The organism is Ancylobacter mangrovi, assembly GCF_024752335.1.
Taxonomy (GTDB): domain Bacteria; phylum Pseudomonadota; class Alphaproteobacteria; order Rhizobiales; family Xanthobacteraceae; genus Ancylobacter; species Ancylobacter mangrovi.
Window position 1 is genome coordinate 57,672 of the sequence record NZ_JANTHY010000011.1, and the last position, 55,816, is coordinate 113,487.

Sequence of the window (55,816 nt, forward strand, 5' to 3'; positions counted from 1 at the left end):
GATCATGAGGCGCCGCGCCGACAGGGTCTCGACGCCGCGCGCCGAGGCGACCTCGAGCTGCCCGCCGTCGAGCATCCGCACCACCGAATGGCCGAGCCGGACATCGACGCCCGCCTGCCCGGCCTCCTGCGCCAGCCGCCGGCCATAGGCCGCGCCGAGATAGACCCGGCCGAACTCGCGCATGCCGAAGGGCGAGTGGCTGCAATGGCGCGTCGCCCCGCCGAGCTCCGGCTCGCGGTCGAGCAGCACGACGCGCTCCACGCCGCGCCGGCGCAGTTCCACCGCCGCCGCCACGCCGGCCGGGCCGCCACCGACGACGATCACGTCGTTCATCGCCCCGCTCATGACCGCCGGGGCTCCTCGTCCTCGCCCACCGCGAGCGGCTCGGCGAGGCGCCCGCGCGTCATCTCCGCGAGGCGCGCATTGCAGTAGAAGCCCTGGCACCGCCCCATCCCTGCGCGCGTGCGTCGCCTCAGCCCCCCGAAATCGCCCGGCGGCACCGCGCTCTCGAACGCCGCCTCGATCTCGCGGCGCGTCACCAGCTCGCAATGGCAGACGATCTCGCCATGGTCGGGCTGCTGCCAGTCGCGCTCGCGCGTCTCGGCGAGGTTGGGCAGATGGACCGCCGGCGCGCCGGCCGGCGTGAGCGGCGGCCCTTCGAAGGCGGCGTGCAGTTTCAGCGCGTGCTGCGCGAGGCCGAGCGCGGCGCTGAGCCCGGTCGAGCGTATGCCGCCGAGCGTGATGGCCCGGCTCTCCGGCCGCGCGAAGATGCGGTAGCCCTTCTCCTCGCTCGCGGGCCGCAGCCCGGCATAGACGGCGGTTATCGGCATGCCCTCGAGGGCGGGGACGATCTCGGCGCCGCGCTTCAGCAAGGCGCGTAGCGTGTCGGTCTCGACGGTGGCGCGGGTGCGGTCCTGCTGCTCCTCCGCCGTTGGCCCGATCAGCACATTGCCGAAGGCGGTGGGGCACACCACCACGCCCTTGGTTATCTCGGTCGGCACGGGAAGGACGATACGCGGCACATGAGGAAAGGCCGCCTTGTCGAGCACCACGAACTGGCCCTTGCGCGGACGGATCTCGAACTCGGGCGTGAAGCCGAGCCGACGGTCGACCTCGTCACCATAGAGCCCGGCGGCGTTGACCACGGCACGCGCGCGCAATTCGCCGGCCGAGGTCGCGAGTGTCCAGTCGCCACCGAAGCGGCCCTCGATCAGCTCGGCCCGGCGCAGGAACCGCGCCCCCAGCGCCACCGCCTGCGTCAGATAGGCGAGCGGCGCGCTCCAGGGATCGATGATGTGCTCGCCCTCGACCTCGATCGCCGCCGCCAGCCGCGGCGAGAGTGCGGGCATGCCCGCGCGCGCCTCATGCGCGTTCAGCAAGCGCAGCCCGGCGATGCCATTGTCGCGCCCCTGCGCCGCGATTGCCTCCAGCTTCGCCGCCTCCGCCTCGTTCCAGGCGCAGACCAGCGCGCCCGTCGTCACGAGCGGCAGGCCGAGGCTGTCGCGGATGTCGAGATATTCCGCCCGCCCGGCCTTCACCAGCTCCAGCTCCAGGCTGCCGGGCGGGGCGTCGAAGCCGGTATGCAGGATGGCGCTGTTGGCCTTGGAGGCGCCGCTCAGAATGTCGCTGCCCTTCTCGACCAGCACGACCTTCGCCCCGGCCAGCGCGAAGCGGCGCGCGAGAGCGCAGCCGACGACGCCGGCCCCGATGATGGCGACGTCGAACATCTCCTGAAGCGAGGGGGCGGGCGTCGGCCGGGCCTGCGCGTGGAGCATCGTTGCTCCCTTCCTGTCACAACGCGACCGGCCCGCGGCCGGTCACGGCACTTCACTCGGCTCCGGCGTGCGCCGGGCCGTCGGCGCCCCCGCCCGCACGGGCGGAGGCGCCATAGGCGGCAGATGAGGTCGGTCCCGATCAGCGATAGGGGTAGCCGGCCTTCTGCATCGTCTCGGCGTATTTCTTGAAGGCGGCGACCACCTTGCCCGCGCGCGGGCTGGAAGCGGCAACCTCGTCCCAGAAGCCCGTGGCGTCCTGGACCACCTGCGCCCATTCCTGCGGCGGCAGCGAGGTGAGCTCCATCTTCTCGCCTTCCACGCGCAGCTTGGCCTCGCCGCCCCAGTACCAGACGTCGCGATAATAGTGCGACTGGTCGATGGACATGAGGAACAGCTCCTTCAGGTGCGGCGGCACCTTGTCCCAACTCGCCGTGTTGGCGAAATAGCTGCCGAACCACGCGCCGGTGACCGAGTTGGAAAGGGCGTAGTTGCACACGTCGGCCCAGCCCACCTCATAGGCCTCGGTGAAGCCGCACCAGGCGACGCCGTCGAGCTCGCCGGTCTGCATCGCGACTTCGACGTTGTCCCACGGGATCGTCACCGGCACGAGACCGTACTTGGACAGGAACTTGCCCGCGGTCGGCACGCCGAACACGCGCAGGCCCTGCATGTCGGCGAGGCTGCGGATCGGCTTCTCGACGGTGAAGATGTGCAGCGGGTCCCAGGCGCCGGTGGACAGCCAGGTGACGTTATCGACCTCGGAATAGGCCTCTTCCCAGATCTCCTTCAGCCCGTAATAGCGGAACAGCGCCGGCACATCGAGGCTGTAGCGGGTGGCGAAGGGGAAGTAGCCGCCGAACACGGCGATATCGACCGGCGAGGCCATGGTCGCCTCGTCCGACTGCACCGCGTCGATGGTGCCGCTCTGCAGCGCGCGGAAGAGGTCGGCGGTCGGGACTAGCTGGTCGGCGTAGAACAGCTCGATCTCCATCTCCCCGTTCGCCGCCGTGTTGAAGGCCTCGATCTGCGGCTTGATGACGTGGGCGCCGAGCGGGGCGCCGGAATAGGTCTGCAGGCGCCACTTGATCGGGCCGGTCTGCGCGATGACGGCGGGGGCCGCCAGGGTGGAGCTCGCCAACGCCACGCCGGCGCCGAGGCCGGCCTTGCCGAGGAAGTTGCGGCGCGTCGCCAGGATCTTCTCCGCCGCGCCGGGCTTCTTGAGGCTGCCCGGCTTCGTGCTCTCGGGCGTCAGGATGCCAGACGTCTTGGTCTTGTCGCTCATCTGCTGTTCCTCTCGTTTTGGAAGGTTCTGGTTGCCGGCAACATGTCCTCAGCCCCGCACATTCGTGTGGGTGGGAAGCCAGAGTGCGAGCTGCGGGAACGCCATGATCAGCGCGATGGTGAGCGCCATGATCAGCACGAACGGCCAGATCGACCGGTAGATGTCGACCAGCGTGATCTCCTTCGGCGCCAGCGAGCGCATGAGGAAGAGGTTGTAGCCAAAGGGCGGGGTGATGTAGGCGATCTGGCAGGTGATGGTGTAGAGCACGCCGAACCAGATCAGCTGGTTGGGGAAGCCGAGATCCAGCGTCTTCACCAGCGGGATGTAGAGCGGCGCGACGATCACCAGCATCGCGGTGTCGTCGAGGAACATCCCCATGATCAGGAAGCTCACCTGCATCATGATGATGATGGTCCAGGGGTCGAGGTCCCACTGGCGCACGAACAGGTTCTCGATCGCCTTGACCGCGCCGAGCCCGTCGAACACCGCGCCGAAGGCGAGCGCGGCCAGGATTAGCCACAGGAACATGCAGGAGACGGCGAGCGTCTTCATCGACGTCTCGCGCACCAGCCGCCAGGTGAACCGGCGCTTCATCACCGCCGCCAGCGTCGCCGACGCCGCGCCCACCGCCGAGCTCTCGACGAGGCTGGTGTAGCCGGAGACGAACAGCCCGGTCATGAAGAAGAAGATGGCGAAGGGAATGATGCCCGCCCGCGCCAGCGCCAGCTTCTCGCGCAGGGGCATGTTCAGCTCTTCTTCCGCCACGATGGGCGCGAGCTTCGGGTTGGTGCGGGCGCGGAACATCACGTACAGCACGAACAGCGCCGCCATGATGAGGCCCGGCACCAGCCCGGCGAACCACAGCTTCGACACCGGCTGGCGGGCGATCATGCCGTAGAGCACCATCACCACCGAGGGCGGGATCAGGATGCCGAGCGAGGAGCCGCCCTGCACGACGCCGGAGATCAGCACCTTGTCGTAGCCGCGCCGCAGCATCTCCGGCAGCGCGATGGTGGCGCCGATGGCCATGCCGGCGACCGACAGGCCGTTCATGGCGGAGATGATGACCATCAGGAAGATGGTGCCGATGGCGAGCCCGCCGCGCACGCGCCCGAACCACACGTGCAGCATCCTGTAGAGGTCTTCGGCGATGCCGGACTCCGACAGGATGTAGCCCATGTAGATGAACATGGGCAGCGTGAGCATGGCGTACCAGTTGAAGAGCTTGAACACCTGGTTGAAGGGCAGCTCCACCGCGCCGTGCCCGTAGAGCAGCAGCGCCGCGCCGGCGGCGACGAAGCCGATGGCGGCGAAGACCCGCTGGCCCGAGACCAGCAGCAGCACCATCGAGGCGAACATGAGAAGGGCGATCGCCTCGTAGCTCACCGCAGTTCCTCCCCGCGCAGCGTGGCGACGTGCTTGAAGAAGAGCGCGAGGGCCTGCAGCAGCATCAGCACGATGCACGCGACCATCAGCGACTTGATCGGGATCACCGACGGATTCCAGATCGAGAACCGCCGCTCGTCGGTGGCGATGGCGTAGGCGAGGCTGGAGATCGAGCCCGCGAGCAGCACGCCGAGATAGAAGATCAGGCACCAGACGGTGAAGATATCGACCTTCGCCTTGCCGCGTACGGAAAGGTTTCCGTACCAGAGGTCCATGCGGACATGCTCGTCGTTCTTGAGCGTGATCGGCCCGCCCATGAAGTAATAGGCGGCGAGCGTGAACTGGGTGAGTTCCACCGCCCAGTGGACCGGCATGCGGATCAGGTTGCGGGTGACGGCGTCGAACAGCAGCGTGGCGCCCATGAAGAAGATGAGGGAGGCGGCGAGGTAGCCGACATAGTCGGAGATCCGATCCGTGAGGCGCACATAGAAGGCGATCCATCGCCACATGCCCGTCTCTGTCCGTTCTGCCACTTCGGAAGTCACATCCACGCTCCGTTCCTGTCCGATATGCACCCGCTCGGTCTTGAAGGTCGGCGCCGGCGCGCCCGCCGCCGGAAAATCCGCGTGACGCGCCAGACGACCCCGCCGCGCCCGGCTTGCACGGGCGCCGGCGCGCGATCCGCAAGACGGCGCCGACGCGATCGCCGCCGATGCCCCCGCAACGAGGCATCGCCGCGACGTCAGATGCCGATCACGCGGCCCGTCTGCCAAAGGCGGTCATAAGCAATCCCCTCGCGCCCGCTGCACGCCGAATGTGCGCGCCGTTATTTTCAGCACTAGCAAGCACCATACCGTTTTCGATACGGAAGGAAAGACCGAATTATCATCATTCACGGCCATTTTGACCGAAATGATTGACTGACGAGCCCGTATGATCAACATATAACTCCTGTAATTGACTATTCGGCCATATTACGCGGAAATATCGTTGGATACCCAAAGGTAAATGCCCGAATCGGCGTCGCCTCCGTACAGCGGCGCGGTCGCATTGACCCAACAACGGGCGTCACTTACCGATTCAGCAATCGCCGTCGCGTGGAATCGGGCGGGCCGCCGCACCGCCCGACCGGGCCGAAAGCCTGAGCATTCACGAAAGGCAAGTAGGGAAACGCCGTGCAGCCCTCCTCCCGCCATGACGACATCATCGCGCTGCTTTCCGAGGCCGGAGAGCTGAGCGTCGAGGCACTGGCCGACCGGCTCCGCGTCTCGCGCGAGACGGTGCGGCGCGATCTCGGCCGGCTCGACGCGGCCGGACGGCTGCGCCGCTTTCACGGCGGGGCCAAGGCGATCGGCGTGCCCGCCCCGGTCATGGACAAGGAATGGCCGTTTGCGCAGCGCATGGCGCAAAATGCGGCAGGCAAGAAGAGCATCGCCGCCGCCGCCGCCCGCCTGTTCGAGCCCGACGATTCCCTGTTCATCGACACCGGCAGCACCACCGTCACCTTCGCCGAGGCGCTGGCGGGTGCCCGCTCGCTGACGACGATCACCAACTCGCCGCGCATCGCTGCCATGCTCGCCGCCAATCACGCGCACAAGGTCTTCCTCATCGGCGGCGCCTATGGCGCGGATGCCGGCGAGAGCCTGGGGCCGCTGGCGCTGGAGCAGGTCGCCAAGTTCCGCGTGCGCCATGCGGTGCTGACCATCGGCGCCATCGATCCGGCCTGCGTGATGGATTTCGACCTGCAGGAGGCCGAGGTCGCCAAGGCGATGATCGAGCGCGCCGACCGCGTCACCGTGCTCGCCGACCACAGCAAGTTCGACCGGCGCGCCGTCTTCGAGGTCGCCCCGCTCGCGCGCGTGCATACGCTGGTAACCGACCTCGAGCCGTCCGAGCCGATGGCGAAGGCGATCGAGGCCGCCGGCACCCGGCTGATCGTCGCCGGCGGGGAGTGAGCGCACCACGTCCCGGGCGACGCGACAGTCGAGGGCGGGGCCGGACCTAACGTTGTGCGGCGCTCTCCGGGCGCAACGCTGGGGCATGTAGCGAGTGGATCGCGATCGGCGCACCTCAGCATCCGAAGCTTCGGTGCAGGGAGAAGTCCTCATGCTCCGCACGGGCGCCGAGAAGCTGGGGAAGCCGGCCAATGATGGCCTCTTGGCTCGATCGGACTTGCCTATGCCAAATAGCGAATAAAACTATTTTATTGATGCCGCGCGTGGCCTCACTCTGATCCTCTACGTAAATGGCGGGCGCGGCACGACGGGAACGGAAGGTTCGCGTCGGCGGTGTGCGCCTCGTCGCCCTCGCCCGCGGCAGCGGGTCGACGGCATAGTCCGAGCGGCCCGTTGGGCCGACGGCGGCAGACCCGCGCGTCGCCACACTCCAGTATTATCATGTATATAAAGTGATCCTATGCGGCGCATAGGAGCATTGCTTTCACGTCTTTTGATTCATTTCACGAACGTGTCAAATCATGTTCATAGGATTTGATTATTCTGAGCGCGATTCATTCGCACTCCATTTAATCAAATGACGAGGAAAAAAGCGCCATCTGCTCATTTTGGCGCATTTTGCGGCATTTGATCCAGATCAACTGTTGACCGCCCAACCTTCCGTTCGGACAATCCTCGCACATTCACGAGGTACCGGACATGCTCGAGCTCTCCGCCCGGGAGACCAGGGCGCTCATCGGCCGCAAGCAATTGTCGCCGGTGGAGGTGCACGACGCCTGTCAGGCCCGCATCGAGGCGGTCGACCCCCATTTGAACGCGCTGGTGGCGCGTGACTTCGAGCGCTCGCGCCGGGACGCCCGCCGGGCCGAGGACGCGGTGATGCGCGGCGAGCAGCTCGGCGTGCTGCACGGCCTGCCAGTCGCCATCAAGGACCTCACCGAGACTGAGGGCCTCGTCACCAGCTTCGGCTCGCTCGCCCATGCCGACAACGTGCCGTGGCGCGACGATCCGCTGGTGGCACGCATCCGCGCGGCGGGCGGCGTCGTCATTGCCAAGAGCAACACACCCGAATTCGGCGCCGGCGCCAACACGGTGAACAAGGTCTATGGCGCGACGGTGAACCCGTTCGACCCCACGCTGTCCTGCGCCGGCTCCTCGGGCGGGTCGGCGGCGGCGCTCGCGCCCGCCATGGTGCCGCTGGCGACCGGCTCGGACCTCGGCGGCAGCCTGCGCACCCCAGCCTCCTTCTGCGGTGTGGTCGGCCACCGCCCCTCGCCCGGCGCGGTGGCGAGCGAGGGGCGCGCCCATGGCTGGTCGCCCCATCTCGTCGAGGGCCCCATGGCCCGCTGCGTCGACGACGCGGCGCTGCTGATGGCGGCGATGGTCGGCGAGAGCGCGCGCGATCCGCTGTCGCGCCCGCTCGACCCGCGCGACTTCCTTCATCTGCACAAGGTCGATCCCGGCACGCTGCGGGTCGCCTTCAGCGCCGACCTCGGCGGCGTGCCGGTGGCGCGCGAGGTGGCGGAGCACTTCGTGGCGGTGGCCGAAGGGCTGGCGCCGCTCTTCGGCCACAGCATGTGGAAGGATCCGGAACTGCCGGAAGTCGACGCGACCTTCGAGACGCTGCGCGCGGTCGGCTTCGCCGGCGGCATCACCGACTATGTCGAGCGCCACCGCGCCCTCGCCACGCCCAACGTCGTCGCCAATACCGAGCTGGCGCGGCGGTTCGCCATCGCCGATATCGCCCGCGCCCAGGCCGGGCAGACCGAGATCCTGCGCCGCTTCCAGGACTTCTTCGCCGATGTCGACCTGCTGATCTGCCCGGCGGCGTCGGTGGTGCCGTTCCCGGTTGACGAGCTCTACGTGCCCGAAATCAACGGCGTCGCGCTCGACACCTACATCAGCTGGTGCGCCATCGCCTACGCGATCACGCTCACCAGCCATCCCGCCACCGTCATCCCCTGCGGGCTCGGCCCGTCCGGCCTGCCCTTCGGCCTGCAGATCGTCGGTCGGCTGCGCGACGACGCCGGCACGCTCGCTGCGGCCGCCGCCATCGAGGCGGCGCTGGCCGACGATCCGGTGCTGGCGCGCCCCGCTCCCGATCTCACCCGGCTCGCCCGGATGCCCAGCCGGGCGGGAGCGGTCATCGCCGCCCTCGCCGGCCCCTTCGAACGACCCGGCGCCCATGCGCGCCACGCAGTTGCCCCGTGACGGGTGGAGGAAGTGCTTTGCTGATCAAGGACGTGCGCGTCAGCGTTCACCGCTTCAAGAATTCGGTGCCGCTGATCAACAAGCCGATCGAGGATGATTACCGCATCATCTGCGAGATCGAGACAGACGAGGGCCATGTCGGCATCGGCATGGCCTCGCGCTTCCTCTGGCATGGCGTCGCCGCCGTCGCCGGCAAGCATCTCGGCCCAGCCATCATCGACATGGACCCGCGCGACCTGGAGAAGATCCACGCTCGCCTGCAGCCGCTGATCTCCGAACGCGGCGCGATGACGGGCATCAACCTCGCCGGGCTCTCCTGCATCGATCTCGCGCTGTGGGACATCATCGGCAAGGCGAGCGGGCGCACAGTCGCCCAGCTCCTCGGCGGCGCCAAGGATTATGCCGACGCCTATGTGACCTACGGCTTCGCCGCCTTCGAGACCGAGCACCTGATCGAGATGGCGCGGATCCTGATCGGCAAGGGCCACACCCGGCTGAAGATGCTGGTCGGCACCGGGCGCGGCCTCGTCGAGGACGCGAAGCGCGTCGCTGCGGTGCGCGAGGCGATCGGCGAGGACATCCTGCTCGCGGTCGACGCCAATGAGGGGCTGCGCCCGGAAGAGGCGCTGCGCATCGCCAAGATGATCGAGCCCTGCAACATCGCCTGGTTCGAGGACCCGCTGCAGCGCGTCGACGCGCGCGACCTCGGCAACATGCGCAAGCGCACCACCATCCCGCTCTCGGCCGGGCAGATGGACGGGCATTCGCTGCGCTTCCGCGAGTGGGTCGAGCACGACGCGATCGACATCTTCATGCCGAACAGCATGTACAACGGCGGCATGACGGAGACCCGCCGGGTCGCGCATCTTTCGCAGATCTACAACAAACCCTTGTCGGATGCCGGCGGCGGCGGCGTGTGGTGCCTCCATCACGTCGCCGGCTTCCGCAACGGCACGCTGGCCGAAATCCATCTCGGCACCGAGCAGGTCGAGGAGCAGATGTTCCTCGATCCGCCCAGGGCCGTGAACGGACGCGTCGCCATACCCGACGCGCCGGGATTCGGCGTCACCCTCAACAGGGACATGCTGAAGGAAACGCTCGTCACCGCGTGACGAGCCAATCAATCAACGAAGGAGAGTGGGAACATGGCCTATCGCTTCAATATGCGTCACGCGCTCGGGGCTCTCGCCCTCAGCACCAGCCTGGTCGCCGGCGGCGCCTTCGCCGAGCCGCTGCACCTCAAGATGGCGAGCCCCTCCCCCGCGGGCGGCTTCGACACCATCATGGCGCAGAAGGTCGCCGACAAGATGAAGGCGAAGATGGGTGACGAGTTCACCTACGAGCTGTTCGACAACGCCACCATCGGCGACGAGATCGTGCACATGCAGCAGGTGCGCACCGGCCAGATCGACATCACGCCGATGGGCTCGGACGCGGTCGAGCTGGACAACGCCTGGGCGGTGTTCGACATGCCCTTCATGTTCCCGGACCGCGAGGCGGTGGCGAAGGTGCTGGACGGCGAGTTCGGCCAGAAGCTCGCCGCCTCGATGCGCGAGAAGGCGGGCCTCGAAGTGCTGGCCTTCGGCGAGATCGGCTTCCGCCAGATCACCAATTCGGTGCGCCCGATCAAGACCCCGGCCGACTTCCAGGGCATGAAGATCCGCGTGCCGGGCAGCGAGACCCGCATCCTGACCTTCAAGACGCTGGGCGCGACCCCGGTCAACATGAACTTCGGCGAGGTGTTCCTCGCCCTGCAGAACAAGACCATCGACGGCCAGGAGAACCCGCTCAACGACATCGTCGAGCGCTCGCTGCAGGAGGTCCAGCCCTACATCTCGATCTCCAACCACGTCTACACGCCGATCACCTTCGCGATGAACGCGAAGAAGTTCGACTCCCTGCCCGACGACCAGAAGGCGATGCTGAAGGAAGCCGCGCTCGAGGCAGCCAAGGAGATCCGTGCGCTCGGTGCGCAGAAGGACGAGGACCTGCTGGCCAAGCTGAAGGCCAACGGCAAGAACGAGATCATCGAGATCGACCGCGCCGCCTTCGTCGAGGCCTCGCAGCCGCTCTACGCCGAGATCGGCAAGATCGCCGGCGGCACCTATGCGGCCGACATGCAGGCCGCGCTGCAGTGACCCCCGCCTAGCCGACGATGCGCCGAGCGTCCGGCGGGCTCCGGCCCGCCGGACGTCGCCTTTCAGGAACCGATGCCATGAGACGGATGCCATGAGCCTGCCCGAAGATCCGCAACCGCCGGAGGCCGACCTCGGCCGGCAGATGGAGGAGGCCGGCTTCGAGCTCGAGCTCGGCCAGAACGAGCACGGCCTCGACGCCTGGATCAACGGCATCGCGGGCGCGCTGGGCGCAGCGGCGCTTGTGACGGTCACGCTGCTCGTCTTCCTCAACGCCTCGCTGCGCTACCTCTTCAATTCGGGGATCATCTGGGCCGACGAGATCGTCATCGCGCTCATTCCCTGGCTCACCATGCTCGGCATGTTCCTCTCGGTGCGCCGGCGCGAGATCATCCGCATCGAGCATTTCGCCAACCGCCTGCCGCAGGGCGCGCGGCGCATCCTCAACGCCTTCGCCGACCTGCTGTCCGCGGCGTCCTTCGCCTATCTCGCCTTCGTCTCGTTCGACTATTTCGCGATGTTCGGCGGCGACAAGACGACCTATCTCAAGCTGCCCAAGGGCTGGTTCATCTCGTCCATGCTGGTCGGCTCGGCGCTGCTGGCGCTCGCCTTCCTCGCCGACTTCGTGCGCACGCTGCGCGCGCGCAACCTCGCCCCCATTCCCGAGGAGAAGGCCGCGCGATGACCGGGGCAATCGTCGGCATCGCCGTCCTCCTCGTCCTCCTGATGCTCGGCGTGCCGATGGTGGCCGCCCTGCTCAGCGCCGTCGCGCTGCTGCTCTATCTCAGCGGGCAGTGGGGCATGTCGCTGCCGCAGACCATGGTGGCGGGCCTGTCGGGCTACACGCTGCTCTCGCTGCCGCTGTTCGTCTTCGCCGGCACGCTGATGAACTCGGGCGGCATCGCCGCGCGGCTGTTCGCCTTCGCCCGCGCGCTGGTCGGCTGGACCCGCGGCGGGCTCGCGCAGGTGAACGTGCTCACCAGCGTGTTCTTCGGCGGCATGATCGGCTCCTCCGCCGCCGACCTCGCGGGGTCGGGCTCGGTGCTGATCCCGGCGATGAAGCGCGACGGCTATTCGGGCGCCTTCTCGGCCGGGGTGAGCGCTTCGTCTTCCGGCATCGGCCCGCTCATCCCGCCCTCCTCGCCGGCGATCCTCTATTCGGCGGTCACGGGCACCTCGCTGAGCGCGCTGTTCCTGGCGGGGCTGATTCCCGGCCTGCTGCTCGGCCTCGTCTTCATGGCGACCATCACCTGGCTCGCGCACCGGCACGGCTACCCCGCCTTCGGGCATTTCTCGCCGCGCGAGATCGGGCGCACCGGGCTTGCCGCGCTGCTCGCCTTCGGCATGCCCGGGCTGATCGTCGGCGGGCTGGTGGCCGGCGCCTTCACGCCCTCGGAGGCCGGCGCCTTCGGCGTCGTCTACGCCGCCTTCCTCTCCTTCGCGGTCTACCGCACGCTGAACCTGAAGGGGCTCTACCAGGCGACGGTCGCCGCGGTGCAGATGACGGGCGAACTGCTCGGCATCGTCGCGCTCTCGGTGGCGCTGGGCAGCGCGCTGTCGGCCGCCCATGTGCCGCAGGCCTTCGCCGGGCTGATCGACGTGCTGACCATCGGCGACAGCCCGTTCATGCGGCTGCTGGCGATGATGATCATCGCCATCATCGCCGGCATGTTCATCGACCCGCTGATCCCGGTGCTGGTGCCGATCCTCCTGCCCTCGCTTCAGCTCTTCGGGGTCGACCTGATCCATTTCGGCGTGTTGATGGTCATGGCGGTGGTGATCGGCCAGATCACGCCCCCGGTGGCGATGTCGCTGATCATCACGGCACGGATCGCCAAGGTCGACCAATGGCAGGTGTTCCGCGCCAACATGCCGTTCTTCATCATCACCCTGCTGTTCACGCTGGTGCTGATGGCGGTACCGGCGCTATCCACCTGGCTGCCGATGCACATGCGGAACTGAGCGCCTCGGAGAATGCGAGGGGACGCAAGCGGGCATGAAAGGAGACGGACGGGTGAGCGACGAGTGGGCGATCATGAACTGGATCAAGCGCGGCAATGTCCGCTCCAAGATCTGGGCGATCCTGCCGGTGGAGAGCCTGGCGGTGCTGCCGCGCCTCCATGACGAGGGTCACTGGGAGGAATATCGCCGCCTGCCCGCACGCCGCTTCGTCGACCAGGACGGGGCGCGCGAGGCGATCGAATCGGACGGCTTCTGCTTCATCGCCGAGCGCATGGCGATCGGCCCGCTGGCGGACTAGCCGCGCGCGGCAAGGCCCGCCCCTTCGTGCCGGTCGCCTCGCCTGTCATTTTCCGCTATGCGGATGCCCATGCCTTCTGCACGGGCAGCGGGGCTGCTCCCTGCTTCACGCCCGGAGAAGGGAACGTGTCATATGGACGGGGCCCGAGCCATGCCATCGCCGACCTTCATCCCGAAGCCCCTCGTGGACCAGGCGTTCGAGTGGCTGGAAGAAGCCATCATCAAGGGCACCTACGCGCCGGGCACCAAGCTCGACGAGGTGGCGCTGGCGCGCGCCTTCAACATCAGCCGCGGGCCGGTGCGCGAGGCGATTCGCCGGCTCGAGGGCAAGCAGCTGGTGGAACGCGTGCCCAATATCGGCGCGCGGGTGGCCTCATTCGCGCCGGACGCCATCTTCGACCTGCTCGAGGTGCGCGAGGGGCTGGAGGGCATCGCCGCCCGGCTGGCGACGCAGCGCATGTCGAAGGAGGCGATCGCCGGGCTCGACGCCCTGCTCGACCGCCATGCCGAGCAGGGCGAGGTGCAGGCGGGGGAAAGCTATTTCCAGCGCTCGGGCGACCACGACTTCCATTTCCGCATCATCCAGGGATCGGGAAACGCCAAGCTGATCTCGATGCTGTGCGACGACCTCTACAGCCTGCTGCGCGTCTACCGCTACCGTTCGGGCCTGCGCCCGGGACAGGCCCCGAAGTCGCTGCAGGAGCACCGCAGCGTGGTCGAGGCGATGAAGGCCGGCGACGCGGACCGGGCCGAGCACCTGATGCGCGAGCATCTGCGGCAGGCGCGGGCGCGGCTGCGCGAGGAATTCGAGGAAGACGCGCGCAAGTCGGCGTAACCTTCGGCGCCGGACGGGCGACGCCGGTGCATCAGGCGGTCGGCGGATGCCGGCGCACCGCCGCCTCGTCGATGTCGGTGCCCCAGCCCGGCCGCAGCGGCAGCACGAACTGGCCGTCCACGATCTCGGGCAGGTGGGTGTAGAACTCGCCGCGCCACGGCACGCCGTCGACGTCCATCTCCATGACGCGCAGATTGGGGATCGCGGCCGAGAAATTGGCGCTGATGAAATCCGCCAGATGGCCGAAATAATTGTGCGGCGCGATGTTGATGTCGTAGCTGTCGGCGCAGGCGGCGACCCTCAGCCCTTCCAGATAGCCGTTCCAGACCAGGTCGACGATGGCGACATCGACCGCCCCCGCCTCGAAGAAGGCGCGGTAGCCGCGCTGGCCATAGACGTTCTCGCAGGAAGCGACCGGCGTCGTCACACAGCGGCGCACATGGGCGAGGAAGCCGGGCTCGCGGCTGTCCATCTCGATCCACCCCAGCCCCGCCCCTTCGAGGATGCGGCACAGGCGCAGAAAGCCTTCCGGCTTGAAGTTCATGTTGAGGTCGAGATTGATCTCGACCTCCGGACCCGCGCCGGCGCGCAGCGCCTCGATCTGACGCAGGATCTGGCCCTCGGCGGCCGGGTTGGGATTGAGCTCGGGAAAGCCGCCGCTCGCCCCGCGCCCCGGGCGGTAGGCGACGAAGCGGTCGTCTTCCTTCAGCAGAAGGTTGGTCTTCAGCGCGCGGAAGCCGCGCGCGCGCACCTCCTCGCCGATGCGCGAGAGGTCGTCATAGCTGCGCGGCGGCTCGACGCCGAGTTCCTTCGGGTAGCGCGCGCGATAGCCCACGCAGTGCGACCAGTAGAGCGGCACGCGCTCGCGCAGCGTGCCGCCGAGCAGCTCGCGCACCGGCACGCCGAGCGCCTTGCCCTTCACGTCGAGCAGCGCGTTGACGATCGCCGCCACCGCCTGCTGGTTGAGCCCCACCGGCGCCTGCGAGATCAGGCTGCCGAGCCGGGCCGCGATCGCCTCGATCGCCAGCGGATCGCGGCCGACGATCTGCTCCGCGAGCGCGGCGACCACCGCGCTGATCCCGGTGTTGCTGGAGCCCGGACCATCCGTGTACTCGGACCAGCCGACGATGCCGTCCGAGGTCTCCAGCCGCAGGAAGGAGATGGTGCGCCATCCGAACGCGGCGTGGAGGATGTCGGCGCGCGTGATCTTCATCGTGTTCTTCTACCGGCGATAGCAAGGAGGCCGGGGCGCGCGGCCCCGGCCGGAGGGATCACACGAAGCCGGGACCCTCGATGACGGGGTTGGCCTTGATGAAGTCCTCGTCGACTTCCAGACCGATACCCGGTCCTTCCAGCGGATGCACGCAGCCATCCGCCCCGACCTCGTAGGGCTTGTTCTTGAACGGACCCTCGCGCAGCGGGTTGCAGCCCTCGCTCGACTCGAAGAAGCCGCCGTTCTCGATCGAGGCCAGCACGTGGATTCCAGCCGCCAGATCCAGTCCGGTGACGCCGCCATGCGGATGCACGGCAATGTTCCAGGTCGAGGCGCAGGCGGCGATGCGCATGATCTCCGTCACGCCGCCGCACTTGCCGACATCCGGCTGGAAGATGCGGATGTTGCCGGAATCGAGATGCGGGATGAACTCGAAGCGGGTGTAGGAATTCTCGCCCAGCGCGAGCTGGGTCGAGGAGAAGGTGGCGGCGATCTCGTAGGCCTTGGTGTTGGTGGCCGGGAACGGCTCCTCCAGCCAGTACACGTCGAGTTCCTCCATCGCCGGCATCACGCGGCGGCAGTCGTCGAGGCTGTAGGCCGTGTTGGCGTCGGTGAGGATGGTGAGATCGGGGAAGCGCTCGCGCACCGCGCTGATGCGGGCGATGTCCTGCTTGTTGGTCTGGCCAAGGCGCAGCTTCACCGCGCGGAAGCCCTTCTCGACGAAGCCGCCGACCTCCTCGACCGTCTCCTCGGGCGTGCGGAAGCCGAGTGCGCCGCCGCCGCCGGCATAGGCCGGGATCGGCTTCTGCGAGCCGCCGAGCAGCTTGTAGAGCGGCATGTTGGCCGCCTTGCCCTTGATGTCCCACAGCGCCATGTCGATGCCGCTCAGCGCGATCACCGAGCCGGCGCCCATGCCGTGGCTGCCGATCTGGGCCTTGTAGACCTTGTCCCAGATCGCGGTCGTCTGCGAGGCGTCCATGCCCATGACGAGGTCGCGCATGGTGGTGTTGATGATGTGCGCCACCGCACCGGGGCTGCGCGCATGGTGCGCCTCTCCCCAGCCGATGATGCCCTCGTCGGTCACGATCTTGATGATGGTGGCGTCGCGCTTGGTGAGCTTGCCCAGTCCCAGCGTGTTCTGCCGCTCGGGGGGAAGCCGCACCGAGAGCGGATAGCCGATGACGTCGATGATCTTCATGTCGAACTCCGGAATAGGGGCGTCGTCGGGCCCGTCGGCACAGTTATTCGGTCTCAATCACGCTCTTGAAGCGATGCCGGACGAGCGGGTAGAGCAGGCAGAGGAAGGCCACCACGAGCAGGGCCAGGCTGATCGGCCGCTCGAAGAAGACGGTGGGCGAGCCCATCGAGATCACCAGCGACTGGCGCAGCGCGTTCTCCGCGTCGGGCCCGAGCACGAGGGCGATGACCAGCGGCGCGGCCGGGATGCCCGAGGCGCGGAAGCCGTAGCCCAGCACCGTGAAGGCGATCATCAGCCAGATGTCCCACATCGAGTTGTCGACGCTGTAGACGCCGATGACGCACAGCGAGGCGACGATGACCGGGAGCGTCCGCTCGGAGATGACGAAAAGCCAGATGAAGAACGGCACCAGAAGGATGTTCTGCGCGAGCAGCATCAGGTTGCCGACATACATGCTGGCGATCAGGCCCCAGGCGACGTCCGCATGCTCGGTGAAGAGCCGCGGGCCCGGCTGGATGCCGAGGATGATGAAGGCGCCGATCAGCACCGCCGTGGTCGCCGAGCCGGGAATGCCGAGCGCGAGCAGCGGCACGAAGGCGCCGGAGCTGGCGGCGTTGTTGGCCGATTCCGGGCCGGCGACGCCTTCCAGCGCACCCTGGCCGAAGCGTTCGGGCGTCTTGGAGATCTGCTTCTCGACGCCGTAGGAGACGAAGGAGGCGATGGTCGCGCCCGCGCCGGGCAGGATGCCGAGGAAGAAGCCGAGGAAGCCGCCGCGCACCATCGCCGCCCAGGTCTGCTTGAGATCGGCCATGGAGGGCAGGATCTCGCGGATCTTGAGCTTGATGTTCTGCTGCTTGGCCTCGGGCTGGGGATGGACGATGTCGTAGACGATCTCCGACAGGCCGAACAGGCCGACCACGGCCGGGATGAAGCCGATGCCGTCGATGAGTTCCATCGTGCCCCAGGTCAGGCGCGCCTGGCCGGAGATGATGTCCTGCCCGACGGTCGCCAGCAGCAGGCCGAGGAACAGCGACAGGAACGACTTCACCATGTTGCCGCGGGCGAGCGAGGAGACCATCACGAAGGCGAGGATGGTGACCGCGAAATATTCCGGCGGGCCGAACACCAGCGCCATGCGGGCGAGCGGGATGGCGAGCACGCTGAGCAGGATGAGGCCGATGGTGCCGGCGATGAACGAGCCGATCGCCGCGAGGCCGAGGGCGACGCCGCCCTTGCCCTGCTTGGCCAGCGGATGGCCGTCATAGGTGGTAACGACCGAGGCGCTTTCGCCCGGCACGTTGAGCAGCACCGAGGTGATCGTGCCGCCATACATGGCGCCGTAATAGATGCCCGCCATGGCCACCAGCGCGATCAGCGGATCGACGCCATAGGTAATGGGCAGAAGAACGGCGATGGCCGCGCTCGGTCCGAGGCCCGGCAGGACGCCGACCAGCGTTCCCGCAAAGGTACCGAGGAAACACATCAGGAGCAGCCAGGGGTCCATCATCCTGGCGAAACCGTCGATCAACGGGGTAAGCATTTCGGATCCTTAGCTCTTGCTGGAAGGCTTACGAAAACAACAAGCCAGGTTCCAAAGGAACTTCGAGCAGGTAGTGGAAGGCGGCGTACAGCGCGGCGCCCCAGATGACGCTGAACGCGATGTTCTTGACGAGGCCGAGGCCGGAGAAGAACTGGCAGAACAGGAAGCAGAAGACGATCGTCGAGAACAGGAACCCGACCACGTAGATCGAGGCGACGAACAGGACGAGAAGGAGGATGCACAGCACTCCCCTCATCGAGTTCTTCTCGCCGACCCCGTCGCTTCCCCCCTGTCGCACGGACTCGAACAGCACCGCGGCGCTGCAGATCAGCAGGCCGACGGAGTAGATCATCGGCAGGGCGCCGGGTCCGAGCGTGTAGTCGGCGGACAGCGAAAGCTGGTTGGCCGCGTAGACCTGAGCGGCGGCGAACGCCACCATGAAGGCCGAGACCACGATCTCGGCGTTTAGGGGGAAGGCTTTATTGCCCATGGACAAGGCTCCACTCGCGGAGAGCCCGCAGGCTCTCCGCTGCCGAGATGACGGCCGCTCCGAAAGGTCACTTCTTCGGAAGCGACTGGCTTAGGAATTCGATCTGCTTGGTGACCACGTCCCGCACTTCTTCCGGCGAGCTGTAGGACACCCGCTGGGAGACCTTCTTGGCACGCTCGACATATTCGGGATCTTCGGTCGCCTGCTTGATGGCGTCCCGCAGCTTCTTGAGGACCGCCGGATCCATGCCGGCGGGCGCGATCATGCCGCGGCTGGAAGCGCTGATCGGCAGGTCGAAGCCCTGCTCCTTGAAGGTCGGAACGTCCGGGATCAGCGGATTGCGCTTGTCGCCGCCGACGCCGAGGATGCGCACGCTGCCTTCCTGCATGAGCGGGAGAACCTCGCTCACCGCCAGGCCGAGCGCATCGATATGGCCGCCGAGCAGCGCGGTCACCGCCTCCGGCGTGCCGGCGAAGTTGACGACGCGGAACTTGGCGTCAGCCTTTGCCGCCAGCGCCAGCGACACCAGCCCGTCGAGGCTCGTCGAGCCGGTCGCGCCGTAGGACAGCCCGCCCGGATGCGCCTTCAGATAGGTGACGACGTCGCCGAGGCTCTTGTAGGGGCTCTTGGCCGGGACGACGACGATCGCCGGGTCGACCATCACGTTGCCCAGGAAGTCGAAGGACTTGAGCGGGTCGATCGGCAGGCCGCCGCTGGCGGTGACGCCGGAGATCGCGGGGTAGTTGACACTGCCGAGCGTATAGCCGTCCGGCTTGGAGCGGGCGACCTCGGTCCAGGCCACCGCGCCGCCGGCGCCCGGCTTGTTGATGACCACGACCGGCTGGCCGAGGATCTTCTGAAGGGTCGGGGCGACGGTGCGGATGGTGGCGTCCATCGCGCCGCCGGCGCTGAATCCGACGATCACCTGGATCGGACGATCCGGGTAGTCGGCGAAGGCGGCGGCAGAGGTCAGAAGCGTACCCGCCACCGCAAGCGCTACGCGCAAGGTTGATTTCATCGTTTCCTCCAAGATTGACGAAAATTCTTTGGCCGGATGTCGTTAATCGCATCCGGTACAACGTATCATATATGATATCACATCGACAGAACGTCAAGCTTTACTTGTTGTTTCTTCCTATTTTTGAGTCTCTCCGCTGAGATATATTACATACGTTGCAGCAGTTCGATTTTGATACGTTCCGGACCTTCGATGAATACGGTCCAGACACCCGGACGGGCCATCGTCACCGGCTCGACGATGACCGTCCCCTTCCCGACAAGCTCCTCCGCCGCGGCCTTCACGTCGGCCACCACGAAGGCGAGATGGTCGATCGGCCCCGGCCCGCCCACGGCGCCGCGCGCCGCGAGCGGCGAGAGCGTCAGCTTCACCCCGCCAAGGTCGAGATCGACCTTGGGCCGCGCCGGCGGGTCGATCCGGTTGACGACGCGCGCGCCGAGCCGGTCGCAGAACCAGTCGGCCGCCGCGATGTAGTCGTCGAGCCGCAGATGAACATGATCGAACCGGCACGCGATCGACATGGGTCCACTCCTCGCCGCCGCCGTCACCAGGCGACGGAGACGTACTGCGCCTCGAGGAATTCGAGCATGCCCTCATGCCCGCCCTCGCGGCCGAGGCCGGACTGCTTCACGCCGCCGAACGGCGCCGCGGGGTCCGACACCAGGCCGCGATTGAGGCCGACCATGCCGAAGTCGAGCTGCTCGGAGATGGCGAGGCCGCGCTTGAGGTCGCGGGTGAAGAGATAGGCGACGAGACCGTATTCGGTGTCGTTGCACTTGCGCACCAGCTCGGCCTCGTCCTCGAAGCGGGTGATCGCGGCGACCGGGCCGAAGATCTCCTCGCGGAAGCAGTCCGCGTCCTCGGGCACATCCACCATCACCGTCGGCGGGTAGTAGAAGCCGTGGCCGTTGGGCAGGGTGCCGCCGGTCGTCACCCTGGCGCCGCGCGCCACGGCGTCCTGCACCAGCTCGTGCACCTTGCGGCGCGTGGCATCGTTCACCAGCGAGCCGACCTGCACACCCTCCTCGAGGCCGTAGCCGACCTTCATCTCCGCCATGCGCGTGGTCAGCTTGTCGGCGAAGGCATCGTGGACCGATGAATGCACATAGAAGCGGTTCGCTGCGGTGCAGGCCTCGCCGAGATTGCGCATCTTGGCGAGGATGGCGCCCTCGACGGCGGCGTCGATGTCGGCATCGGCCAGCACCGCGAAGGGCGCGTTGCCGCCGAGCTCCATCGCCGGCTTGACGACGGTTCTGGCCGCCACCGCGAGAAGCTTGCGCCCGACCTCGGTCGAGCCGGTGAAGGAGACCACCCGCACCCGCGGGTCGCCGAGCAGCATCTCGGCGAGCGGGCCGGAGCGGCGCGAGGGAAGGACGTTGACGAGGCCGGCCGGCACGCCCGCCTTCTCCAGCAGCGGCATCAGCGCCAGCATGGTAAGCGGCGTCTCGGAGGCCGGCTTGATGATGACCGGGCAGCCCGCCGCCAGCGCCGGGGCGATCTTGCGCGTGCCCATCGCCGCCGGGTAGTTCCACGGCGTGATGAGCACGGCGATGCCCGCCGGGCGGTGCTGGACGAGGATGCGGGCGCCGGTGGCCGGCCCGCGCGTCATCTCGCCGATGTTGCGCACCGCCTCCTCGGCGTACCAGCGGAAGAACTCGGCGGCATAGGAGACCTCGGCGCGCGAATCCGGCAGCGCCTTGCCGTTCTCCATCGTGATCAGGCGCGCGAGGCGCTCGTGATCGGCCATGATGAGCTCATAGGCCTTGCGCAGGATCTCGCCGCGCTCGCGTGCGCTGCGCGCCGCCCACGGCCCGAACGCCTTGTCCGCCGCCTCGAGCGCAGCCGCGCCGTCCTCGAGGGTGGCATCGGCGACCTCGGCGATGGTCTTGCCCGTGCCGGGATCGACCACGGGAAACGTGCCGCCCTCGCTTCCCTCGCGCCATTGCCCGTCGATGTACAGACGGGTCGGCACGTTCAGGAGCTCCTGGTCGACGGCAGGTTCGGAAAGGGACATCTCGCACCCAACATAATATATGATCTGATATATGGTTATGACGGCGGGCGCGACACGTCAAGCATGCCGATCACCTCATAGGGCCGCTTTATCGAAACCGGGGCACCGCCCCGGCCCGTCAGTCGAACACCGACATCACGCGCTGGCGGGACTTCTCGATATGCGAGCGCATGGCCGCCGCCGTGCCCTCCGGATCGCCCTGCTTCAGCTTGTCGAAGATCTGGCGGTGCTCGTCGATCGCCTCCTGCGTCACCCGCGCATGCGAATAGAAGCGGAAGATGTGGATATGCGTGTGAAGGCGCTCCAGCGAGTCGGCGATCAGCGTGTTGCCGCTCAGCGAGGCCAGGTAGTCGTGGAACTCGGAATCGTGCACCGCGAAGTCGCGGTAATGGTTGCCCGGGTGCGCGCCAGCCATCTGCTGCACGATCATCTCGGCGCGCCGGATCTTGTCGGGGTCGATGGCGGCGGCGGCTCGGGCGGCCGCGGTCGGCTCCAGCAGCAGGCGGAAATCGAACAGCTCCTCGAACTGGCTCTTGGTGAGCTGCGGCGCCGCGCGATAGCCGACCAGGTGGGTCTTGATGACGAGGCCGTTCACCTCAAGCCGGCTAAGCGCCTCGCGCACCGGCGTCTGCGAGACGCCGAGCTCGCGCGAGAGATTGTCCACGCGCAGCCGTTCGCCGGGCTGGATCTGCAGCGTCATGAGCTGGCCCAGCAGCACGTCGTAGACATTGTCGACGAGGCTCGCAGGACGCGCCATCAGGGCGCCGCCGGGGGAGTTGTCCTTCTTCGATGGCTTAATCATGCAGCGCACATCCCGATGGGATTCCTTGACTCCGGAAGGCCAATTCGTATCCTCGATATAATATATGATTGGATTCTGAGGCGCGATAAAAAATGCTCGTCAAGGCTGAAACAGCGCGAGAAGTCTGCATCGCCGCCCTCGCCCGACATGGCGTTTCCGCTGCAAATGCGGGCATTCAGGCCGAGTTGCTGGTGCAGGCGGAACTGATGGGACACCCCTCCCACGGCCTCCAGCGCCTTCCGCGAATCATCGAGCGCATCGGCAACGGCGTGATCGACCCGGTCGCGACCGGCGCCCATGACTGGCAGACCCCGTCGCTGCTCGACGTCGACGGGCAGATGGGGCTCGGCCCGGTCGTCCTGGTGCAGGCGCTCGAGGAGGCAGCCCGCCGGACCCCGGAGACGGGCGTGGTGCTCGGCGCGATCCATAACAGCAACCATATCGGGATGTTGAGCTGGTACGTCCGCCATTTCGCGGAACGCGGCTTCGTCAGCATCATCGTTACAACCAGCGAAGCGCTTGTCCATCCGCTCGGCGGCCGCCGCGCCATGATCGGCACGAACCCGCTGGCGATCGGCGTGCCCGCCACGCCCGACCCGTTCGTGCTGGACATGGCCTCGGGCCTGGTCTCGATGGGCAAGATCCACGACTACGCCGCGCGCGGCGAGCCGATTCCCGACAACTGGGCGCTCGACGCGGAGGGCAACCCGACCACCGACGCCGCCGCGGCCAAGGGCGGGGCCATCGCCCCCTTCGGCGGCGGCAAGGGCTACGGCCTCGGCCTCGGGATCGAGCTGCTCGTCGGCGCGCTCACCGGCTGCGCCCTCGGCACCGACGTCAAGGGCACGCTCGATTCGGACAAGGTCTGCAACAAGGGCGACCTGTTCATCCTCATCGACCCCGCTCACGTGCGCGGCACCGGCATCTCGGCCTATCTCGACGAGATCCGCCACATCGCCCCCATCGATCCCGCCGCCCCGGTCCTTGTGCCGGGCGACCGCGCGGTGCGGGTGCGGGCCGAGCGCACGGCCAAAGGCATTCCCGTGAACCCGGACGTCTGGCGGCAAATCGAGAATTACACCACCCAGAAAGGAAAGCTGTCGTGACGAGTTTCGGTGTCCTGCGTAGTCCGCGCACGGTTCTTTTCGGCAGCGGCCAGCGCGCCGCGCTCGGCTGGACGGCGCGCTCCCTCGGTCAGCGGGCGCTGATCTGCACCGACGAGCGCATGGCGCGCGACCCGCTCTTCCACGAGATGGTCGAGGATCTCGGGCGCAACGGCGTCGCCGTACACGTCTATGACGGCACCATGGTCGACGTGCCGATCGGCCTTATCGAGACCGCGGCCGAGGCGGCGAAGCCGTTCGGCCCCGATCTCGTCATCGGCATCGGCGGGGGAAGCTGCCTCGACCTCGCCAAGGCGGTGGCGCTGCTGCTCAGCCATGGCGGCGACGTGCGCGGCTACTATGGCGAGGGCAAGGTGCCCGGCCCGATCCTGCCGGTGATCGCCATCCCCACCACCGCCGGCACCGGCTCGGAAGTCACCCCGGTCGCGGTGCTCTCCGACCCCGACCGGCTGCTCAAGGTCGGCGTGTCCAGCCCCTATCTGGTTCCGACCGTCGCCATCTGCGACGCGGAGCTGACCCTCACCTGCCCGCGCGGACTGACCGCCGTGTCGGGCTCCGACGCCCTCACCCACGCCATCGAGGCCTATACGGCCGTGCGCCGGCCGGCGACCGCCCAGCTCGCGCAGACCAACGTCTTCGTCGGCAAGAACGACCTGTCCGACCAATTCGCGCGCGAGGCGGTACGGGTGATCTTCGCCAATCTGCGCCGCGCCTGCGAGGACGGTTCCGACCTCGCGGCGCGCGAGGGCATGATGCTCGGTTCGCTCACCGCCGGGCTCGGCTTCGGCAATGCCGGCACGGCGCTCGCCCACGCGCTGCAATATCCGCTCGGCGCCCTCACCCACACCTCGCATGGCGAGGGCGTGGCCGCGCTGCTGCCCTATGTGATGGAGTTCAACCAGCCGGCGGCGGCCTCGCTCTATGCCGAGCTCGCCGGGCCGATGGGGCTGGGCGCCATGGCCGACGAGGCCGCGGCCTGCGACGCGGCAATCGACGCGGTGGCCTCGCTCTTCGCCGATATCGGCATCCCGACCAGCCTCGGCGCCATGGGGCTGGAGGCCAAGGACATCGACCGCGTCGCTTCCGAATCGCTCCACGCCGCGCGGCTGATCAACAACAACCCGCGGCCTGTCGACGCGAACGGCGCCCGGCGCGTGGTCGCCTGCGCGCTCGCCGGCGACCGGGCGGCCGCGCGCAAAGAGCTGCGGGCAGACTGAGCCGGGACGATGAAAAGCGTCATCCGCTCGCCGCACTACGCGCAGCAGCTCGTGCCGGTGATCCGCCGGCTGCTCCGCACCGAGCCGGTCGTCCCGCAGGACGAGGCGGAGTGCTGCCGCGCTGTGGGCGAGGCGGACGTGCTGTTCTGCCAGCCCTCGCAGATCAGTCCCGAGCTGGTGCGGGCGATGGCGCAAGCGCCGCGCCTGCGCTGGCTCCAGGTGCTGGGCTCGGGGGTCGACAAGCTCGCCAGCCTCGAGCGCCCCGACCTCGTCATCACCAACGCCGCCGACGCCTACGGCCCGGCGGTGGCCGAGCACGCGGTGGCGCTGGCGCTCGCCCTGTTCCGGCGGATTCCGGAGCTGGTCGAGGCGCGCGAGCGCCGCCAATGGACCAAGCCGAGCACCGACGACCGGCTCGATTCGCTCGAGGGCGCGGTCGCCGCCGTGGTCGGCTACGGCGCCATCGGCGCGGCGATCGTGCGCCGACTGGACGCCTTCGACGCGTCCTCGATCCGCGTCGTGCGCCGCCGGCCCGTCCCCTCCCCCGACGGCGAAGCGGGCCGCGTGCGCTTCCTGCCGCTCGACGAGGCGCTGTCGGGCGCCGACATCGTCTTCCTCGCCGTGCCGCTGACCGGGCAGACCCGCCGCCTCGTCGACGCAGCCCGCCTCGCGCATCTCGCGCCGGGCGCGCGGCTCGTCAACGTCTCGCGCGGCAACGTGGTGGACACGGACGCGCTGATCGCCGCGCTCGCGAGCGGAGCCCTCTCGGGTGCCGCGCTCGACGTGTTCGAGACCGAGCCGCTGCCGACCGCGAGCCCGCTCTGGGCGCTGCCCAACCTCATCGTCTCGCCGCATGTGGCCGGGCGCGGCAACCGCCGCGTCACCGAGCGGATCATCGGCATCTGCGAACGCAACATCACGGCCTTCGCCGCGGGCGACCTGCGGAGCAGCCAATAACCCGCGGCCCATGCGGTCATGCGGAATCCGGGAGGATTTGAATGAAGATAGTCGATCTCAAGGTCGAGCTGTTCCGGTGGGACGCGGTCGCCAATGTCCGCTACGGCGCGCACAGCGCCGCGCGCGGGGCGAGCCAGTCCTGCCTGGCGCTGGTGAGCGTGCTGACCGACGAGGGCGTGAAGGGGCATTCCTTCCTAGGCGCCTATTCGCGCTCGGCCGAGCTCGATGCGCTCTCGCTGGTGCGCGCGCTGAAGCCGATGGTGGTGGGCGAGGACCCGCTCGACCGCGAGCGGCTGCTGAAGCGGATGATGCAGCGCATCAAGCTGACCACCTACCGCGCCGTCGGCGCCGTCGACGTCGCGCTGTGGGACCTCGCCGGCAAGGTGGCGGGGCTGCCGGTCTACAAGCTGATGGGCGCCTTCCGCGACAGCGTGCCGGCCTATGCGAGCTCCGAGGTGCTCGGCTCGGTCGGCGACTATGTCGAGCAGGCCCAGCGCATGAAGGCCGAGGGCTGGAAGGCCTACAAGATCCACCCGCCGGCGGACTGGCGCGAGGACATCGCCATCTGCAAGGCGGTGCGCGAGGCGGTCGGCGGCGACTATCCGCTGATGCTCGATTCCACCTGGTCCTACACCTATGAGGAGACGATCCGCGTCGGCCGCGCGATCCAGGACCTCGATTATTACTGGTACGAGGACCCGCTGCCGCCCGAGGACCTGCTCAACTACGTGAAGGTGAAGCAGCAGCTCCACATCCCGATCGTGGCGACCGAGTACTCGGCCGGCGGCTTCGCCGGCTTCGCGCCGTGGATCGTGAACCAGGCGACCGACGTGCTGCGCGGCGATCCGGCGGTGAAGGGCGGGCTGACCGCCTGCCTCAAGGCAGCGCATCTCGCCGAAGCGTTCGGCATGAATTTCGAGATCCACCACGGCGGCAACTCGCTCAACAACGTGGCGAACCTGCACCTGATGTGCGCGATCCGGAACTCCGAGTTCTTCGAGGTGCTGCTCCCCGACGAGGCGCAGAAATACGGGCTGGTCGAGGACATCAAGGTCGGACCGGACGGCATGCTCAAGGCCCCGTCGGGGCCCGGGCTCGGCGTCGAGATCGACTTCGACCTGATCCGCCACAACTTCGTCGCCGACGTGGTCTGAAACCGGGAGGCGGGAGACACCTCCCGCCCCCGGCGAGGCTCCGGCCTCCCCTTCCAAGGCGCCAGCCCTTCCGGGCCGGCGCCTTTTTCTGTGGCCCGCAAAACAAAAGGAGCGGAAGGCACGCCTCCCGCTCCAGTCGCCTCTTTGGTTCGGTTCAGGCGCCCGCCGCGGCCGGCCGGCGCCTGGTCAGCGACGTCACTTCTTCAGCGCGTCCTTGAGGAAGGTGATCTGGTCCTCGACCGCCGTGCGGACCTGCTCCGGCGAGCGGTAGGTGATCTGCTGCGAGACCTTCTTGGCGCGCGCCAGATATTCGGGGTCCTGCGTCGCCTGCTTGATCGCGTCGCGCAGCTTCTTGAGGATCGCCGGATCGACGCCGGCGGGCGCCAGCATGCCGCGGCTGGATTCGTTGATGGGCAGCGTGAAACCCTGCTCGGCAAAGGTCTTCACGCCGGGCAGCAGGTCGCTCTCGCTGGTGCCGCCGACGCCGAGCACGCGCACCTGGTCGAGGAAGGGCTGCACCTCGCTGACCGCGAGGCCGACCGCGTCGACATGCCCGCCCAGCAGCGCCGTCGCCTGCTCGGCCGTGCCGGCGAAATTCACGACGCGGAACTTGGCGCCGGCCGTGCGGTCCAGCGCCAGAACCGTCAGGCCGTCGAGGCTCATGCTGCCGGTCGCCCCGTAGGAGAGCCCGCCCGGGTGCTCCTTGAGATAGGCGACGACGTCCTTCATCGACTTGTAGGGGCTCTTGTTGGAGACGACCGCCACGGCCGGATCCACCATCACGTTGCCGAGAAAGGCGAAGGTCTTCATCGGGTCGAACGGAAGCCCGCCGCCGGCCGTCACGCCGGAAACCGCCGGGTAGTTCACGCTGCCCAGCGTGTAGCCGTCCGGCTTGGCGCGGGCCACCTCGGTCCAGGCCAGCGCGCCGCCGGCGCCGGGCTTGTTGATGACCACGATCGGCTGGCCGAGGATCTTCTCGAGCGTCGGGGCGATGGTGCGGATGGTCGAATCCATGCCGCCACCGGCGCTGAAGCCGACGATGACCTGAATGGGATGGTCCGGATAATCCGCCCTGGCGAGGGCGGGCGTCAGCGACAGGCAGGCCGCCGCCATGACGAGGGTACTGAACTTCATGCTTATCCTCCCAATTGGTTATATGATTTAATATCTGATATTATTTTGAAGGGCAACGCTGTCAATCCTTGGCATGAGGACGGAGCCGCTCGACCGGGCGTGGAAACGCGCGCCGTCTCACCCCTACGGCTGCACCCTCGCCGCCGAGTCGGAACGCGCCAAAGCCTGCGCGATGAAGTTGTTAGTCGGGGGACAACCGCCCGGCCCACCGCTACTCGGACGGTGCGGTCGGCGGCGGGTCGAGCCGCTCGGCCTCGTGCTTCAGCCGGGAGAAATACTGCGGGGTGATGTCGAGATAGGCGGCGAGCAGATGCTGGGGGATGAGCCGCCAGTCGGCCGGCAGCTCCTTGTCCATGTCGGCGAAGCGCTCGCGCGCCGTGCGCTGGCGCAGCGCGAGATAGCGCTGCTGCTTACGGCTGAACGTCTCCTCCGTCATCCGCAGGGCCAGCGTGTTCCACTCGGGGTGCCGAGCCGCCGCCTCCTGCCGCAGCCGATAGGGCCAGACCCACATCGCGCACGGGATCACGGCCTGCATGCCGACCTCCGAGGGCACGCCCTTCACGGCCGCGTCGAGCGCCAGCGCCATGCCGCCCCGGAAGATGAAGTCGAGCACGATGTTGCGCCCGTCCGAGCCGGGGGTGAACACCTGGAGGATGCCGCTCTCGAGGAAGCCGAGTTCGTGGTCGCTCTGCCCGACGCGGCAGAAGACCTCGCCCTTGGTGAGCAGCCGGTGCTCGGCCTGGGCTTCGAACCATTCGATCTCCTCCAACGGCAGATCGGCCCGTTGCAGGATGTAATTCGACAATGACGACATGAGGTTGGCCACGCGGGTCAGCTTTCGGTCGACCGATTCCAGCGATCGACCATATCCGCGCGGGAGGTACTTTGCCACCTCGGCAAAGGCGAAATCGGCCCTGCCCTGCCTCTTCGTAAGCCGTGTCGCGCCCCTGAAGCCGGCTTGACCTGCGGCCGCGTCAGCCCCTGCCGCCGCCCAGCACCAGATCGTCCCGGTGCACCATCTCGGTGCGGCCCTCGAAGCCGGTGATGGTCACGATCTCGTCCGACGAGCGCCCCTTGATGCGCTCGGCATGGTCGTGGTCATAGGCCACCAGCCCGCGCCCGATCTCCGCCCCGTCGGGACCGCGCAGGATCACGGCGTCGCCGCGCTCGAAGATCCCCTCCACCCGCTTCACGCCCGCCGGCAGGAGCGAGGAGCCCCGGCGCAGCGCGGCCACGGCGCCGGCGTCGAGGTGGAGCACGCCGCGCGGCTCCAGCGCGCCGGCGATCCAGCGCTTGCGCGAGGCGACGGGGTTCGCCGGAGCGAGGAACCAGGTGCAGCGCCCGCCGGTCTCGATCGCCCGCAGCGGGTTCTTCAGCTTGCCGGAGGCGATGACCATGTGCGCGCCGGCGGTGGTGGCGATCTTGCCGGCCTCGATCTTGGTCTTCATGCCCCCGCGCGAGAGCTCCGAGCCCGCCGAGCCGGCCATGGCCTCGATCTCGGCGGTGATGCGCGGCACCAGCGGCAGGAACTCGGCATCCGGATTGTCGTTCGGCGGCGCGGTGTAGAGCCCGTCGATGTCCGACAGCAGGATCAGAAGGTCGGCGCTGGTCATGCCGGCGACGCGCGCCGCGAGGCGGTCATTGTCGCCGTAGCGAATCTCGGAGGTCGCGACCGTGTCGTTCTCGTTGATGACCGGCACCACCTTCAGCGCCAGCAGCTTGGCGATGGTGGAGCGGGCGTTGAGGTAGCGGCGGCGCTCCTCCGTGTCGCCCAGCGTGATCAGGATCTGCCCGGCGGTGACGCCCTCATGCGCCAGCGCCTCCGACCAGGCGCGCGCCAGCGCGATCTGGCCGACCGCGGCCGAGGCCTGGTTTTCCTCCAGCTTCAGCGGGCGGCGCGGCAGCTTCAATATGTTGCGCCCGAGCGCGATGGCGCCGGAGGAGACGACGAGCACCTGCCGCCCCTCGCGGTGCAGGTTCGCCACGTCCTCGGCGAGCGCCGCCAGCCAGGCATGCCGCAGCGCCCCGCGCGCGGAATCGACCAGCAGCGCCGAGCCGACCTTCACCACGATGCGGCGAAAGGAAGAGAGCTGCGGCAGGGCCGCCGTCTCGGCGATGTCCGTGGAAGTGGCGGCGTGACGGGTCATGGGAAGGGCGACTTCGGTGCTGGCGTCGGGCGACAAGGGGCGAATGCCGGCTACATACGCCCATTTTCGGGCGATGGCGCGGGAATTTGCGGGGCCGCCCCGCCCCTCGATGCGAGGGAGCGGCAGCGGCGCCGCATCACGCCCTCACGGTCGCCAGGGTTCGGCGACTTCCTTGGTCTGCTCTTCCTCGCGGCCCTCGTTTATGACATAGGCCAGCGCGCGCAGCGCCTCGCGCACGCCCTGCCCCGAATGGGCGGAAAGCGCGAGCGGCTTCTTCTTCGCCGCGCGCTGCAGGCGGGCGAGCTGGAGCTTCAGCGTCTCCGGGTCGAGCGTGTCGACCTTGGACAGGGCGACGATCTCCGGCTTGTCCTCGAGCCCGTGGCCATAGGCGTCGAGCTCGGCGCGCACGCTCTTGTAGGTCTTGCCGGCATGCTCGCTGGTGCCGTCGACGAGGTGCAGCAGCACGCGGCAGCGCTCGACATGCGCGAGGAAGCGGTCGCCGAGGCCCACGCCCTCATGCGCGCCCTCGATCAGGCCGGGAATGTCTGCGAGCACGAATTCGCGCCCGTCCACCCGCACCACGCCGAGACCCGGATGGAGCGTGGTGAAGGGATAGTCGGCGACCTTCGGCTTCGCGGCCGTGGTGGCGGCGAGGAAGGTCGACTTGCCGGCATTGGGCAGGCCCACGAGGCCGGCATCGGCGATCAGCTTCAGGCGCAGCCAGATCCAGCGCTCCTCGCCCGGCAGGCCGGGATTGGCGCGGCGCGGCGCCTGGTTGGTCGAGGTCTTGAAATGCGCGTTGCCGAAGCCGCCATTGCCGCCCTTGAGCAGGCGCACCTTCTGGCCGACATCGGTCATGTCGGCGAGCACGGTATCCCCGTCCTCGTCCAGCACTTCGGTGCCGGCGGGAACGCGCAGCACGATGTCGTCGCCCCTGGCGCCCGACCGGTTGGCTCCCATGCCGAAGCCGCCCTTCTTCGCCTTGAAGTGCTGCTGGTAGCGGTAGTCGATCAGCGTGTTGAGCCCATCGACGCATTCGATCACCACGTCGCCGCCGCGCCCGCCGTCGCCGCCGTCGGGGCCGCCGAACTCGATGAACTTCTCGCGCCGGAACGAGAGGCAGCCCGCCCCGCCATCGCCGGAGCGGACATAGATCTTGGCCTGGTCGAGAAATTTCATCGCAATGCGCTCAACAAGATGGACCCCCGCAGATGCGGGGGCCGGCTCAGTCTACCAAATCGGCCCGTTCAATGCCGGGTATCTATATCGCGGCGGATGGGGTGCGCGCTGGCGCCCCAGGCGCGCAGCGAACTCCACAGTCGCCGTTCGAGGCGGAAGCGGTCGACCGGCACCGAGGCGCCCAGCGCACGCACCCGCGTCAGACCGACGCCGGTCCACTGGAATCCGCACTTCTCCAGCACCCGGCGCGAGGCTGGATTGACCACGCGCGCGGCGCCCACCAGCGCCTCGAGGTCGCGGTCGCCGAAGGCGTGGTCGATCAGCGCCCGGGTTGCCTCGGTGGCGATGCCGCGATCCCAATAGGGCTCGCCGAGCCAGTAGCCGATCTCCGGCACGTCGTCTTCGCGGCGGTTGAAGCCGCACATGCCGACCGGGATCGGCGGGCCGAAGGTCGATTCGTCCGCGCCGCGCAGCGCCGCCTCGTTCTTCAGGAACACCGCGAAGGTGACCGCGTCCGGGCCGCCCGGCAGGTTGGCGACGAAGGCCGCGGCATCCGCCATCCCATAGGGATGGGGAATGTTCGCGGTCATCTCGGCAACCTTTCGGTTGTCGGCCAGCTCCGCGATCCAGGCCATGTCCTCGATGCGCGGCGCGCGCAGGATCAGGCGGCCGGTTTCGAGGACGGCGGTACTGCTCTCGGCGAGGGGGGACCCGGGGGTCGCTTCAACAAGGGTCATCGGGGATCTCCTGGGGGCCTGAACGACGAAGGGGAGGCGGTTTCCTCGCCTCCCCTGTCGGGTACCCGGGATGTCCCCTTACGGACGTTCCGGAAATCCTACCAGTCGGGCGAGACCGGTGGGATTTCAAGAAACCTCACCGGTATTATTCGGCGGCCTCGGCGGCCGGAATGACGTTTACGTAGGTTCGGGAATTGGCTTTGGCACGGAATTCGACGCGGCCCTCGCAAAGGGCAAAGAGGGTGTGGTCTTTGCCCATGCCGACGTTCACGCCGGGATGCCACTGCGTCCCACGCTGACGAACGATGATGTTGCCGGCCACGACCTTCTCGCTGCCGAACTTCTTCACGCCCAGACGGCGGCCGTCCGAGTCGCGACCGTTGCGGGAGGAACCGCCTGCCTTTTTGTGAGCCATGGTGCTCTCCTAATTCCTTCGCTGGCGGTCTCAGGCGCCGGTGATCGAGGTCACGCGGACCACGGTGAAGTCCTGGCGGTGGCCGATCTTGCGGCGCGAATTCTGCCGGCGGCGCTTCTTGAACGCAATGACCTTGTCGCCGCGCGTGTGCTTGACGACCTCGACGGTGACCTCGGCGCCGTCGACCAGCGGCGCGCCGACCTTCGGGCTTTCGCCGCCGAGCATCAGCACCGGCAGGGTCACGGAGGCGCCGGCTTCGGCGTCGATCTTGCCGACGGTGACGACCTCGTCGGGGGCGACGCGGTACTGCTTACCGCCCGTCTTGATGACCGCGAACATGTTCTGTCCTTTCGTTCGAGCCCGGTCTCCCGCCTCATCGGCGTGGACCGGCTTCTTTCGGTCGGGTTATAGGGATGCGTGACGGGCGCGAGACGCCCATTACGCGAGGGCCGGTCCATAGCGGGCAAGGCCAGCGCTGTCAAGGAAAAGGGCGAGCCCGGCGGCTGACGTCCCCCCGCGCGTGCCCTCCCCGCGCCTGTTGCCCCCGCGGATGAACCTTCCGGCCTGCGCGGCGTTGTTTGGGCAGACGCCGCCGCCCGGTGGCACCTGTTGATCATACACTCGCAGTGGAGAGTTCGTCATGGACACGCATCGCATCACCGGCGCCGCCCGCCAGGCCGGCGGAAGACTGCGCGGCATCGCAGGCCGGGCCGGCCATGACGCCGCGCTGCGGGCCGAGGAGGCCTATGAAGAGGCGATGGGCGCCGGCGGCCGCGCCTTCGGCGACGTGCGCGAGCGCACCCTCGCCCTCGCCGACGACGCGCTGGAATCGGGCCATGAGCTCTATGGCCGCTCGATGCAGGCGCTTTCGCGCCAGGCGGCCGTGCATCCGCTCGCGCTCGTGGTCGCCGCCGGCCTGACCGGCGCGGCCGTCGCCTGGTTCCTCAGCTCCGGCTCCCGCCGCTGAGCGAAGCCCCGGCGCCAGACGGGCCGTGAGCGGACCTGAGGCGCTGGGATTTCGAAAGGGCGAGTCCCGGTCTTCAGGCAGGACGGACACCGGCGTTTCGCTAGACCATCGGGCTTGGGGCGAGGTGGCGCAGTATCTCTTCGGCAGGATCGGCAGCGGGCCCTTGCGATAGGGAGAGCCGACGCCTCGGCGGCGCCGGCTTTCACGAGGCAAGCACCGGTCCACGCGAGCCACTTCGCCCTTAGCGGATGCAACGTCTCGCACCCTCGTCCGCGCCGCCCGCGCTCGTTGGGCGCCTTCCGGACTTCGTCGATTGTGAATTGCGTCGCCGAAGCACGGAATTCGCGACGTGGGACGGTCACGGCACTTGTGCGCTCCTGCCGCCTCGGTTATTCAGCCCCCGCTCCAAGGCGTGGCCCCGGCCCGCCTCGCGCGCGGAGAGGTGCCGGAGTGGTCGATCGGGACGGTCTCGAAAACCGTTGTGCGTGCAAGCGTACCGTGGGTTCGAATCCCACCCTCTCCGCCAGTTCGGCTCAGGCCCGCTGATTTTGCGAACGCGTTGCCGCCGAACGCCCGACTCATTCAACCGGGCCGAAGTATGGACCGTCGTCCTCATTTGCGACGACGCCCGCCGGTCTCCCTCCATCGATCGGCCGGCGAACGACACCGATTGCCGTTCGCTCGCGGCCCGGAAGGAAACAAGGGCCGTCTAGGCGAGAGCCCTGCCGCTTCGCTCGTCGAACAGATGGGTCAGGTTCGGTTGAGGAGCGATGCGGATCGTCTCTCCCGGCGCGAAGGAGAGGCGTTCGCGGAACAGGCAGTTGATCTCCTGCTCGCCCACCTTCGCGACGACGAGGATTTCCGCGCCCGTCGGTTCGGTCACCAGCACCTGTGCCGGCACGCCCTGCGGATCGGTCTGCATGTGCTCGGGTCTCACCCCGTAGACCGCGGGCTGCCCGTCCTCCACGCCGCCGGGCGACGAGAGCGGAAGGACGATCCCGTCGGGCGTTTCGAACCGGGGAGTTCCATCGAGCCTCACGTGTCCCTTCAGGAAGTTCATCGAGGGCGAGCCGATGAAGCCGGCGACGAACTGGTTCGCCGGCCGGTCGTAAAGATCGAGCGGCGCCCCGATCTGCTCGACGATGCCGTCATGCATGACGACGATCTTGTCGGCCATGGTCATCGCCTCGATCTGGTCGTGCGTGACATAGACCGTGGTGGTGTGCAGGCGCTGGTGGAGCTCCTTGATCTCCGTGCGCATCTGCACCCGCAGCTTGGCGTCGAGGTTCGAGAGTGGCTCGTCGAACAGGAACACCTGCGGGTCGCGCACGATGGCGCGCCCCATGGCGACACGCTGGCGCTGGCCGCCCGACAACTGGCGCGGATAGCGATCCAGTAGATGGTCGAGGCTGAGAATCTCCGCCGCGCGCCTCACCCGTGTCCCGATCTCGGCCTTCGGCGCCTTCCGCAGCTTCAGCGAGAAGCCCATGTTCTCGGCGACGGTCATGTGCGGATAGAGCGCATAGTTCTGGAACACCATGGCGATGTCCCGGTCCTTGGGCGGCATTCCGTTGACGACCTGCTCGCCGATCCGGATCTCGCCGCCGGAAATATCCTCCAGCCCGGCGATCATCCGCAGCAGGGTGGACTTGCCGCAGCCCGAGGGTCCCACCAGCACGACGAATTCGCCGTCCTCGATATCGACATCGACGCCATGGATGACGGCCGTTGCGCCATAGGCCTTCTTCACGGCACGAATTTCAACAGTCGCCATCATGGCCTCCGATGTCTCGACGGGTCGCGTTACTTGACCGCGCCCGCGCTCAGTCCGTGGATGAGCTGGCGTTGCAGGAACAGGAACAGGATTGCCGGCGGGATGATGGAGACGATCGCGCCCGCCGCGATCTTCCCCCACTCGACGCCGAAGTCGGACAGGTAGAAGTAGAGGCCCACGGAGACGAGGCGCATGTCCTGCTTGGCCGCGAGGCTGACGGCGATGATGAATTCGTTCCAGACGTAGACGAAGACGATCAGCCCCGCCGCCAGCAGCCCGGGCACGAGCTGCGGCAGCACGATCCGCACGAACGCGCCGGCGCGGCTGCAGCCGTCCACCAGGGCGGCCTCTTCCAGCTCCGGCGGGATCGAGTTCATGAAGGAGCGGAGCAGCCAGAGCGTGCCCGGCAGCTGCCACGCGGTGAAGACGATCACCAGGATCGAATAGGTGTTCAGCAATTGCAGCTTCGCCGCCAGCGCGTAGAGCGGCACCAGCACCGCGATGACCGGCGTCATCGAGGCGAGGAGGAGACCGATCATGATTGTCTCGCGTCCCGGGAAGCGGTAGCGCGAGGCCGCATAGGCGCCGAGCGTCGCGCAGGTCAGCGTGCACAGGACCGTGAACAGCGCGACGATCGTGGTGTTGAGGAAATACTGCGCCATCATGCTCTGGAAGATCACAGAAGCGTAGTTCTTCAGCGAATACACGCCCGAGCCGGAGGCGATGCCCTGGTTGGGATCCAGCGACAGCAGGAACAGCCAGGCCAGCGGCAGCACGGCGCCGATCGACGTCAGGAGGATGGCGACATAGGCCCACCAGGGCGCCTTATCTCTGAACATCGGCGCCCCCCTTGACGGCGAATTTGCGGATGTAGACCAGTGCCAGGACGAGGTTCAGGCAGAACACGACCACGCCGGCCGCGGCCGAATAGCCGAAGTGATAATTGGTGAAGGCTTCGCGCCAGACCCGCAGCGACAGCAGATAGGTCGCCTCGTTCGGTCCCCCGCTCGTCATGATGAACGGGATGGTGACCAGCGTGAAATATTCGAAGGTCAGCAGGATCAGCACCACCATCGCGGTCTGCCCGGCCATCGGCAGCGAGATGTACCGGAACTCCTGCCAGCGCGTGGCTCCGTCGATGCGCGCGGCCTCGTACATTTCCGAGGGAATGGACTGAAGCGCCGCCAGCATCAGGACCAGGGCGAACGGATAGGAACGCCAGACATTGGCGATCACCATCGAGGCCATGGCGCCGAACTCGTTGCCAAGCGGGGCGAAGCTGACCCCGAACATCACCTGGGCTAGATGGGCCAGCGGGCCGAAATTGGCGTCGAGCATGGCCTGCCAGAGGAGCGCCGTGACCACCTGCGAGACCAGCCACGGCACCATGACGACCGTGCGCAGCAGGCCGCGACTGCGCAGCGGCGCCTCCAGAAGCAATGCCAGGAAAATGGCGAGCGACAGCGCCAGCACGTCGGACGCGATCACGAAGATCGCGGTGGCGACGAAGGAGCGCATGCCGCTCGCGTTGAAGAGCGAGAAGAAATTGGCTCCTGCGTTGAAGGAGCCAATCTGGAAGTAGTTGGTCGCGTGAAACGCAATCCAGAACAGGTTCACGATCGGGTAGAGCGTGATCGCGAAGATGATGACCGCTGCCGGCGTCAGCAGCAGGTACGGGCTCGCACGCGAGACGATTGTGTTCACGACGACTCCTGTAGGATTCGCTTGGAGCGCAGGCGGTATCGCCAGCGGGGCGGGATCAGCCGTTGCGGGCCTGATCCCAATCCGTGGCGACGCGCTCCAGCGCCTCCTTGATCGGCGTTCCCGTCATCATCTGCTGCGCAGCGAGGGCGAGGCGCGTCTGCAGGAAGTCGGTCCTCTTCGGGAATTTGAAGAAGTGCGGCGTCTCGGCCATGTAATCCATGGCGAATTTGAGATCGGCCGCTTCCGGCGTCTTGAACCAGGGATCGGCGACGACGGATTTCCGCGAAGGCAGCTCCTTCGCCATCTGGGCGTTGATGAGCTGGGACTGCGGCGAGATCATGCTTTCGATGAACAGCCCCGCGGCTTCCTGCTCGTGGCAGCTCTTCGTCATCATGATGAACTTGCCGGCGGCGAAGGCGGGGCAGGCGCCGTTCGGCCCCGGCTGGCGCGCCAGACCGAGATCGTCTCCCAGCGCGCTCCGGGCGGAGGCCACGATGTTGCTGGTGAGGATGGTGGTCAGCGCCTTGCGCCCCTTCATCGCGTCGAGAACATTGTCGCGGGTGAGCGCCGAGATATTGTCCGGCGTCAACTTGTGGACCTTCACCATGTCGAGGATCCACTGGAACGGCTTCATGCCGTTCTCGTTCAGGAAGCCGACCTCGCCCGTCTCGGTCACATATTCGGCGCCGCAGGCCCAGAAGGCGGGAATGAGCCAGTCGGTGAATTCGATGGCGTTGCCCTGCTGGCTGAGGCCGGTGAGGAAGCCCGGCTTGCCATGCTTCTTGGCGAGCGGGGTGAGGAAGGATTGCAGGCCGTCCCAGGTCGCCGGGATCTCGCCGTCCACTTCGCTGCGGATGTACCAGAACTCGTTGTTGAGCAGCGAATTCCAGTAATAGGCCATCTTCTGGCCGTCATAGACCGTGTTGTCCCACGGGAGGATGAAGTCGTCCTTCTCGGCCTGCGACCAGTTCTTGCCGACGACGTCGTTCAGCGGTGCGGCCGAGCCGGCGCCGACCTGGTCGGGCAGGTTGGTGGTCGAGAGCTGGGCGATGTCCGGCCCGCTGCCCGCCATGACGCCCTGGATCACCTGCTGGCCCATGACCTGCCACGGCACGGGCTGGATCTCGACGGCGATTTCCGGGTGGGATTTGGTGAACAGCTCGACCATCGCCCCTTCAGCCTTCGAGCGGGCGTTGTTCGACTTCGGATCGAGCGGGCTCCAGTAGACGAGCTTGACCTTCTTCGCCAGGGCCGGGCGGGGAAAGGCGCTCGCCGCGGCGAGCGTGCCGAGGCCCAGGGCGGCCCCGCCGAGGAACGTACGGCGGTCGAGATGGGGACCTTGCCCCTTCATCTTCTTGGTCATCGGGTGTTTCCTCCTGTGCGATCTGTTTGGCGTCGCGTCTTTTCGCTTCACATATGAAGCATTATTTTATAAATGATGCGCTGGATTGGCGATGGGCGTCAATCACGTAGCGATGTCGAAGGCTTGGCTCCATGGTGATGGAAGATGAAAGCGATACGGACGAGCAATCGCGCTACATCGTTCCGGGACTTCGGCGCGGCCTTGCGGCGCTGCGCCTGTTCACACGGGACCGGGCCGTCGTCTCCGTTCCCGAAATATCGCGCGAGCTGAAGATCTCGCGCGCCACCGCCTTCCGGATCGTCTACACGCTCGAGGCGGACGGCTACCTCCAGCGCACGCCGCATTCCCACGCCTACAAGCTCGGCGTGAACGTGCTGTCGCTGGGATTCGAATATCTTGGGTCGCAGGACCTGCTCGACATCGCGCGGCCGGTCCTGGAGAAGCTCCGCGACGACACCGACGCCTCGGCCCATATGGGGCTGCGCGACGGCACCCAGGTGGTCTACGTGCTGAAGGCCGCGTCCCAGCATCGCCTGCGCAGCAACGTGTCGGTCGGCACGCGCCTCGCCCTGCACGCCACCTCGATCGGACAGGCGCTTCTTCTCGACACGCCGCGCGCGGAGCTGGACCGGCTGTTCGAGGGCTTCGAGATGCTTCAGTACTCCGACCAGACGCCAGCGACCGTCCAGCAGCTCGTCGACCGGCTCGACGAGCATCGTCCGCGCGGCTACGTCGCCTACCGGTCGGCCTATGCGAAGGGCATCGACAGCGTCGCCGCCCCGGTGAGGGACGCGCAGGGCGCCATAGTGGCGGGCATCAATGTCTCGGATCATGAGTCCCTCCCGATCATGCAGGAGCAGCACGGGCGACTGAAGGATCTCGTCATGGAGGCCGCCGCGAGCATCTCGATGCAGCTCGGCTACCGGCCTCCCGCGCGTCGTTAGGCCCGGGCGATGGGCGAAACAGGCGGCCGGGCCGCACGTCCCGCCCGGCCGCCCGGCACCTCAGTTGATCTGGTTGCCGTGGATCGGCATGCCGAGATCGCGCAGGATCTCCTGCACCTTCGGCACCGGCACGTCCCTCACGCGAATGCCGTCCTCCACCGCGACCGCGGCCGCGATGCCGGCCGCCTGTCCGGTCGCCATGCAGGCCGGCATGTTGCGCGAGCGCGCATGCGCGCCGTGATCGGCGGAGATGCAGCGCCCGGCGATGAGAAGCTGCTCCACGCCCTTGGGAACGAGGCAGCGATAGGGAATCTCGTAAGGACGCATGCCGCGGAAATCGACATCGGCGCCCTTCGGGTCGTGGATGTCGAGGGCGGAGGCGTCGGCCGCGATGCTGTCCTCGAAATACGGTCCGTCGAGCACGTCATGCTCGGTGAGCGTGTATTCGCCGATGACGTGGCGCGTCTCGCGCACGCCCAGCACCGGGGAGATCTGCGCGATCTTGGCGTTCTCGAAGCCGGGAATGCGTTCCTTGAGGAAGCGCGCATAGGCGTCGACCTGGCGGTAGCACTCCAGCACGGCGTCGGAGAACTCCTTCGGCGAGAACACGTCGACGCCGAGCACGCGCGTGGCGTTGACATAGAGCTGACCGTCGGCGGTCTTGAGCGTGATGTTCTCGCGCTGGAGCTTGATGCCGGTTTCCTGCTGGAACTTGCGCAGCGACCCGTTGAAGCCGGTCAGCCACAGGCCATAGGCCAGGTCCTCGTCCTTCTCGGGGATCGCACGCGCCGGCACGTCGTCGGTCTGGCGCGCCCAGTCGGCCAGCCGCTTGATGTCGACATTCGCCATGGTGAAGTACATCGAGACCGGCTGCATCGTCGTGGTCGCGTCGCCCGCACCCATCACGAAGGGCACGTCCGCCTTGGCGGCCATGTCGCCATCGGCCGAACAGTCGATCAGCACCTTGCAGCCGACGAACTGCCGGCCGCTCTTGCTCTCGACGACGACGCCCCTCACCTCGCCCTGCTCGACCACGGGGCTGGACACGAAGGTCTCGAACAGGATCTGCACGCCCGCCTCGGCGCACAGGCGGGTAAGCAGCATCTTCATGATCTCGGGGTCGCAGGGCGAGGCGATCTTGACGCCGCCCGACTTCGACACCGCCATGTAGTCCTCGCCGGCCCCGCCGACCGAGCGGGCGAGATTCCAGATCTCCAGCGGCAACCCGCCGACCAGCGCGCCCGACGGCTTGGTGTTGAGGCCGAGCGTGAGGTTTCCGCCCAGCGAACCGAAACGCTCGATCAGGACCACGCTCTTGCCCCGGCGCGCGGCGGCGATCGCCGCGATCGGCCCCGTGGTGCCACCGCCCACGACGACGATGTCGGCCTCCATGAGGACCGGCGTCTCGCGTGCGGGCTCCTTAATGACCTTGTCGAGCACAGGGGCGTTCATGCTTCGCGTCTCCCTAACGGTCGCCCTTGGCAGGGCTTGTTTTATATATGAAACATCAGTTCATATATGGTTCATGAAAATGAGACGGCCGTCAAGCGCCGGGCCGTTCAGCGTCGGCTCGTCGTAGCTCAACGACTTGCGGGCGGTTGGGGAGACGGGATCGATTGTGGACGGGAGAACATCGTCGCTACGTTCTGGCCGAGATTATTTTCGGCAGAAGATAGTATATATACGGCGACTTGATGTAATTTAGTCTAATTATGCGGATTAAATCCGCGATGATGCTTCGATCAAACTTGATAGATTCGGCCGACTTCTGCTTCGCTTTCGTCAATTCCACAATGGCCGGAAAGTCAGGACGGCTCTGTAGTCAGACGCGAGCTCGTTGGGATCGCCGCCGCCGATACATCCCCTTGGGCCGCCTTGAAGACGTCAGCGGCGCGGGGCAAGCTCGATCGACGGCGGCGAGGCGCCGTTCTGCCCCACGCCGCACCCGCCACGTCTCAAAATCGCCGTTCCTGCCCCGTCAGAACGGGCAGGACGAACGACATCCCGTCTCGTCCGCCAGCCGCACCAGGTCGGCGACGGTGTCGGCCGGGAGCATCAGGCCTTCGGCCCGGTGGCGGGTGTCGTTGCGGGCCTCGATCTCGCCCGGATAGACGATCTCGTCGAAACCCTTGGCCAGCGGCACCTGCTTCAGCTCCGCGATCAGCGCCTCCATGCGCGCGCCGAACTCGACCAGCGGCTGGAAGGCGGCGATGTCGAAGGCGATCATGAAATGGCCGGTGCGGCCGGGACGCTCGAACTGGTAGGGCCCGCTCACCGCCTTGCCGAAGCCGCTGCCGCTGAGCACGCCGGAAAGCATGTCCATCATCACCGCGATGGCGTAGCCCTTGTGCTGCGCCATCGGGAGGATGTTGCCGGCCAGCGCCGCGGCGGCGTCGGTGGTCGGCTCGCCCGCCGCGTCGATCGCCCAGCCTTCCGGTATGGCGAGCTTCTTCTGCTGCGCGAGGTAGATCTTGCCGCGCGCGACGGCGGTGTTGGCGATGTCGAGCACCATCGGCGCGTGCCGGCCGGCTGGCGCCGCCCAGGACCATGGATTGGTGCCCACACTCTTGGCCCGCCCGCCCCATGGCGCCATGGCCGGGCTGGCATTGGTCGACAGGAAGCCGACGCAACCGGCGCGCGCGGCCATCAGCGTGAAATACATCGCCGTGCCGAAATGGTTGGAGTTGCGCAGAGCCGCGACGCCCACCCCATGCGCCCGTGCGCGCGCGATCGTCTCCTCCATGGCGCGGGCGGTCAGCACCTGGCCCATGCCGTCATGGCCGTCGACGACGCAGATCGCGCCGGCGTCGACCACGCGCTCGGGTGCCGCTGCCGGCGCGACGACGCCCGCGCGCAGCCGCGCCGCATACCAGGGCAGGCGCATCACCCCGTGGGACTGGTGCCCCCACAGGTCGGCCTGCACCAGCGTGTCGGCCACCAGCCGCGCATCCTCTTCGGGCATGCCACAGGCGGTGAAGACGGCGCCGGCGAAATCGCGAAGCGGCCCGTCGGCGACCGGGACCAGCCCGTCCGGGGCGCGCGTGGCGGCATCAGGAGACGGCATGGCTCAATTCCTTCCGCCGCGCTCGGAATCGATGGACCGCGTGTCGCCGGTGGCGACGATGGTGCGGGTGGCCTCGACCGAGGCGTAGGTCCAGAAGATCCGCATCCGCTGCGTGCCCGAGGTGTTGATGAAGCGGTGCGGCAGGTTGGCGGGCACCCAGGTGGTGTCGCCCGCGCCCATGCGGTGGGCGGTGCCGTCGATCTCGACGATCGCCTCGCCCTCCAGCACCATCACGCTCTCCTCGCAATTGTGGGTGTGGAGCGCGATCGCCGCGCCGGGCTCGAACTCGGTGATACCGTTGAGCAGGCTGGTCGAGCCCGAGGCGCGCGTCACCAGCGGAATGGTGCGCGCTCCGTTGCCGCGGTCATGCGGCGTGATCTCGCCCGGCCGCAGGATCGCGGCCGTCGCGCGCGGCGTGTCGTTCATCTGACAGTTTCCTTGGGCTCGGTGGTGCCGGCGGCCGTGCTCACCACCCGCCGGCCCGGCCGTTGCGGGCCGGACCGGCATTTCACGTGGAGCGGTTCTGCGAGGCGCCGTCAGTCCGGGATTTCGAGCTCTACCAGCGGGCCGTGCTGCTGGCCGCCATAGATGTCGCCGCAGTCGCGCGAGCCCTGGATCGCCGGCCGCGGGATCGAGATCTTGATCGCCCGCGCCGCGTCGTGCTCGAAGAAGGTCACGTCCTCCTCCGGCACGCGGTAGATCGAGGCGAAGCTCGCCTTGGTCAGCACCTTGGAGGCGCAGACCTTGCGGTAGACGTCGTCGGTCTCGAACATCACGTCGAAGGTCAGCGTGAACGGGCCGGCATTCTTCGACCGGATCAGACGCGCCAGATCACCCAGTTTCGCCATCGCTCAGACCTCCAGGAATTCGGTGCGGAACATCTCCAGCGGATGGTCCGGCTCGACGATGTGGTTGAGGTTGAAGCGGTACACCGCCCCGCGGTTCACATGGGTCGGCGCCATCGGGTAGGCGATGCCGGTGATGAGCCCGCGCCATTCCGGGATCGGGTAGTGGACCGCGAAATGGGCGAAGGTCTTGGCGATCGAATCGGTGATCGCCTCGTCGGCGGTGGTGATGGTGAAGACCAGCCCGACCTCGTGGCCGATCTGGTCGGCGAGCGGCTCCAGCGAGCCCATCACGCCGTCGCGGCCGTAGACGCGGACATGGATGTCGTAGTCCTCGCGCCCGAGCCGGCCCTGGAACATCTCCTGCACGCGGGCGAAGAACTTGTCCTGCATGCCCTCCAGCCAGGAATCGAGCTGGCGCAGGATGAAGGGCTCGCGCACGCCGCCGATGATCAGCGCCTGGTAGCCGGCGAGTTCGGAGCCTTCGAGCTTGATGGTGAGACGGCCGGACGGGCGGAAGGTCGAGCCGCGCACGCGCACGGCGCGGTCGTTCAGCGCCTCGTACTGGGCGTCGAGTGTGTCGATAGTGCCGCTCGGCTCGGTGATGAGGAACGGGTCGGCGTTCTCGTAGAGCGTGTGCGAGGCGACGCTCTGGGGGCTGCAGCGGACGTCGAAGTCCATTGGCTCGATGTCGAAATGATCGTCGCGCACCCAGGCCATCAGGCTGTCCGGGCGCTTGCGCTGCACCACGCAGGCGGTGCCGCATTCGAGGATCTTGGCGGCGTGCCAGGCGGCGCCGGCATTGGCCCCCTTCATCAGCGGCACGGTCGCGAACAACGAGGTGTCGGAAGCGCGGCCCGCGAGCACCACGTCGGCGCCCTTTTCGATTGCGTCGGCGATCGGCTCGTGGCCCATCATGCCGACGATATGCGAGCTGCGGTCGATCACCTCGTCATTGATCGGCGGGGCGGGGTTGAGCGCGGTGATGCGCCCCTCGTGCAGGCGGCGCTTCAGATAGGCCTTGTCCTGCTCCGAGCGCACGAGGGCGAGGTTGAACTTCAGCCCCTCCTCGCGGGCGATCTCCAGCGCGATGTCGCGCATCCAGTCGACGCCGGCGTCGCCGCCGCCGAAGCCGCAGGAGCCGACGATCAGCGGCGCGCCGACCTTGGCGCGGCCGAGCAGCATCAGGCGCAGGTCGCGCTTGGTGCCCTCGCGCGAGAAATGCGGCTTGCCGCTGCCCAGATGCGCGGGGCCGGCATCGGTTGAGCCGCCATCGCAGGCGATGACGTGCGGCTCGAGCGAAATGCCGCGCGCGAACGAGGATTCAAGGAAGCCCGAACCGATCTGGCCGGACGCCGACAAAACTCTTACTTCAGTCATCTCTCACCTCAACCGTCTCCAACCCGAATGTGCCGGCGCGACGGGGCGCCGCGCCGGCCCGGCGTCAGCCGAGTTCCTGCAGCGCCTGATCGACGAAGCGGGTGTCGATGAAGCGGTTGAGGTCGGGCTTGCCCTTGATGGCGCCGGCCTTCTCGTAGACGGGGATCAGCTCCTCGAAATATTCGCGCTTGAACTCGCCGTCGTTCGGCCAGGCGTTGATGTCCTTGGAGAGCTTTTCCCACACGGGCTTCAGCTCCTCGTCGGTCGCCTCCGAGGCCTTGGCGACGGTGGCGTATTTGCGGAAGCCCGCCGCGAAGTACTCGTAGTCCTTGTTGGCCCGCCGGAACGACTGGATGGTGGCCTTGTTGAGGTCGACGATGGCGCGGAAATTCTCCTTGTCGTCGACCCACTTGCCGGGCACCAGCCAGGCTTCCGAGTACCAGTGCTTGTAGGCCTTCCACGGCTCGATCAGCACCTTGTAGTTGCCCTGCTTCACGATCGTGGCTGCCTGGTCGAAGTGCACCGGCACCGCGGCGACGCGCCCGCTCAGCAACGCGCGCATGCGCGAGCCCGAGCCGCCCATTTCCACGATGGTGGTGTCGTCGATATTGATGCCGTGCTGGTTCAGCACGCCGCTCAGCAACACGTAGATGAAGTCGCCGCGCGAGTTCAGCGCGATGGCGTTGCTGGTGTTCTTGAAGTCGTCATAGGACTTGATCATGTCGGCGTTGACGACGAAAACCTGGCTCGTGCTGTTGTAGACGAGCCCGGTCAGGCGGACATCGGCGCCGAGGCTGTTCGCCAGCATCGCGGTGACGACGTCGGAGTCGCCCGCATTGGCGGAGCCGGCGACGATCGACTGGGTGATGACCTGCATGGATTCGATGCGGTCGATCTTCGGTTCGGGGTAGCCGAGTTCCGCCAGTCCCTCGCGCAGGGCGATGACCTCGGGAATGTGGATCGCCAGGCTGAAGCCCTGGATGACGATGCTCAGCCGTTCCTTCTCCGCGGCGAGCGCGCCGCCTCCGCCGGAGAGGACGAGGCCGGCCGCGCCGGCGCCGGCCGCACTCTGAAGCAGCCTTCTGCGTGTCAGGTTCATTGGTAGTTCCTCCCTTTTGTCGTTGATTCTTCGTGTCGTCCGCTCGCCGCGGCGGCGCTCAGTCGATGGCGACCGGCGCGGCGAGGATCTCGAGCGGGGCGAGGCCGCAGCGCGCCGCCTCCGCGTCCAGCGCGGCGTGCACGTCGGCAGCCAGCGGGATGCCGGTGCGCAGGCGCTCCTTCTCCCGCCGTGCCTCACGCTCGCCCGGCACCAGGATTTCCTCGACGCCAGCCGCCCGGGGCTGCGCCTTCATGCGCACGACGAGCTCGTCCATGCGGGCGAGGAACATCTCCTCCGGCATGAACAGGTCGGTACGCAGGCACAGGAAGAAATGGCCGACATTCTGCGGCCGGTCGAAGCTCTGATGCGGGTTGCCGACCTCGCCGCCGAAGGCCGCGCCGGAAAGGACGCCACTCAGTATGTCCATCAGCATCGACAGCGCGGCGCCCTTGACGCCGCCGAATGGCAGCATCGAGCCGCCATCGATCAGCGCCTTGGGATCGGTGGTCGGCCGGCCTTCGGAATCGAGGGCGAGGCCGGGCGGGATCGACGTGCCGGCCTGCGCGGCGACATAGACGTTGCCGCGCGCCAGCACGCTCATCGCCATGTCGAGCACGAAGGAGGGCTCGCGCCCGGCCGGCACCGCGAACGCCATCGGGCTGGTGCCGAAGAAGGGCGCGCGCCCGCCCCAGGGCGGGAAGGCCGGCGAGGCGTTGGTGAAGGCGATGCCGATCATTCCGGCTTCCATCGCCTGCAGCACGTAGAAGGCCGCCATGCCGTAATGGTTGGAATTGCACACCGAGACGAGGCCGGTGCCGTGCCGGCGGGCCAGCTCGATCGCCTCGCCCATCGCCCGGCGCCCGACCACCGCGCCCATGCCGTTGTCGCCATCGACATGGGAGGCGGCGTCCGCGACCTTGCGGACCGCGATGTTGGGTGCGCGGTTGTTCAGCCCTTCGCGCAGGCGCTTGAGATAGGTCGGCGCGCGGAACACGCCATGCGTGTCGGTACCGCGCAGATTGGCGCGCACCAGGCACTCGGCGACGGTCGCCGCATCGGCCGGCGGAAGGCCGGTGGCGGCGAACAGGCCGGCAACGAACTCGCGCAGGCGGCCCGCTTCCACATGGACGCGGCCGTCGACGTCAACCGCGCTCATACCCGCGCTCCCTTCTTGAGGATCTGCCAGATCTCGCGGCGCAGGGCGAGGAACTCCGGGTCGCTCTTGAGCGCGTCGCGCCGCGGGCGGCCGAACGGAACGTCGATGATCTGCTCGATGCGGCCCGGGCGCGGCGACATCACCACGATGCGGTCGGCGAGATAGAGCGCCTCCTCGATCGAGTGGGTGACGAAGATCACCGTCTTGCGCTGGCGCTCCCAGATGGAGAGCAGCTCGTCCTGCAGCAGGTCGCGCGTCTGCACGTCGAGCGCGCCATAGGGCTCGTCCATCAGCAGCACCTGCGGCTTGATGGCGAGCGCGCGGGCGATGCCGACGCGCTGCTGCATGCCGCCGGACAGCTCGTGCGGATAGGAGTGCTCGAAGGCCGAAAGGCCGACGAGGTTGACGTATTCGCGCGCGATATCGAGCCGCTCGGCCTTGCCCACGCCCGTGACCTCGAGGCCGAAGGCCACGTTGTCGATCACCTTGCGCCAGGGGAACAGCTCGAAGCTCTGGAACACCATGCCCCGGCCGTCGCCCGTGGTGTTGGTGACGTTCTTGCCGTCGAGCACCACCTGCCCGCTGTCGCAGGTCTCGATGCCGTCGATGATGCGCAGCAGCGTGGACTTGCCGCAGCCCGAGGGACCGAGGAGGACGAGGAATTCGAGGTCCTTCACCGCCAGCGAGAAGTTCTCCAGCACCGGCAGGCTGTTACCCCGGCCGTGGTAGTACTTGGTGACGTTGCGGATCTCGAGCTTGTCGGGCGCGCCGGTCCCGGCGGGCCGCGTTTCGAATTCGGACATTGCGAGGCTCATAGGGTCACCCGTTGTTGTTCGTACCAGGGGGCGAGCCGCCGGCCCGCTTCGCCCAGGAGCCAGTTGAAGAACAGGCTGACGATCATCAGTGTGATGAGGAGGCCGAGCACCGGCCCGGTGTCGACCAGCAGGCCGGAGCGGTGGATGAGCCCGCCATAGCCGATGATGACGAACATCTCGGCCAGCACCATCGCCCGGATGGCGTGCACGAGCCCGATGCGGGCCCCGGTGATGAGGAAGGGATAGATGGCCGGAAGCGTCACCTTCCAGAAGATCTGCAGCGTGCCGGCGCCGAAGGAGCGCGCGACCGCGACCTGCATCGGGCTGACCCCGCGCGCGCCGTTATAGGCGGTGAGCACGATGTACCAGACGCTGGCGAGGAACACGATCGTGACCCGCAGCATGAACCCGGTGCCGATGGTGAGGATGAACAGCGGGATCAGCGCCGCGGTCGAGGTCACGACGAACATGCTGACCCACGGCCGGAAGATCGCGTCCGCGACGTCCGAGCGCCCCATGGCGACGCCGAGCGGCATGCCGACGATGCAGGCGGCGAGGAAGCCGACCGCCATCTGTCGCAGCGAGCCGGCGAGCTCGCGCAGCATGTCGCCCTGGCGCAGCAGGTCGACATAGTCCACCGCGACCGCCGAGGGCGGGGCGAGAAGGGCCGAGCCGAGAATTCGGCCGCCGATCTCCCACAGCCCCAGGAACAGGGCGAAGCCGACGCAGGCGAGCATGATCGAGCGAAGCTTTTCCATGATGGTCACTTCCTCACATGCCAGTGCAGGATGCGGCGCTCGAACATCGCGATCAGCGACTGCGCCACCAGCCCGAGCAGGCAGATCAGCAGCACCACGGAGAGCAGCGCTGCGGTATCGAACTGCTGGGTCGAGCGCTTCATCAGCCCGCCGAGATTGACCGCGGCGAACAGCAGTTCGGCGGTGATCATGCCGTTGATCGCCCGCGCCGAGCCGACGCGCAGCGCAGCGACGAAGAACGGCATCAGCGCCGGCAGCACGATCAGCCGCAGCCGCTGGCCGTTGCGGGCGCCGAAGGAGCGGCCGACATCGATCAGCGAGCGGCGCACGTCGCGGGCGCCGGCGATCATCACGATCAGCACGTCGAAGAAGCTCATCAGGAAGACGAGCGCGACGCGCGCTTCGAGGAACAGCCCGAACCAGACCACCAGGAAGGGCACGAAGGCGACCGGCGGAATGGCATAGATGGCGGTGATGAGCGGCTCGAACATCTGGCGCATCAGCTTCGAGCGCCCGATCACGATGCCGAGCGGCACGGCGAGGACCAGCGTGAGGCCGAAGCCGAGGGCGAGCTGGACCAGCGACTGGCCGAGCGCCGACATCAGCCGCGCCAGCCAGGACGGGTCCAGGAACTTGCCGATCACCTCGACCGGCGAGGGCAGCAACATGCCGGAGACGTGGCTCGAGCCCCACTGCCACAGGGCGAGAACGACGATGACCGACACGACCGACAGCCACCGCCTGCCAGCCAGAATGCCTGCCGCAATCACGTTGAACGACGACGAGCCGGACGGCCCGGCGCCGTTCCGGCGGTCCTCAAGGGCTTGGATGCTCAAGGCCTTTCCTCACTGGGGTTTCCTCCGCTCGGCGGCTTTTGCCGCTCTTGGCCGCTTGAAAGCGCAGCCTTTTTTCGAGTAGACTTGTGTAGATGTCTAGTCAACTTAACCAGCGATGCGAGCAGCGTGTCAACCCTCATTCCTAGCCGCACCACCTCGGCCGACCGTTTCACGCCGCTCTACGTCCGGATCCAGGAGCGCATCCGCGCCGCGATCGCCGACGGCACCATGGCGGCGGGCGATCGCGTCTGGTCGGAGGCCGAACTCGCCCGCGAGTACAAGACCACCCGCTCGACCGTGCGCCAGGCGCTGGCCAAGCTCGAATTCGAGGGCCTGATCGTCCGCCATGTCGGCCGCGGCAGCTTCGTGGCCGAGCGCACCACGGTCCGCTCGCCGATCGATTCACGCTTCTCGATGTCGTTCGAGGAGCAGGTCGCGCAGAGCGGCCGCATCGTGACCTACCGCTCGCCCACCCTCGAGCTCATGATTCCGCCCCAGCCCTTCGCGGAAACGCTCGGCCTCGAACCGCACACGCTGGCCTTCAAGCTGAAGCGGGTGCGCGTCATCGACGGGCGCCCGGTCTGCCTCGAGGTGCGCTACATGCCGCGCGAGATCGGCGAGCGCGTCACCGGCGAGATGCTGGCCAGCCGGTCGGCGCAGAGCTTCGTCGGCGACATCATCGGCGAGAGCATCCCGACCATCGTGGTCTCCGTCACCGCGGAGCTGGCCCAGGGATCGGTGGCCTCGCTGCTCAATGTTTCGGAAGGGTCACCGCTGCTGGTGCGAAAGAACTCGCACTACGCCAGCTCAGGCGCGGTGGTTCAGTGCGGGCGCTCGCTGTTCGTGGGCGACGTCAGCACGGACTACGTGCTCGGCCGGCCGCCGCCGCACCCGCCGAAGTGACGGCCAATACCAAGGGGAGGACGTGGCGCGCGCGCCTGTGGCGCCGTCGGCACGCATGTAAACGAAGGAACGCCGGAATTGCTGTTTCACCCGCCGCAACGCATCGAGACCCGTGTTTTCGCCCGGCTGCCGGACAGCCTGCGCCTGACGGGGAAGCCTTCCGCCTGGTCCTTCGGCAAGGGGAACGACAACCTGCATTCCTTCCTCGAAGGCCCGGCCTTCGACCGCGCGGGCAATCTGTTCCTCGTCGACATCCCCTTTGGCCGCATCCTGCGCGTCTCGCCTGCCGGCGAGTGGAGCGTCGTCGCCGAATATGACGGCTGGCCCAACGGCCTCGCCATCCACAAGGACGGGCGCATCTTCGTCGCCGACCACCTGCGCGGCATCATGTCCGTCGACCCGGCGAGCGGGGCCGTCACGCCGGTGCTCGAGACGGTGCGGCGCGAGGGCTTCAAGGGCACCAACGACCTCACCTTCGCCAGCAATGGCGACCTCTACTTCACCGACCAGGGGCAGACCGGGCTCCAGGACCCCAGCGGGCGCGTGTTCCGGCTGCGCGCCGACGGCACGGTCGACTGCCTGATCGACAACGTGCCGAGCCCGAACGGGCTCGTGCTGTCGCGCGATGAGAAATCGCTCTTTCTGGCGGTGACGCGCGCCAACCAGATCTGGCGCCTGCCGCTGCACGCGGACGGCACCACGACCAAGGTCGGCGCCTACATCACCCTGTCGGGCGGCGGCGGGCCGGACGGCATGGCGCTCGACGACACGGGCGGGCTCGCCATCGCCCATGTCGGCCTCGGCGTGATCTGGCTGTTCGACCGGCTCGGCGAGCCCGTCGCCCGCGTCGCCTCCTGCGAGGAGCTGGCGACCACCAACGTCGCCTTCGGCGGGCCGGACGGCAAGACGCTCTTCATCACCGAATCGGAGAGCGGCACCATCCTGCAGGCCGACGTCCCCCAGCCCGGGCGCAAGCTCTATTCGCACATGTGACAGGATGGGGCCGGTTTCCGGCCCCGTCGCTGCGCCACCTCATTCGGCCGTTTGCCGGGCGATGGCGCCGGCAGCGAGCGGGGGCCCGCCGCGATCGCGCGGCGGGGTTTGGCTGACGATGCCGGCGCCTAGGCCACCACAATCAGTTCGCGCGGGCAGCGCTCGGTCCAGCACTCGACCGAGTTCTCCTTGACGTGGAAGGTCTCCTCGGTGTGGTGCCGGCAGCCCGCGTGGTAGTAGCTGTACTCGATGCAGATGATCGAATCCGGCTCGATGACCGAGCGGTTGACCTGGTTCAGGCGGGGCTGCTCATGCGCGCCGACGCCGATCCCGTGGCCGAGGAACTCGCGCGGGAACTTCTCCAGGTACTTGGAGATCATCGCGTAGCCCTTGTCGAACACCTCGCCCCCGGTCATGCCCGGGCGCATGCTCATGCCGAGCTCCATCTGCACCTCGTTGAGCCACTTCCAGATGTCCTGATGGCGCTGGGAGGTCTCGCCGACGAAGTAGGAGCGGACGAAGTCGGCCGAATAGCCGAGGCAGGTCGCGCCCATGTCGACCTTCACGAAGTCGCCCCGGGCGATGGTGTGCCCGACCGGGAAAGGCGCGTGGGCGGCATAGGAGGTCTTCGGCCCGCAACCGATATTGATGAAGCGGTAGCCGTCCGACCCCTCGTCGATCATCTTCTTGACGATCACCTCGAACAGGTCGCGGTCGGTGGCGCCGACCTTGATCGCCTCGCGAAAGGCGGCATGGGCCTCGATGGTGATGTCGGTCGCCTTCTTCAGCCGCCGGATTTCCTCCGGCGACTTGACCATGCGGACGATTTCCAGCGGCCCGCTGAAGTCCACGACCTTGTTGCCCTCGAGCAGGTCGTCGAGCTTGGTGCGGTAGCCGGAGGGAAGGCTGTCGCCCTCCGTGCCGATCACGAAGTTCTTCACCTTCCGGTCGTCCAGCACGGCGCGCGCCGCCTGGAAGAAGTCGTCGTAGAAGTGCGTGTCGATGTCGGTGAAGAATTCCGCCATCGCATAGGCGCGCACGTCCTCGATCCAGGTCGAGTCCATGGCGAGGTGCAGGTCGACCGCCGGCACGATGAAGGCCGGGGCGAGGGCCGGGTCGCGGAAATAGAAGACCGTGAACGGCCGGTAGGTCAGATGCCCGCCATTGTTGAAGAACTCGGACAGGTATTTCGAGTTCTCGTTGCCTCGGACGATGAGGAGGTCGACACCTTCCTTTTCCATGGCGGCGCGCAGGCGGGTTTCGCTGAACAGGATGGGTTTACGTGACACGGTCGTTGTTCCAGCTCGGGACGGGAGGGGACAGAGCTCGCGGCGGATCCGCGCTCACTTCGAAACGGTGGTGATGACTTCCTGCATGAGGTCGGGACCGACCTTCTTGCCGATCTCGTCCCAGAGCGGGCGCATGACCGGCGTGAAGCTCGCCGCGTCGATCTCGCCTACCTCGGAGGTCTTCTTCATCTCGACGACGTACTTCTCGTCGAGCTCGGCACCGCGGGTGAAGGAGTATTCCGCCGCCGCCTTCGCCGAGGCCTTCACCGCGTCCTGCACCTTCTTCGGCCAGGCGTCGAAATAGGTCGGGCTCGCCATCATGGTGCAGGGCGTGAACAGGTAGTTCGCGATGGTGATGTACTTCTGCACCTCGTTGAACTTGGCGCCGTAGATCGACGGCAGCGGGTTCTCCTCCCCGTCCACCACGCCCTGGCGCAGGGCGGCATAGGTCTCGCCGAAGGCGATCGGCGTCGGATTGGCGCCGAGCGCCTCGAAGATGGTCTTGCGGAACGGCGTGTTCGGGATGCGGATGCGCAGCCCCTTCAGGTCCTCGGGCGTCTTGATCGGCCGCACATTGTTGGTGATCTGGCGGAAGCCGAGCTCGGTCAGGCTCAGCCCGACGATGCCCTTGGCGGTGAGGTTGGCCATGATCTTGTCGCCGATCGGGCCGAACACGATCGTCTTGGCCTCGTCGCGCGTGGTGATGAGGAACGGCGCCTCGAAGATGCCGAGCGTCGGCTCGACCGACTGCACCGGCGAGCAGGCGATCGTCATCTGATGCGTGCCGAGCTTCAGCCCGTTCATCACGTCGACATCCTTGCCGAGCTGCCCGCCCGGCACGATCTCGACCTCGACCTCGCCCGGCAGGCGCGCCTCCAGGTCCTTCTTGAAGAAGACCATGACGTCGTAGATCAGCGATCCCGGCGAGGATTCGATGCCTGCCTTGATCTTGGTCTGGGCATGTGCCGCGGAGGCCATCCCGATGGTCAGTGCGATGGCTGCGGCTTTCAGGACGGCTTTATTCATGGATCAGTTCCCCAGGATGGCGCGGCGCGTGGGAGGTTTCCTCCACCTGTTTCAGGTCGCGTTCGATGGACTCGAACTTGTTCATGATGTGCGCGCGCATGATCTGCCCGAGCTCGATCGGCCGGCGCATCTGCAGAAGGCAGAGCATCGTGTCGTGCTCGCGCACGGCGGCCGCCCAGCGGTCCAGCGAGACATGCGAATTGAAGCGTGAGGCAAGGATGCGGCCCGACACGCCGCGATGGGCGAGGGTCAGCGCCTCGTTGCCGGCAGCCGCCAGAATGGCGTCGTGGATGGCCTGGTTGATGTAGAAATAAGTGTGGCGGTCGCCGGCGCGGAACGCCTCGATCATCTGCGCCTGCAGGTCCTCGATGCGGGCGATGTCGCCGTCGGTCATGCGGGTCGCCGCCAGCTCGCCCGAATAGCCCTCCAGCACGCCCATGACACCGAACAGCCCGCGCAGATCCTCCAGCGTCGGCGCAGCGACGCGGGCGCCGCGGTTCGGCTGGATCTCCACCAGCCCCTCCGAGGAGAGCACCTTCAGCGCCTCCCTGAGCGGGGTGCGGCTGACGCCGAAGCGCTCGCACAGATCGACCTCGGAGATGCGCGCGCCGGCCGCCAGATCCCCTTCCGTGATCAGGATGCGTATGCGCTCGACCAGCGCCTTGTGCAGCGACTGCGACCGCTTGCGCCGCCCGGCGGTCGGCGGAGACAGACCGGCGACCGGGCTCTGGCCGGCCTCCAAATGCTGCGGGATGTCGTCGTCGCTCATGGCAAAAATCCTCTTATATAATTCAATTCGGCGCAATATGCCGGAATGAGCATTTTTTGAGCACGGCCGTTTAAAATTCAGACTTTTGATTTATCAGTCATTTTTCTACTCTTGGTCCAACTATCGCGCCCTCCCATCAAGGCGAGCCTGGCATGATTGCATTATATTTCCAGCAGCGGCCATCGGCGAGCGGCACCCGGCACTCGCGCTGCCCCTCCCCGGCGACGACCTCCCGCGAGCGCCGGGCATGACGGTGCAGGTGAGCTCCATGGCCGCTCCCGCCATCGTGTCGACCGCACTCGACCTGCTCGACGCCGTGGTCCGGGCTCTGGTGTTCGTCGCGCGCGGAGTCGTCATCGCGATCGCGTTCTTCATCACCATCTCGATGATCCTCGGCGTGTTCTTCCGCTTCGTGCTGAACAGTTCGCTGGGGTGGACCGACGAGGTGTCCTCGCTGCTGCTGGCGGTGATGATGTTCATCGCCGTCGGCATCGGCTTCCACGACCGCCAGCACATCGGCGTCGGCGCCCTCGTCGAGCGCCTGCCGCCGCACGGCCAGCGTCTCGCCGACGCGGCCCTCCACCTCGTCAGCACCACCTTCTTTGCGATCGTCGGCTGGGTCTCGATCCGCTTCGCCGAGATCGGCATGGGCATGACGCTCGCGACCATCGAGCTGCCGCGCGGCCTGTTCTACTGGGCGGCGCCGATCGGCTGCGGCTTCGCGGCGCTGGTGTGCCTCAACAACGCGGTGCGGATGCTGCGCGGCCTCGACAAGCCGCGCTTTGGCGGAGTCGACTGATGGCGGGCGTATTTCTCGGGCTTGTCGGCGTCATCCTCACCGGGCTTCCCGTCGCCGTCGCGATGGGCGTCGTCACGCTGATCGCGCTGTCGACCACCTCCGTCCCCTACGCCGTCATCCCGCTGCAGATGTTCTCGGGGATGGAGAACTTCGTCTTCATCGCCATGCCGCTGTTCATGATCGCCGGCGAACTCATGAACCGTTCCGGCATCGCCGAGGACCTGATCGAGCTCGCCTCGAGCATCGTCGGCTCGATCCGCGGCGGGCTCGCCATGGTGAATGTCGGCGCCTCGATGCTGTTCGCCGAGATATCGGGCTCGGCGGTGGCCGACGTCGCCGCGCAAGGCACCATCCTCATCCCGCAGATGGAGCGGCGCGGCTATCCGCGCGCCTTCGCGGCCGCCATCACCTCGTCCTCGGCCTCGATCGCCATCATCATCCCGCCGAGCCTCGCCTTCATCATCTATGGCGCGCTGGCCGAGGTGTCGGTCGCCAAGCTGTTCATCGCCGGCGTCGTACCCGGCCTGCTGCTCAGCGCGATGCTGGCGGCGACTTGCTACGCCTTCGCGCTGCGCTACGACTGGCCGACCGAGGGCGCCTTCCAGCTTGCCCGCGTCGGGCGCGCTTTCCGCCGCGCCTTCTGGGGGCTGACGCTGCCGGTCATCATTCTCGGCGGCATTCTCTCAGGCGTCTTCACGCCGACCGAGGCGGCGGCGATGGCGGTGCTGGCCGCCCTGCTGATCGGGCTGTTCATCACCCGCAAGATCACGCTGGCGCAGCTTCCCGCCCTGTTCCTGGCGGCCTCGGTGCGCACCAGCCTCGTCATGCTGATGGTGGCGGCGTCCTTCGCCTTCGGCTGGTACCTGACCAATGCGGGCATCCCCCAGCAGATTGCCGGGGACGTGCTCGGCATCTCGGACAACCGTTATGTGGTGATGTTCATCATCAACATGCTGCTGATCGCGCTCGGCGTCATCATGCACGGCTCGGCGGCGATGGTGCTCACCGTGCCGCTGACGCTGCCGCTGGTCACCCAGATGGGCTACGACCCGATCCATTTCGGGGTGATCCTCGCGCTGAACGGCGCCATCGGCCAGCAGACGCCTCCCGTCGCGTCGGTGCTTCTCACCGCGTGCTCGGTCAGCGGCTGCCGGG

At 67.5% G+C, this 55,816-nt stretch carries 56 protein-coding genes and 1 tRNA gene (2 of these 57 only partly in view); 20 read left to right on the forward strand and 37 right to left on the reverse strand.

All coding sequences use genetic code 11. The features are described 5' to 3' along the window. From NVS83_RS21600 to NVS83_RS21620, 5 genes are all read right to left on the reverse strand, one after another. Positions 1-345: the 5' portion of an NAD(P)/FAD-dependent oxidoreductase gene (locus tag NVS83_RS21600; RefSeq protein ID WP_258741221.1), read on the reverse strand. Its footprint begins 885 nt before the window's first position; the window shows 345 of its 1,230 coding nt (coding positions 1-345); its start codon is at positions 343-345; its stop codon lies off the left edge, out of view. After that, positions 342-1,775, reverse strand: a complete 1,434-nt coding sequence (locus NVS83_RS21605; RefSeq protein WP_258741222.1) for an NAD(P)/FAD-dependent oxidoreductase — start codon at positions 1,773-1,775, stop codon at positions 342-344. The genes NVS83_RS21600 and NVS83_RS21605 overlap by 4 nt, the downstream gene beginning before the upstream one ends. Before the next feature lie 139 nt (positions 1,776-1,914). Next, positions 1,915-2,967: a type 2 periplasmic-binding domain-containing protein gene (locus tag NVS83_RS21610; RefSeq protein WP_258741410.1), complete on the reverse strand. Its 1,053-nt coding sequence runs from the start codon at positions 2,965-2,967 to the stop codon at positions 1,915-1,917. A gap of 138 nt (positions 2,968-3,105) precedes the next feature. After that, complete coding sequence (locus tag NVS83_RS21615; RefSeq protein ID WP_258734314.1) at positions 3,106-4,443, reverse strand: TRAP transporter large permease; 1,338 nt, start codon at positions 4,441-4,443, stop codon at positions 3,106-3,108. Further along, entirely contained in the window at positions 4,440-4,952 is a 513-nt protein-coding gene (locus tag NVS83_RS21620) for a TRAP transporter small permease subunit (RefSeq protein WP_258741223.1), read from the reverse strand. The genes NVS83_RS21615 and NVS83_RS21620 overlap by 4 nt, the downstream gene beginning before the upstream one ends. Before the next feature lie 666 nt (positions 4,953-5,618). On the opposite strand from NVS83_RS21620, the gene NVS83_RS21625 reads away from it, so the two are divergent. From NVS83_RS21625 to NVS83_RS21660, 8 genes are all read left to right on the forward strand, one after another. Continuing rightward, complete coding sequence (locus tag NVS83_RS21625; RefSeq protein WP_258741225.1) at positions 5,619-6,398, forward strand: DeoR/GlpR family DNA-binding transcription regulator; 780 nt, start codon at positions 5,619-5,621, stop codon at positions 6,396-6,398. Between the two features lie 699 nt (positions 6,399-7,097). Next, complete coding sequence (locus tag NVS83_RS21630; protein WP_258741226.1) at positions 7,098-8,609, forward strand: amidase; 1,512 nt, start codon at positions 7,098-7,100, stop codon at positions 8,607-8,609. 17 nt (positions 8,610-8,626) lie between these two features. Further along, positions 8,627-9,721 (forward strand): mandelate racemase/muconate lactonizing enzyme family protein, encoded by a 1,095-nt coding sequence (locus NVS83_RS21635; protein ID WP_258741227.1) that lies wholly within the window; start codon positions 8,627-8,629, stop codon positions 9,719-9,721. Positions 9,722-9,754: 33 nt separating this feature from the next. Next, positions 9,755-10,747, forward strand: a complete 993-nt coding sequence (locus NVS83_RS21640; protein WP_258741228.1) for a TRAP transporter substrate-binding protein — start codon at positions 9,755-9,757, stop codon at positions 10,745-10,747. A 91-nt stretch (positions 10,748-10,838) separates the two neighbouring features. Beyond that, positions 10,839-11,429, forward strand: a complete 591-nt coding sequence (locus NVS83_RS21645) for a TRAP transporter small permease (RefSeq protein ID WP_258741229.1) — start codon at positions 10,839-10,841, stop codon at positions 11,427-11,429. Then, positions 11,426-12,706: a TRAP transporter large permease gene (locus tag NVS83_RS21650; RefSeq protein ID WP_258741231.1), complete on the forward strand. Its 1,281-nt coding sequence runs from the start codon at positions 11,426-11,428 to the stop codon at positions 12,704-12,706. Before NVS83_RS21645 ends, NVS83_RS21650 begins: the two co-directional genes overlap by 4 nt. 52 nt (positions 12,707-12,758) lie before the next feature. Beyond that, positions 12,759-13,004: a hypothetical protein gene (locus NVS83_RS21655; protein ID WP_258741233.1), complete on the forward strand. Its 246-nt coding sequence runs from the start codon at positions 12,759-12,761 to the stop codon at positions 13,002-13,004. Positions 13,005-13,136: 132 nt separating this feature from the next. Further along, positions 13,137-13,838, forward strand: coding sequence for a GntR family transcriptional regulator (locus NVS83_RS21660; protein WP_258741234.1), 702 nt, complete (start codon positions 13,137-13,139; stop codon positions 13,836-13,838). A 31-nt stretch (positions 13,839-13,869) separates the two neighbouring features. On the opposite strand, the gene NVS83_RS21665 is transcribed toward NVS83_RS21660, so the two are convergent. From NVS83_RS21665 to NVS83_RS21700, 8 genes are all read right to left on the reverse strand, one after another. Then, positions 13,870-15,051, reverse strand: coding sequence for a mandelate racemase/muconate lactonizing enzyme family protein (locus NVS83_RS21665; protein WP_258741235.1), 1,182 nt, complete (start codon positions 15,049-15,051; stop codon positions 13,870-13,872). A 58-nt stretch (positions 15,052-15,109) separates the two neighbouring features. Then, the gene (locus NVS83_RS21670) at positions 15,110-16,249 is read right to left on the reverse strand and encodes a mandelate racemase/muconate lactonizing enzyme family protein (protein WP_258741236.1); all 1,140 of its coding nucleotides are present in this window, start codon (positions 16,247-16,249) and stop codon (positions 15,110-15,112) included. A 43-nt stretch (positions 16,250-16,292) separates the two neighbouring features. Then, positions 16,293-17,789, reverse strand: coding sequence for a tripartite tricarboxylate transporter permease (locus tag NVS83_RS21675; RefSeq protein ID WP_258734326.1), 1,497 nt, complete (start codon positions 17,787-17,789; stop codon positions 16,293-16,295). 28 nt (positions 17,790-17,817) lie between these two features. Further along, positions 17,818-18,279, reverse strand: coding sequence for a tripartite tricarboxylate transporter TctB family protein (locus NVS83_RS21680; RefSeq protein ID WP_258741237.1), 462 nt, complete (start codon positions 18,277-18,279; stop codon positions 17,818-17,820). A gap of 67 nt (positions 18,280-18,346) precedes the next feature. After that, positions 18,347-19,297 (reverse strand): Bug family tripartite tricarboxylate transporter substrate binding protein, encoded by a 951-nt coding sequence (locus NVS83_RS21685; protein ID WP_258741238.1) that lies wholly within the window; start codon positions 19,295-19,297, stop codon positions 18,347-18,349. Between the two features lie 146 nt (positions 19,298-19,443). Beyond that, entirely contained in the window at positions 19,444-19,818 is a 375-nt protein-coding gene (locus tag NVS83_RS21690) for a VOC family protein (RefSeq protein WP_258741240.1), read from the reverse strand. Positions 19,819-19,841: 23 nt separating this feature from the next. Beyond that, complete coding sequence (locus NVS83_RS21695) at positions 19,842-21,311, reverse strand: NAD-dependent succinate-semialdehyde dehydrogenase (protein WP_258741241.1); 1,470 nt, start codon at positions 21,309-21,311, stop codon at positions 19,842-19,844. A 118-nt stretch (positions 21,312-21,429) separates the two neighbouring features. Continuing rightward, positions 21,430-22,113 (reverse strand): GntR family transcriptional regulator, encoded by a 684-nt coding sequence (locus NVS83_RS21700; RefSeq protein ID WP_258741243.1) that lies wholly within the window; start codon positions 22,111-22,113, stop codon positions 21,430-21,432. A gap of 92 nt (positions 22,114-22,205) precedes the next feature. Here NVS83_RS21700 and NVS83_RS21705 point away from each other — a divergent pair, with 92 nt between their 5' ends. Genes NVS83_RS21705 through NVS83_RS21720 form a run of 4 tightly spaced genes read left to right on the forward strand, consistent with a single transcriptional unit; the run spans position 22,206 to position 26,565 of the window. Further along, entirely contained in the window at positions 22,206-23,219 is a 1,014-nt protein-coding gene (locus tag NVS83_RS21705; protein WP_258741244.1) for an Ldh family oxidoreductase, read from the forward strand. Further along, on the forward strand, positions 23,216-24,454 hold the full coding sequence (locus NVS83_RS21710) for an iron-containing alcohol dehydrogenase (RefSeq protein ID WP_258741245.1): 1,239 nt from the start codon (positions 23,216-23,218) through the stop codon (positions 24,452-24,454). Before NVS83_RS21705 ends, NVS83_RS21710 begins: the two co-directional genes overlap by 4 nt. Before the next feature lie 9 nt (positions 24,455-24,463). After that, positions 24,464-25,411: a D-2-hydroxyacid dehydrogenase gene (locus NVS83_RS21715; RefSeq protein WP_258741246.1), complete on the forward strand. Its 948-nt coding sequence runs from the start codon at positions 24,464-24,466 to the stop codon at positions 25,409-25,411. A 41-nt stretch (positions 25,412-25,452) separates the two neighbouring features. Then, a complete protein-coding gene (locus NVS83_RS21720; RefSeq protein WP_258741247.1) occupies positions 25,453-26,565 on the forward strand; it encodes an enolase C-terminal domain-like protein in 1,113 nt (370 codons plus the stop codon). 195 nt (positions 26,566-26,760) lie between these two features. Here the strand turns inward: NVS83_RS21720 and NVS83_RS21725 are convergent, their stop codons facing one another. The 7 genes from NVS83_RS21725 to rplU form a co-directional block, all read right to left on the reverse strand. Further along, the gene (locus NVS83_RS21725) at positions 26,761-27,699 is read right to left on the reverse strand and encodes a Bug family tripartite tricarboxylate transporter substrate binding protein (protein ID WP_258741248.1); all 939 of its coding nucleotides are present in this window, start codon (positions 27,697-27,699) and stop codon (positions 26,761-26,763) included. A gap of 211 nt (positions 27,700-27,910) precedes the next feature. After that, positions 27,911-28,513, reverse strand: a complete 603-nt coding sequence (locus NVS83_RS21730; protein WP_258741249.1) for a Crp/Fnr family transcriptional regulator — start codon at positions 28,511-28,513, stop codon at positions 27,911-27,913. 160 nt (positions 28,514-28,673) lie between these two features. Next, complete coding sequence (proB, locus tag NVS83_RS21735; protein WP_258734351.1) at positions 28,674-29,846, reverse strand: glutamate 5-kinase; 1,173 nt, start codon at positions 29,844-29,846, stop codon at positions 28,674-28,676. A gap of 144 nt (positions 29,847-29,990) precedes the next feature. Continuing rightward, positions 29,991-31,025 carry a GTPase ObgE gene (gene obgE, locus NVS83_RS21740; protein WP_258734352.1) on the reverse strand — a complete coding sequence of 345 codons (1,035 nt, stop codon included), beginning with the start codon at positions 31,023-31,025 and terminating at the stop codon, positions 29,991-29,993. A gap of 68 nt (positions 31,026-31,093) precedes the next feature. After that, complete coding sequence (locus tag NVS83_RS21745) at positions 31,094-31,762, reverse strand: GNAT family N-acetyltransferase (RefSeq protein WP_258741251.1); 669 nt, start codon at positions 31,760-31,762, stop codon at positions 31,094-31,096. A 145-nt stretch (positions 31,763-31,907) separates the two neighbouring features. Next, on the reverse strand, positions 31,908-32,177 hold the full coding sequence (gene rpmA / locus NVS83_RS21750; RefSeq protein ID WP_258734354.1) for a 50S ribosomal protein L27: 270 nt from the start codon (positions 32,175-32,177) through the stop codon (positions 31,908-31,910). 30 nt (positions 32,178-32,207) lie between these two features. Continuing rightward, complete coding sequence (gene rplU / locus NVS83_RS21755; RefSeq protein WP_258734355.1) at positions 32,208-32,516, reverse strand: 50S ribosomal protein L21; 309 nt, start codon at positions 32,514-32,516, stop codon at positions 32,208-32,210. Between the two features lie 301 nt (positions 32,517-32,817). Between rplU and NVS83_RS21760 the strand changes: the two genes are divergently transcribed. Both NVS83_RS21760 and NVS83_RS21765 read left to right on the forward strand, forming a co-directional pair. Further along, positions 32,818-33,144, forward strand: a complete 327-nt coding sequence (locus NVS83_RS21760; protein ID WP_258734356.1) for a hypothetical protein — start codon at positions 32,818-32,820, stop codon at positions 33,142-33,144. 436 nt (positions 33,145-33,580) lie between these two features. Continuing rightward, positions 33,581-33,670: transfer RNA gene (locus tag NVS83_RS21765), tRNA-Ser, on the forward strand. Positions 33,671-33,853: 183 nt separating this feature from the next. Here NVS83_RS21765 and NVS83_RS21770 read toward each other — a convergent pair. The 4 genes from NVS83_RS21770 to NVS83_RS21785 are packed head-to-tail and all read right to left on the reverse strand — an operon-like array spanning position 33,854 to position 37,985. After that, on the reverse strand, positions 33,854-34,918 hold the full coding sequence (locus NVS83_RS21770; RefSeq protein WP_258741253.1) for an ABC transporter ATP-binding protein: 1,065 nt from the start codon (positions 34,916-34,918) through the stop codon (positions 33,854-33,856). Positions 34,919-34,947: 29 nt separating this feature from the next. After that, positions 34,948-35,757 carry a carbohydrate ABC transporter permease gene (locus NVS83_RS21775; protein WP_258734359.1) on the reverse strand — a complete coding sequence of 270 codons (810 nt, stop codon included), beginning with the start codon at positions 35,755-35,757 and terminating at the stop codon, positions 34,948-34,950. Continuing rightward, positions 35,744-36,622 carry a carbohydrate ABC transporter permease gene (locus tag NVS83_RS21780; RefSeq protein ID WP_258741254.1) on the reverse strand — a complete coding sequence of 293 codons (879 nt, stop codon included), beginning with the start codon at positions 36,620-36,622 and terminating at the stop codon, positions 35,744-35,746. The genes NVS83_RS21775 and NVS83_RS21780 overlap by 14 nt, the downstream gene beginning before the upstream one ends. Before the next feature lie 55 nt (positions 36,623-36,677). Beyond that, positions 36,678-37,985: an ABC transporter substrate-binding protein gene (locus NVS83_RS21785; RefSeq protein ID WP_258741257.1), complete on the reverse strand. Its 1,308-nt coding sequence runs from the start codon at positions 37,983-37,985 to the stop codon at positions 36,678-36,680. 131 nt (positions 37,986-38,116) lie between these two features. On the opposite strand from NVS83_RS21785, the gene NVS83_RS21790 reads away from it, so the two are divergent. Further along, complete coding sequence (locus NVS83_RS21790; protein ID WP_258741258.1) at positions 38,117-38,929, forward strand: IclR family transcriptional regulator; 813 nt, start codon at positions 38,117-38,119, stop codon at positions 38,927-38,929. 60 nt (positions 38,930-38,989) lie between these two features. Here the strand turns inward: NVS83_RS21790 and NVS83_RS21795 are convergent, their stop codons facing one another. The 10 genes from NVS83_RS21795 to NVS83_RS21840 form a co-directional block, all read right to left on the reverse strand. After that, positions 38,990-40,381: an FAD-dependent oxidoreductase gene (locus NVS83_RS21795; RefSeq protein WP_309486238.1), complete on the reverse strand. Its 1,392-nt coding sequence runs from the start codon at positions 40,379-40,381 to the stop codon at positions 38,990-38,992. 526 nt (positions 40,382-40,907) lie between these two features. Continuing rightward, a complete protein-coding gene (locus NVS83_RS21800) occupies positions 40,908-41,993 on the reverse strand; it encodes an Ldh family oxidoreductase (protein WP_258741259.1) in 1,086 nt (361 codons plus the stop codon). Positions 41,994-41,996: 3 nt separating this feature from the next. Continuing rightward, on the reverse strand, positions 41,997-42,419 hold the full coding sequence (locus tag NVS83_RS21805) for a cupin domain-containing protein (RefSeq protein WP_258741260.1): 423 nt from the start codon (positions 42,417-42,419) through the stop codon (positions 41,997-41,999). Between the two features lie 110 nt (positions 42,420-42,529). Further along, on the reverse strand, positions 42,530-42,841 hold the full coding sequence (locus tag NVS83_RS21810) for a DUF4387 domain-containing protein (protein WP_258741261.1): 312 nt from the start codon (positions 42,839-42,841) through the stop codon (positions 42,530-42,532). 3 nt (positions 42,842-42,844) lie between these two features. Further along, entirely contained in the window at positions 42,845-44,218 is a 1,374-nt protein-coding gene (locus NVS83_RS21815) for an acyclic terpene utilization AtuA family protein (protein WP_258741263.1), read from the reverse strand. A gap of 64 nt (positions 44,219-44,282) precedes the next feature. Next, entirely contained in the window at positions 44,283-45,317 is a 1,035-nt protein-coding gene (locus NVS83_RS21820) for an ABC transporter substrate-binding protein (RefSeq protein ID WP_258734367.1), read from the reverse strand. A 58-nt stretch (positions 45,318-45,375) separates the two neighbouring features. Then, the gene (locus NVS83_RS21825; protein WP_258741264.1) at positions 45,376-46,473 is read right to left on the reverse strand and encodes an Ldh family oxidoreductase; all 1,098 of its coding nucleotides are present in this window, start codon (positions 46,471-46,473) and stop codon (positions 45,376-45,378) included. Then, complete coding sequence (locus NVS83_RS21830; protein WP_258741265.1) at positions 46,470-47,276, reverse strand: ABC transporter ATP-binding protein; 807 nt, start codon at positions 47,274-47,276, stop codon at positions 46,470-46,472. Before NVS83_RS21830 ends, NVS83_RS21825 begins: the two co-directional genes overlap by 4 nt. A gap of 8 nt (positions 47,277-47,284) precedes the next feature. Continuing rightward, a complete protein-coding gene (locus NVS83_RS21835) occupies positions 47,285-48,046 on the reverse strand; it encodes an ABC transporter permease (RefSeq protein ID WP_258734370.1) in 762 nt (253 codons plus the stop codon). Positions 48,047-48,051: 5 nt separating this feature from the next. Beyond that, positions 48,052-48,771, reverse strand: coding sequence for an ABC transporter permease (locus NVS83_RS21840; protein ID WP_258741266.1), 720 nt, complete (start codon positions 48,769-48,771; stop codon positions 48,052-48,054). Here NVS83_RS21840 and NVS83_RS21845 point away from each other — a divergent pair. The 3 genes from NVS83_RS21845 (at position 48,761) to NVS83_RS21855 (ending at position 50,778) form a co-directional block, all read left to right on the forward strand. Beyond that, on the forward strand, positions 48,761-48,964 hold the full coding sequence (locus NVS83_RS21845; protein ID WP_258741267.1) for a hypothetical protein: 204 nt from the start codon (positions 48,761-48,763) through the stop codon (positions 48,962-48,964). The genes NVS83_RS21840 and NVS83_RS21845 overlap by 11 nt on opposite strands. Before the next feature lie 44 nt (positions 48,965-49,008). Beyond that, positions 49,009-49,785: a GntR family transcriptional regulator gene (locus NVS83_RS21850; protein ID WP_258741269.1), complete on the forward strand. Its 777-nt coding sequence runs from the start codon at positions 49,009-49,011 to the stop codon at positions 49,783-49,785. 81 nt (positions 49,786-49,866) lie between these two features. After that, positions 49,867-50,778, forward strand: coding sequence for an SMP-30/gluconolactonase/LRE family protein (locus NVS83_RS21855; protein WP_258741414.1), 912 nt, complete (start codon positions 49,867-49,869; stop codon positions 50,776-50,778). A gap of 128 nt (positions 50,779-50,906) precedes the next feature. Here the strand turns inward: NVS83_RS21855 and NVS83_RS21860 are convergent, their stop codons facing one another. The 3 genes from NVS83_RS21860 to NVS83_RS21870 are packed head-to-tail and all read right to left on the reverse strand — an operon-like array spanning position 50,907 to position 53,862. After that, positions 50,907-52,067, reverse strand: a complete 1,161-nt coding sequence (locus NVS83_RS21860) for a M24 family metallopeptidase (protein WP_258741270.1) — start codon at positions 52,065-52,067, stop codon at positions 50,907-50,909. A gap of 54 nt (positions 52,068-52,121) precedes the next feature. Further along, positions 52,122-53,093: a TRAP transporter substrate-binding protein gene (locus tag NVS83_RS21865; protein ID WP_258741271.1), complete on the reverse strand. Its 972-nt coding sequence runs from the start codon at positions 53,091-53,093 to the stop codon at positions 52,122-52,124. Continuing rightward, the gene (locus NVS83_RS21870; protein ID WP_258741272.1) at positions 53,086-53,862 is read right to left on the reverse strand and encodes a GntR family transcriptional regulator; all 777 of its coding nucleotides are present in this window, start codon (positions 53,860-53,862) and stop codon (positions 53,086-53,088) included. Before NVS83_RS21870 ends, NVS83_RS21865 begins: the two co-directional genes overlap by 8 nt. Positions 53,863-54,109: 247 nt before the next feature. On the opposite strand from NVS83_RS21870, the gene NVS83_RS21875 reads away from it, so the two are divergent. Next, positions 54,110-54,661 (forward strand): TRAP transporter small permease, encoded by a 552-nt coding sequence (locus NVS83_RS21875; protein ID WP_258734376.1) that lies wholly within the window; start codon positions 54,110-54,112, stop codon positions 54,659-54,661. Continuing rightward, positions 54,661-55,816, forward strand: partial view of a TRAP transporter large permease gene (locus NVS83_RS21880; RefSeq protein ID WP_258734377.1) — the 5' portion only. 116 nt of this gene lie beyond the right edge of the window; 1,156 of the gene's 1,272 nt are visible here — the first part of the coding sequence; its start codon is at positions 54,661-54,663; its stop codon lies off the right edge, out of view. Before NVS83_RS21875 ends, NVS83_RS21880 begins: the two co-directional genes overlap by 1 nt.

Bases quoted from the DNA above. Each gene is read 5' to 3' on its own strand.
- NVS83_RS21775 (WP_258734359.1), bottom strand. From the start codon at position 35,757: ATGTTCAGAGATAAGGCGCCCTGGTGGGCCTATGTCGCCATCCTCCTG.
- NVS83_RS21845 (WP_258741267.1), top strand. From the start codon at position 48,761: ATGACCGACACGACCGACAGCCACCGCCTGCCAGCCAGAATGCCTGCC.
- NVS83_RS21690 (WP_258741240.1), bottom strand. From the start codon at position 19,818: ATGTCGATCGCGTGCCGGTTCGATCATGTTCATCTGCGGCTCGACGAC.
- NVS83_RS21795 (WP_309486238.1), bottom strand. From the start codon at position 40,381: ATGAACGCCCCTGTGCTCGACAAGGTCATTAAGGAGCCCGCACGCGAG.
- NVS83_RS21785 (WP_258741257.1), bottom strand. From the start codon at position 37,985: ATGACCAAGAAGATGAAGGGGCAAGGTCCCCATCTCGACCGCCGTACG.
- NVS83_RS21705 (WP_258741244.1), top strand. From the start codon at position 22,206: ATGCTCGTCAAGGCTGAAACAGCGCGAGAAGTCTGCATCGCCGCCCTC.
- NVS83_RS21760 (WP_258734356.1), top strand. From the start codon at position 32,818: ATGGACACGCATCGCATCACCGGCGCCGCCCGCCAGGCCGGCGGAAGA.
- NVS83_RS21810 (WP_258741261.1), bottom strand. From the start codon at position 42,841: ATGGCGAAACTGGGTGATCTGGCGCGTCTGATCCGGTCGAAGAATGCC.
- NVS83_RS21730 (WP_258741249.1), bottom strand. From the start codon at position 28,513: ATGTCGTCATTGTCGAATTACATCCTGCAACGGGCCGATCTGCCGTTG.
- NVS83_RS21830 (WP_258741265.1), bottom strand. From the start codon at position 47,276: ATGTCCGAATTCGAAACGCGGCCCGCCGGGACCGGCGCGCCCGACAAG.
- NVS83_RS21790 (WP_258741258.1), top strand. From the start codon at position 38,117: ATGGTGATGGAAGATGAAAGCGATACGGACGAGCAATCGCGCTACATC.
- NVS83_RS21715 (WP_258741246.1), top strand. From the start codon at position 24,464: ATGAAAAGCGTCATCCGCTCGCCGCACTACGCGCAGCAGCTCGTGCCG.
- NVS83_RS21820 (WP_258734367.1), bottom strand. From the start codon at position 45,317: ATGAACCTGACACGCAGAAGGCTGCTTCAGAGTGCGGCCGGCGCCGGC.
- rpmA (WP_258734354.1), bottom strand. From the start codon at position 32,177: ATGGCTCACAAAAAGGCAGGCGGTTCCTCCCGCAACGGTCGCGACTCG.
- NVS83_RS21675 (WP_258734326.1), bottom strand. From the start codon at position 17,789: ATGCTTACCCCGTTGATCGACGGTTTCGCCAGGATGATGGACCCCTGG.
- NVS83_RS21825 (WP_258741264.1), bottom strand. From the start codon at position 46,473: ATGAGCGCGGTTGACGTCGACGGCCGCGTCCATGTGGAAGCGGGCCGC.
- NVS83_RS21695 (WP_258741241.1), bottom strand. From the start codon at position 21,311: ATGTCCCTTTCCGAACCTGCCGTCGACCAGGAGCTCCTGAACGTGCCG.
- NVS83_RS21660 (WP_258741234.1), top strand. From the start codon at position 13,137: ATGGACGGGGCCCGAGCCATGCCATCGCCGACCTTCATCCCGAAGCCC.
- NVS83_RS21875 (WP_258734376.1), top strand. From the start codon at position 54,110: ATGACGGTGCAGGTGAGCTCCATGGCCGCTCCCGCCATCGTGTCGACC.
- NVS83_RS21645 (WP_258741229.1), top strand. From the start codon at position 10,839: ATGAGCCTGCCCGAAGATCCGCAACCGCCGGAGGCCGACCTCGGCCGG.
- obgE (WP_258734352.1), bottom strand. From the start codon at position 31,025: ATGAAATTTCTCGACCAGGCCAAGATCTATGTCCGCTCCGGCGATGGC.
- NVS83_RS21720 (WP_258741247.1), top strand. From the start codon at position 25,453: ATGAAGATAGTCGATCTCAAGGTCGAGCTGTTCCGGTGGGACGCGGTC.
- NVS83_RS21865 (WP_258741271.1), bottom strand. From the start codon at position 53,093: ATGAATAAAGCCGTCCTGAAAGCCGCAGCCATCGCACTGACCATCGGG.
- NVS83_RS21805 (WP_258741260.1), bottom strand. From the start codon at position 42,419: ATGAACGACACGCCGCGCGCGACGGCCGCGATCCTGCGGCCGGGCGAG.
- NVS83_RS21700 (WP_258741243.1), bottom strand. From the start codon at position 22,113: ATGATTAAGCCATCGAAGAAGGACAACTCCCCCGGCGGCGCCCTGATG.
- NVS83_RS21665 (WP_258741235.1), bottom strand. From the start codon at position 15,051: ATGAAGATCACGCGCGCCGACATCCTCCACGCCGCGTTCGGATGGCGC.
- NVS83_RS21650 (WP_258741231.1), top strand. From the start codon at position 11,426: ATGACCGGGGCAATCGTCGGCATCGCCGTCCTCCTCGTCCTCCTGATG.
- NVS83_RS21745 (WP_258741251.1), bottom strand. From the start codon at position 31,762: ATGACCCTTGTTGAAGCGACCCCCGGGTCCCCCCTCGCCGAGAGCAGT.
- NVS83_RS21630 (WP_258741226.1), top strand. From the start codon at position 7,098: ATGCTCGAGCTCTCCGCCCGGGAGACCAGGGCGCTCATCGGCCGCAAG.
- NVS83_RS21680 (WP_258741237.1), bottom strand. From the start codon at position 18,279: ATGGGCAATAAAGCCTTCCCCCTAAACGCCGAGATCGTGGTCTCGGCC.
- NVS83_RS21605 (WP_258741222.1), bottom strand. From the start codon at position 1,775: ATGCTCCACGCGCAGGCCCGGCCGACGCCCGCCCCCTCGCTTCAGGAG.
- NVS83_RS21725 (WP_258741248.1), bottom strand. From the start codon at position 27,699: ATGAAGTTCAGTACCCTCGTCATGGCGGCGGCCTGCCTGTCGCTGACG.
- NVS83_RS21815 (WP_258741263.1), bottom strand. From the start codon at position 44,218: ATGACTGAAGTAAGAGTTTTGTCGGCGTCCGGCCAGATCGGTTCGGGC.
- rplU (WP_258734355.1), bottom strand. From the start codon at position 32,516: ATGTTCGCGGTCATCAAGACGGGCGGTAAGCAGTACCGCGTCGCCCCC.
- NVS83_RS21620 (WP_258741223.1), bottom strand. From the start codon at position 4,952: ATGTGGCGATGGATCGCCTTCTATGTGCGCCTCACGGATCGGATCTCC.
- NVS83_RS21670 (WP_258741236.1), bottom strand. From the start codon at position 16,249: ATGAAGATCATCGACGTCATCGGCTATCCGCTCTCGGTGCGGCTTCCC.
- proB (WP_258734351.1), bottom strand. From the start codon at position 29,846: ATGACCCGTCACGCCGCCACTTCCACGGACATCGCCGAGACGGCGGCC.
- NVS83_RS21800 (WP_258741259.1), bottom strand. From the start codon at position 41,993: ATGCCGTCTCCTGATGCCGCCACGCGCGCCCCGGACGGGCTGGTCCCG.
- NVS83_RS21770 (WP_258741253.1), bottom strand. From the start codon at position 34,918: ATGGCGACTGTTGAAATTCGTGCCGTGAAGAAGGCCTATGGCGCAACG.
- NVS83_RS21870 (WP_258741272.1), bottom strand. From the start codon at position 53,862: ATGAGCGACGACGACATCCCGCAGCATTTGGAGGCCGGCCAGAGCCCG.
- NVS83_RS21640 (WP_258741228.1), top strand. From the start codon at position 9,755: ATGGCCTATCGCTTCAATATGCGTCACGCGCTCGGGGCTCTCGCCCTC.
- NVS83_RS21835 (WP_258734370.1), bottom strand. From the start codon at position 48,046: ATGGAAAAGCTTCGCTCGATCATGCTCGCCTGCGTCGGCTTCGCCCTG.
- NVS83_RS21685 (WP_258741238.1), bottom strand. From the start codon at position 19,297: ATGAAATCAACCTTGCGCGTAGCGCTTGCGGTGGCGGGTACGCTTCTG.